This window comes from Streptomyces sp. NPDC029122 (assembly GCF_055569445.1).
The window spans coordinates 56520-112921 of record NZ_JBVHWK010000023.1 but is presented as its reverse complement, the minus strand read 5'-3'; the positions used below and the strand labels follow the sequence as shown (position 1 = coordinate 112921).

General features: G+C 74.5%; 47 protein-coding genes (1 of these 47 only partly in view). 25 read left to right on the top strand and 22 right to left on the bottom strand.

Annotated elements, in window-relative coordinates; translation table 11 throughout:
* The 4 genes from ACZ4WZ_RS24740 to ACZ4WZ_RS24725 form a co-directional block, all read left to right on the top strand.
* On the top strand, positions 1–784 hold the 3' portion of the coding sequence (locus tag ACZ4WZ_RS24740) for an exo-beta-N-acetylmuramidase NamZ family protein (protein WP_467893498.1). The gene continues 464 nt to the left of window position 1, outside the view; 784 of the gene's 1248 nt are visible here — the last part of the coding sequence; the start codon falls outside the window, past its left edge; its stop codon occupies positions 782–784.
* Positions 785–892: 108 nt separating this feature from the next.
* Positions 893–2197, top strand: a complete 1305-nt coding sequence (locus ACZ4WZ_RS24735) for a serine-threonine protein kinase (RefSeq protein ID WP_467893497.1) — start codon at positions 893–895, stop codon at positions 2195–2197.
* Between the two features lie 150 nt (positions 2198–2347).
* Positions 2348–2944 (top strand): hypothetical protein, encoded by a 597-nt coding sequence (locus ACZ4WZ_RS24730; protein ID WP_467893495.1) that lies wholly within the window; start codon positions 2348–2350, stop codon positions 2942–2944.
* Positions 2941–3705, top strand: a complete 765-nt coding sequence (locus tag ACZ4WZ_RS24725) for a 3-keto-5-aminohexanoate cleavage protein (RefSeq protein ID WP_467893494.1) — start codon at positions 2941–2943, stop codon at positions 3703–3705. The genes ACZ4WZ_RS24730 and ACZ4WZ_RS24725 overlap by 4 nt, the downstream gene beginning before the upstream one ends.
* On the opposite strand, the gene soxR is transcribed toward ACZ4WZ_RS24725, so the two are convergent.
* Positions 3680–4129, bottom strand: a complete 450-nt coding sequence (gene soxR, locus ACZ4WZ_RS24720; protein WP_467893493.1) for a redox-sensitive transcriptional activator SoxR — start codon at positions 4127–4129, stop codon at positions 3680–3682. The two genes, ACZ4WZ_RS24725 and soxR, sit on opposite strands and share 26 nt — an antisense overlap.
* Before the next feature lie 168 nt (positions 4130–4297).
* Between soxR and ACZ4WZ_RS24715 the strand changes: the two genes are divergently transcribed.
* Positions 4298–4759: a MaoC family dehydratase gene (locus tag ACZ4WZ_RS24715; RefSeq protein ID WP_467893491.1), complete on the top strand. Its 462-nt coding sequence runs from the start codon at positions 4298–4300 to the stop codon at positions 4757–4759.
* On the opposite strand, the gene ACZ4WZ_RS24710 is transcribed toward ACZ4WZ_RS24715, so the two are convergent.
* From ACZ4WZ_RS24710 to ACZ4WZ_RS24700, 3 genes are all read right to left on the bottom strand, one after another.
* Positions 4750–5394: a TetR/AcrR family transcriptional regulator gene (locus tag ACZ4WZ_RS24710; RefSeq protein WP_467893489.1), complete on the bottom strand. Its 645-nt coding sequence runs from the start codon at positions 5392–5394 to the stop codon at positions 4750–4752. The genes ACZ4WZ_RS24715 and ACZ4WZ_RS24710 overlap by 10 nt on opposite strands.
* Positions 5395–5501: 107 nt before the next feature.
* A complete protein-coding gene (locus ACZ4WZ_RS24705; RefSeq protein WP_125602665.1) occupies positions 5502–5789 on the bottom strand; it encodes a YiaA/YiaB family inner membrane protein in 288 nt (95 codons plus the stop codon).
* 109 nt (positions 5790–5898) lie between these two features.
* Complete coding sequence (locus ACZ4WZ_RS24700) at positions 5899–7053, bottom strand: acyl-CoA dehydrogenase family protein (protein WP_467893487.1); 1155 nt, start codon at positions 7051–7053, stop codon at positions 5899–5901.
* Positions 7054–7139: 86 nt separating this feature from the next.
* Between ACZ4WZ_RS24700 and ACZ4WZ_RS24695 the strand changes: the two genes are divergently transcribed.
* Entirely contained in the window at positions 7140–7790 is a 651-nt protein-coding gene (locus ACZ4WZ_RS24695) for a TetR/AcrR family transcriptional regulator (RefSeq protein WP_467893485.1), read from the top strand.
* Positions 7791–7860: 70 nt separating this feature from the next.
* Here the strand turns inward: ACZ4WZ_RS24695 and ACZ4WZ_RS24690 are convergent, their stop codons facing one another.
* The 8 genes from ACZ4WZ_RS24690 to ACZ4WZ_RS24655 all read right to left on the bottom strand — a co-directional run bounded on the left by ACZ4WZ_RS24690 (position 7861) and on the right by ACZ4WZ_RS24655 (position 19932).
* Complete coding sequence (locus ACZ4WZ_RS24690; protein ID WP_467893483.1) at positions 7861–8940, bottom strand: Zn-dependent alcohol dehydrogenase; 1080 nt, start codon at positions 8938–8940, stop codon at positions 7861–7863.
* A gap of 51 nt (positions 8941–8991) precedes the next feature.
* Positions 8992–10404: an aldehyde dehydrogenase family protein gene (locus ACZ4WZ_RS24685; protein ID WP_467893481.1), complete on the bottom strand. Its 1413-nt coding sequence runs from the start codon at positions 10402–10404 to the stop codon at positions 8992–8994.
* A 98-nt stretch (positions 10405–10502) separates the two neighbouring features.
* Positions 10503–12029, bottom strand: coding sequence for a CitMHS family transporter (locus ACZ4WZ_RS24680; protein ID WP_467893479.1), 1527 nt, complete (start codon positions 12027–12029; stop codon positions 10503–10505).
* Between the two features lie 73 nt (positions 12030–12102).
* Positions 12103–14394, bottom strand: a complete 2292-nt coding sequence (locus ACZ4WZ_RS24675; protein WP_467893477.1) for a molybdopterin oxidoreductase family protein — start codon at positions 14392–14394, stop codon at positions 12103–12105.
* A 247-nt stretch (positions 14395–14641) separates the two neighbouring features.
* The gene (locus ACZ4WZ_RS24670) at positions 14642–15262 is read right to left on the bottom strand and encodes a TetR/AcrR family transcriptional regulator (protein ID WP_467893475.1); all 621 of its coding nucleotides are present in this window, start codon (positions 15260–15262) and stop codon (positions 14642–14644) included.
* A gap of 44 nt (positions 15263–15306) precedes the next feature.
* Positions 15307–16809 (bottom strand): hypothetical protein, encoded by a 1503-nt coding sequence (locus tag ACZ4WZ_RS24665; RefSeq protein ID WP_467893473.1) that lies wholly within the window; start codon positions 16807–16809, stop codon positions 15307–15309.
* Between the two features lie 5 nt (positions 16810–16814).
* A complete protein-coding gene (locus ACZ4WZ_RS24660) occupies positions 16815–17633 on the bottom strand; it encodes a cupredoxin domain-containing protein (RefSeq protein ID WP_467893531.1) in 819 nt (272 codons plus the stop codon).
* Between the two features lie 145 nt (positions 17634–17778).
* Positions 17779–19932: a right-handed parallel beta-helix repeat-containing protein gene (locus tag ACZ4WZ_RS24655; protein WP_467893471.1), complete on the bottom strand. Its 2154-nt coding sequence runs from the start codon at positions 19930–19932 to the stop codon at positions 17779–17781.
* Between the two features lie 181 nt (positions 19933–20113).
* On the opposite strand from ACZ4WZ_RS24655, the gene hmgA reads away from it, so the two are divergent.
* Both hmgA and ACZ4WZ_RS24645 read left to right on the top strand, forming a co-directional pair.
* On the top strand, positions 20114–21427 hold the full coding sequence (gene hmgA / locus ACZ4WZ_RS24650; protein WP_467893469.1) for a homogentisate 1,2-dioxygenase: 1314 nt from the start codon (positions 20114–20116) through the stop codon (positions 21425–21427).
* Positions 21428–21496: 69 nt separating this feature from the next.
* Entirely contained in the window at positions 21497–22246 is a 750-nt protein-coding gene (locus ACZ4WZ_RS24645; RefSeq protein ID WP_467893468.1) for a GntR family transcriptional regulator, read from the top strand.
* Between the two features lie 75 nt (positions 22247–22321).
* On the opposite strand, the gene ACZ4WZ_RS24640 is transcribed toward ACZ4WZ_RS24645, so the two are convergent.
* Complete coding sequence (locus ACZ4WZ_RS24640; RefSeq protein WP_467893467.1) at positions 22322–22486, bottom strand: hypothetical protein; 165 nt, start codon at positions 22484–22486, stop codon at positions 22322–22324.
* Between the two features lie 193 nt (positions 22487–22679).
* Between ACZ4WZ_RS24640 and ACZ4WZ_RS24635 the strand changes: the two genes are divergently transcribed.
* The gene (locus ACZ4WZ_RS24635; RefSeq protein ID WP_467893530.1) at positions 22680–23801 is read left to right on the top strand and encodes a type ISP restriction/modification enzyme; all 1122 of its coding nucleotides are present in this window, start codon (positions 22680–22682) and stop codon (positions 23799–23801) included.
* Positions 23802–24002: 201 nt separating this feature from the next.
* Here the strand turns inward: ACZ4WZ_RS24635 and ACZ4WZ_RS24630 are convergent, their stop codons facing one another.
* Positions 24003–24731 carry a TetR/AcrR family transcriptional regulator gene (locus tag ACZ4WZ_RS24630; RefSeq protein ID WP_467893465.1) on the bottom strand — a complete coding sequence of 243 codons (729 nt, stop codon included), beginning with the start codon at positions 24729–24731 and terminating at the stop codon, positions 24003–24005.
* A gap of 77 nt (positions 24732–24808) precedes the next feature.
* Here ACZ4WZ_RS24630 and ACZ4WZ_RS24625 point away from each other — a divergent pair, with 77 nt between their 5' ends.
* The 3 genes from ACZ4WZ_RS24625 (at position 24809) to ACZ4WZ_RS24615 (ending at position 27912) form a co-directional block, all read left to right on the top strand.
* Positions 24809–25780, top strand: a complete 972-nt coding sequence (locus tag ACZ4WZ_RS24625) for an ATP-binding cassette domain-containing protein (RefSeq protein ID WP_467893463.1) — start codon at positions 24809–24811, stop codon at positions 25778–25780.
* Positions 25777–26568, top strand: coding sequence for an ABC transporter permease (locus ACZ4WZ_RS24620; protein ID WP_467893461.1), 792 nt, complete (start codon positions 25777–25779; stop codon positions 26566–26568). Before ACZ4WZ_RS24625 ends, ACZ4WZ_RS24620 begins: the two co-directional genes overlap by 4 nt.
* 147 nt (positions 26569–26715) lie before the next feature.
* On the top strand, positions 26716–27912 hold the full coding sequence (locus tag ACZ4WZ_RS24615) for a CaiB/BaiF CoA transferase family protein (RefSeq protein WP_467893460.1): 1197 nt from the start codon (positions 26716–26718) through the stop codon (positions 27910–27912).
* A 90-nt stretch (positions 27913–28002) separates the two neighbouring features.
* On the opposite strand, the gene ACZ4WZ_RS24610 is transcribed toward ACZ4WZ_RS24615, so the two are convergent.
* Positions 28003–28272, bottom strand: a complete 270-nt coding sequence (locus ACZ4WZ_RS24610) for a hypothetical protein (RefSeq protein ID WP_351885882.1) — start codon at positions 28270–28272, stop codon at positions 28003–28005.
* 273 nt (positions 28273–28545) lie between these two features.
* Here ACZ4WZ_RS24610 and ACZ4WZ_RS24605 point away from each other — a divergent pair, with 273 nt between their 5' ends.
* Positions 28546–30225 (top strand): serine/threonine-protein kinase, encoded by a 1680-nt coding sequence (locus ACZ4WZ_RS24605; protein ID WP_467893529.1) that lies wholly within the window; start codon positions 28546–28548, stop codon positions 30223–30225.
* A 53-nt stretch (positions 30226–30278) separates the two neighbouring features.
* Here the strand turns inward: ACZ4WZ_RS24605 and ACZ4WZ_RS24600 are convergent, their stop codons facing one another.
* The gene (locus ACZ4WZ_RS24600) at positions 30279–31088 is read right to left on the bottom strand and encodes an SGNH/GDSL hydrolase family protein (protein WP_467893458.1); all 810 of its coding nucleotides are present in this window, start codon (positions 31086–31088) and stop codon (positions 30279–30281) included.
* A 206-nt stretch (positions 31089–31294) separates the two neighbouring features.
* Between ACZ4WZ_RS24600 and ACZ4WZ_RS24595 the strand changes: the two genes are divergently transcribed.
* Positions 31295–32398, top strand: a complete 1104-nt coding sequence (locus tag ACZ4WZ_RS24595; RefSeq protein WP_467893457.1) for a DUF5925 domain-containing protein — start codon at positions 31295–31297, stop codon at positions 32396–32398.
* Between the two features lie 22 nt (positions 32399–32420).
* Here the strand turns inward: ACZ4WZ_RS24595 and ACZ4WZ_RS24590 are convergent, their stop codons facing one another.
* Positions 32421–32807, bottom strand: coding sequence for a GntR family transcriptional regulator (locus ACZ4WZ_RS24590; protein ID WP_467893455.1), 387 nt, complete (start codon positions 32805–32807; stop codon positions 32421–32423).
* 80 nt (positions 32808–32887) lie between these two features.
* Between ACZ4WZ_RS24590 and ACZ4WZ_RS24585 the strand changes: the two genes are divergently transcribed.
* From ACZ4WZ_RS24585 to ACZ4WZ_RS24575, 3 genes are all read left to right on the top strand, one after another.
* On the top strand, positions 32888–33832 hold the full coding sequence (locus ACZ4WZ_RS24585) for a GNAT family N-acetyltransferase (RefSeq protein WP_467893454.1): 945 nt from the start codon (positions 32888–32890) through the stop codon (positions 33830–33832).
* Positions 33829–34311, top strand: a complete 483-nt coding sequence (locus ACZ4WZ_RS24580; protein WP_467893452.1) for a ribonuclease FAU-1 family protein — start codon at positions 33829–33831, stop codon at positions 34309–34311. Before ACZ4WZ_RS24585 ends, ACZ4WZ_RS24580 begins: the two co-directional genes overlap by 4 nt.
* A gap of 229 nt (positions 34312–34540) precedes the next feature.
* The gene (locus ACZ4WZ_RS24575) at positions 34541–35617 is read left to right on the top strand and encodes a lytic polysaccharide monooxygenase (RefSeq protein ID WP_467893450.1); all 1077 of its coding nucleotides are present in this window, start codon (positions 34541–34543) and stop codon (positions 35615–35617) included.
* Positions 35618–35676: 59 nt separating this feature from the next.
* Here the strand turns inward: ACZ4WZ_RS24575 and ACZ4WZ_RS24570 are convergent, their stop codons facing one another.
* From ACZ4WZ_RS24570 to ACZ4WZ_RS24560, 3 genes are all read right to left on the bottom strand, one after another.
* Positions 35677–36537 (bottom strand): esterase/lipase family protein, encoded by an 861-nt coding sequence (locus ACZ4WZ_RS24570; protein WP_467893448.1) that lies wholly within the window; start codon positions 36535–36537, stop codon positions 35677–35679.
* Between the two features lie 1031 nt (positions 36538–37568).
* Positions 37569–38864 carry a DinB/UmuC family translesion DNA polymerase gene (locus tag ACZ4WZ_RS24565; protein ID WP_467893446.1) on the bottom strand — a complete coding sequence of 432 codons (1296 nt, stop codon included), beginning with the start codon at positions 38862–38864 and terminating at the stop codon, positions 37569–37571.
* Complete coding sequence (locus tag ACZ4WZ_RS24560; protein WP_467893445.1) at positions 38861–42535, bottom strand: DNA polymerase III subunit alpha; 3675 nt, start codon at positions 42533–42535, stop codon at positions 38861–38863. Before ACZ4WZ_RS24560 ends, ACZ4WZ_RS24565 begins: the two co-directional genes overlap by 4 nt.
* Positions 42536–42679: 144 nt before the next feature.
* Here ACZ4WZ_RS24560 and ACZ4WZ_RS24555 point away from each other — a divergent pair, with 144 nt between their 5' ends.
* The 8 genes from ACZ4WZ_RS24555 (at position 42680) to ACZ4WZ_RS24520 (ending at position 54846) form a co-directional block, all read left to right on the top strand.
* A complete protein-coding gene (locus tag ACZ4WZ_RS24555; RefSeq protein WP_467893444.1) occupies positions 42680–43813 on the top strand; it encodes a DUF3533 domain-containing protein in 1134 nt (377 codons plus the stop codon).
* Between the two features lie 192 nt (positions 43814–44005).
* Complete coding sequence (locus ACZ4WZ_RS24550) at positions 44006–44857, top strand: alpha/beta fold hydrolase (RefSeq protein WP_467893527.1); 852 nt, start codon at positions 44006–44008, stop codon at positions 44855–44857.
* A gap of 214 nt (positions 44858–45071) precedes the next feature.
* Positions 45072–45236 (top strand): FxSxx-COOH cyclophane-containing RiPP peptide, encoded by a 165-nt coding sequence (gene fxsA / locus ACZ4WZ_RS24545; protein WP_388943403.1) that lies wholly within the window; start codon positions 45072–45074, stop codon positions 45234–45236.
* 27 nt (positions 45237–45263) lie between these two features.
* On the top strand, positions 45264–47519 hold the full coding sequence (gene fxsBH / locus ACZ4WZ_RS24540; protein WP_467893442.1) for a radical SAM/SPASM protein FxsBH, inactivated beta-hydroxylase extension form: 2256 nt from the start codon (positions 45264–45266) through the stop codon (positions 47517–47519).
* On the top strand, positions 47516–48412 hold the full coding sequence (locus ACZ4WZ_RS24535; protein ID WP_467893440.1) for an AAC(3) family N-acetyltransferase: 897 nt from the start codon (positions 47516–47518) through the stop codon (positions 48410–48412). The genes fxsBH and ACZ4WZ_RS24535 overlap by 4 nt, the downstream gene beginning before the upstream one ends.
* Before the next feature lie 43 nt (positions 48413–48455).
* A complete protein-coding gene (locus ACZ4WZ_RS24530; RefSeq protein ID WP_467893525.1) occupies positions 48456–49892 on the top strand; it encodes a TIR-like protein FxsC in 1437 nt (478 codons plus the stop codon).
* Positions 49889–53866, top strand: a complete 3978-nt coding sequence (fxsT, locus tag ACZ4WZ_RS24525) for an FxSxx-COOH system tetratricopeptide repeat protein (RefSeq protein ID WP_467893439.1) — start codon at positions 49889–49891, stop codon at positions 53864–53866. Before ACZ4WZ_RS24530 ends, fxsT begins: the two co-directional genes overlap by 4 nt.
* Positions 53867–53949: 83 nt before the next feature.
* Positions 53950–54846, top strand: a complete 897-nt coding sequence (locus ACZ4WZ_RS24520) for a DUF4231 domain-containing protein (RefSeq protein WP_467893438.1) — start codon at positions 53950–53952, stop codon at positions 54844–54846.
* Positions 54847–54867: 21 nt separating this feature from the next.
* Here ACZ4WZ_RS24520 and ACZ4WZ_RS24515 read toward each other — a convergent pair whose 3' ends face one another.
* Both ACZ4WZ_RS24515 and ACZ4WZ_RS24510 read right to left on the bottom strand, forming a co-directional pair.
* Entirely contained in the window at positions 54868–55347 is a 480-nt protein-coding gene (locus ACZ4WZ_RS24515) for a hypothetical protein (protein WP_467893436.1), read from the bottom strand.
* Positions 55348–55429: 82 nt separating this feature from the next.
* The gene (locus ACZ4WZ_RS24510; protein ID WP_467893434.1) at positions 55430–56314 is read right to left on the bottom strand and encodes a S1 family peptidase; all 885 of its coding nucleotides are present in this window, start codon (positions 56312–56314) and stop codon (positions 55430–55432) included.
* Positions 56315–56402 lie beyond the last annotated feature (88 nt).

The following is a 56402-nucleotide window of genomic DNA, read 5'->3' as shown; positions in this document are numbered from 1 at the left end:
CCTGTACGACTGCATGCGCGCGGCCTCGCTGGCGGGCAAGGCGGTGGTGGTGCTGGACCGGCCCAATCCCGTGGGCGGGCGGCGGGCGGCCGGACCGGTGCTGGAGCGGGCGTACGCGAGCTTCGTGGGCCGGGAGCCGATCGCGCTGGCACACGGGATGACGGCGGCGGAGCTGGCCCTGCTGTTCAACGGCGAGTTCCCGGGCGCCGGACGGGTACGGCTGCGGACGGTGCCGATGTCGGGGTGGCGGCGGGAGTCGTTCTTCGGGGCGACGGGGCTGCCGTGGGTGCCGCCGAGCCCGAACATGCCGACCCCGGACACGGCGCTCGCGTACGCGGGAACCTGCCTCTTCGAGGGCACCAACCTGTCCGAGGGCCGGGGTACGACCACGCCCTTCGAGGTGGTCGGCGCGGAGGGCGTGGACCGGCGGTGGGCGGAGGCCGCGAACGGGCTGGGGCTGCCCGGGGTGTGGTTCCGGGAGACCTGGTTCACGCCCGCGTTCTCGAAGCACGCCGGAAGGCTCTGCGGCGGGGTCCGGCTGGTGGTGCACGACCGGGAGGCCTTCGACCCGGTGCGGGCGGGGATCGGGCTGCTGGTGACGGCGCGGCGGGTGTGGAGCGGGTTCGGCTGGCGGGCGGACCACTGGATCGACCGCCTGACCGGCTCGGACCGGGTGCGGACGATGGTGGACGCGGGCGCCGGGGTGGAGGAGATCGCTGGCGCCTGGGAGGCCGGGCTGGCGCGGTTCTCGGCCGTGCGGGAGCGGTACCTGCTGTACCCCTGACGCGGGCGGGGGCTTCCGCACGGACCGGTGACGTCACGGGTCTGGCCGACGCGGCCCCGCGGCGGGATGCTGCGAGCACCGGAGGCTGCGCGCGTGAAGGGGGAGGCCATGGTGGACAGCGGTGGTGCGGCCGGAGCGGGGATCGGGGTGGGCCCGTACCGGGAGCTGACCTTCGACGCCCAGGGCGACGTGGATCCGGCCGCCAGGGCGGCGGTGGCCCGGATCGAGGCGACGGACCTGCTGGTCTTCGCCCACGGCTGGAACAGCGACCGGCCCACCTCGACCAGGCTCTTCGACCGCTTCTTCGCCCCCTTCCCGGGGCTGGTGGGAACAGGGGTGCGGCTGGGGTACGTGGGGGTGGTGTGGCCCTCGATCCGCTTCCCTGACGAGCCGATACCGGACTTCGAACCGCACGGCGCGCTGCCGGGGGCGGAGCCCGGGACGGCTCTGGACGCTGCCGCGCGCGCGGCCCTCGCGGTGTTCTGGCCGGGACGGGAGGCGGAGCTGGACCGGGTCGCCGCGCTGCTCGCGGAGCAGCCGCGGTCGCCGGCCGCGTTCGCCGAATTCGGGTCGCTGGTACGGCAGCTGGTGCACGCCGACCCGGCGGGCCCGGCCGTCGCGCCGGGGGTTCCCGCCGTCGCGCCGGGGGTTCCGGCCGTTTTCGTACTGGACACCCTGGAGGTGTGCGGGAGGCTGGCCGAGGCCCTGGCCGAAGCGGAATCCGTACCCGGATCCGCCGTCGGCGGCGGGCCTCGCTCCCTGTGGCGCGGTGCCAAGGAGCTGCTGCGCCAGGCCACGTACTACGAGATGAAGAAGCGGGCCGGGGTGGTCGGCGAACACGGGCTCGGCCCGGTCCTCACCGACCTCGCGGGACGCCGGCCGGCCCTGCGCGTCCATCTGATAGGCCACAGCTTCGGCGCCCGGGTGGTGTCCTTCTCCTTGCGGGCCGTACCGGACGGCGCCCGGCACGTGAAGTCGCTGACGCTGCTCCAGGGGGCCTTCTCCCACTACGCGTTCAGCGAGCGGCTGCCTCACGACCGGGGGCGCGGCGGCGCACTGGGCGGACTCCAGCGCAGGGTGGACGGGCCGGTGGTGGCCTGCCACTCCGTCCACGACTCGGCGCTGCGGGTGTTCTATCCGCTGGCCTCCCGGATGGCGGGCGATTCGGCCGGTCTGCTCGGTCTCGACGAGCGGTGGGGCGCGGTCGGGCACGACGGGGTGCGGGCGGTGTCCGGCGCGCGGCGGCTGAGCCTGGAGGCCGCCCTGCGGGACGGGCTGCCGGAGGCCGGTTGCGTCAGTGTGGACGCGGGCTCCGTGGTCCGGCGGGGCGGGGCTCCGTCGGGGGCGCACAGCGACATCTGCCATGCGGAACTGGCTCGGATCGTGGTCACCGCGGGACGCATGGGACGCTGATTTCCGGCCATGTGCCACCCGTACGCCTCGACCGCCCCCGCATGCGCCCACACCCCGCCGGGCATGTTGGGCACGTCGCGGGGGGTCGCTTCGTTCGACGGAGTGACGCGGTCACGGGTATGGGCATGGCACGGCGGAGGTGAAGGTACGTTGGCAGGTTTTCGGAGTCTGGCCTATCAGGTGCGCGACGCACGCAACGACCGGGCCCTGCGGCGCCACTCGCTGCGGCGCTGCCTGGAGCGCTTCGCGCCCTATGGGCACCGGGCGACGTGGTGGCACCTGTGCGACCGGCACGGGATAGCCCCGGAGGACCGCGGCGCGGATCCCCTGCGGCTCGTCGCGGCACTGGAGGAGCTGGAGGACGCGCGGGCGGTCTGGCTGGAGTACGAGCGGCAGTTCGCGGAACGGCGCAGACGCGAGAAGCACGACGGTGTGCGGCGGCCGGAGTGGGCCTGGGGCGGCAGCGGGGACGCCGTGGTGCGGTGCGCCGATCCGGGGGTGCGGCCGGAGGGGACGCTGGGCGAGGTGCTGCGGCGGCTGGTCTCGGCGCTGGAGTCGGAGCCGGGGACGGCGTGCCCGGTCTGCGGCCAGGAGGAGTTGTTCTGGCCCGCCGGGCTGGCGGTGCCGGGGTCGTGGGCCGGGGCGTGGGCGTGGGACGGGCCGGTCTGCGGGGGCTGCGGCATCGTGGTGCCCCGGCCGGCGCTGGCGGGCTCGGCCGTGGTGCACCAGGCGGCGGGCGCGGCGTGAGCGGGCCGCGCGGCGCCGGTGCGGCGGTGCTCCAGGCCGCGTTGAACGGCTCGCGGGACGCGGCCGACGGCGCGGCGGTGCCGCTGTCCCCGGCGGATCTGGCCCGGTCCGCGCTGGAGGCGGTGGCCGCCGGGGCCGGCGAGGTGCTGGTGCACCCGAGGACCCCGTGCGGGCGGGAGAGCCTCTCGCCCCGCGTGGTCGGGCCCCTGCTGGAGGAGGTGCGCGGCGCGGGGGTCCGCGTACCTCTGACGGTTCCGGCGGGTGTAGCGGCCGAGCCGGACGCGGCGGGGCGGCTGGAGCGGGTGCGGTCCTGGACGGTGCTGCCGGACCGGGCGGCGGTGCCGTTCGCGGAGCCCGGGGCGCGGGAGCTGGCGCGGGCCCTGCTGGAGCGGGGGGTGGCGGTGGACGCGGTGGTGCCGCTCGGGGGCGGGGCCGGGCCGGAGCCGCTGGCCCGGTTCCTGGAGTGGGCCGCGCCGGAGCCGGGGCGGGTCCGGCTGGTGGCGGAGCTGGCGGAGGCCGACCCGGCGCTGGTGGTCGGGCTGCGCTGGCTGCCGCCGGTGCCGGTGGTGCTGTACGGGCGGGAGGCCGCCGCCTGGCCGGTGCTGCGGCTGGCCGCGCGGTGCGGTGCGGGCGCGCGGATCGGCGTGGCTCAGGTGCTGCACCTGCCGGACGGGCGGCCGGCGCGCTCGAACGCCGAACTGGTGGCGGCCGCCCTGGAGTTCCGGGACCGGGCCGCTACTGGGACAGCCGGGAGCCGGTGATGCGCCCGCCGAAGACGTCGTCCGGGTTGGACAGGGCGCAGTTCTTCAGCGAGAGGCAGCCGCAGCCGATGCAGTCGGACAAGTGGTCGCGCAGACGGCTGAGTTGCTCGATCCGCTGGTCCAGTTCCGTGCGCCAGTTCTCGGACAGCCGCGCCCAGTCCGCCGGAGTGGGGGTGCGCTCCTCCGGCAGTTCGGCCAGGGCCTCGCGGATGCTGGCGAGCGGTATGCCGACGCGCTGGGCGGCGCGTACGAAGGCGACCCGGCGCAGCGCCTCACGGCTGTAGCGGCGCTGGTTGCCGGCGGTGCGGCGGCTGCTGATCAGGCCCTTGGTCTCGTAGAAGTGCAGGGCGGAGACGGCCGCCCCGCTGCGCGCGGACAGCTGGCCGACGGTCAGTTCGTGGACTTTCTCGGGAATCTGCGGCACACGCCCGAGCCTAGCCGGAGGTCCGTTGACAGACGCACCAGGCCCCAGCATGCTGAGCAAGCGCTTATTCGCCTGAGCGCCGGAACCGGAACCGCCGGCGGAACCGGTAGTGGAACCGGCAGCGGACCGCGGAAGCCGGCAGTGGACAGCGGAAGACAGGGGCAGGGCATGGCCGAACCGAGGATCTTCACATCCGCCGAGGAGCTGCGCGCCGGCATCGGCGAGCCGCTCGGCCCGAGCGGGTGGCTGGAGGTGGACCAGAAGCGGATCGACCTCTTCGCGGACGCGACCGGGGACCACCAGTGGATCCACGTGGACCCCGAGCGCGCCGCCACCGGCCCCTTCGGTTCCACCATCGCGCACGGCTACCTGACGCTGTCGCTGCTGCCGAGCCTGGTGCCGCAGGTCATGCGGGTCGAGGGCATGCGGATGGGCATCAACTACGGCACGGACAAGGTGCGTTTCCCGGCCCCGGTCCCGGTCGGCTCGCGACTGCGCGCCACCGCCGTCATCACGGCGGTCACCGAGGCGGGCGAGGGCGTACAGGTCGCGGCGACCGTGACCGTCGAGCGCGAGGGCGGCGAGAAGCCGGTGTGCGTCGCGGAGTCGGTGTCCCGCTACTACTTCTGAGCCGCCCCGGCGGCCGGGCGCGCGCCCACCATCCGGAGCACGAGGTCGGCGTACAGCGCGCCGACCTCGTCGGGCGTGCGCGGGCCGGCGGTGCTGAACCAGCGGGCCACGTCGATGCACAGCGACAGCACGGCGAGCGTGGTGCCCGGGACGTCGGGGACGTCGAACTCCCCCGCCCGCACGCCCTCGGCCAGGATCCGGCGCACGGCCGCGTCGCTCAGCCGGCGCAGGGCGACGATCTCGGAACGGTGCTCCGGGGCGAGCGCGTCGAGCTCGTACTGGACCACGCGGGCGGTGGTGTGGTGCGCGGCGTGCCAGCGCACGAAGGACCGTACGGCCGCGTCCAACCGGTCGGCGGCCGTCCCCGGACCGGAGGCGGCGGTCTCCAGGATCTCCAGGGCCTTGTCGTGGCCTATCCGGCTGATCCGGTGGAGCAGCTCTTCCTTGGTCTTGTAGTGGATGTAGAGGGCGGCGGGGCTCATGCCGGCGCGGCCGGCGATGTCGCGGGTGGTCGTCGCGTGGTACCCGCGCTCCGCGAAGGCTTCGACGGCGGCCACGAGCAGCCGCCGCGCGGCGTCGGGGGTGACCTCCGACCACGGCTGGTAGCCGCCGGTCGTCTCCGCCGCGCTGTCCATCGCTCGCCCACCCTCTTCGTCCACCGGGAAGACGCCAGCTTACCGGAGGGTGAGCAAGCGCTTAGGGCAGTGACCGCTTCCGGGCTGCGTGGCGGGCCCGTTCCCGGCTACTTCGGCGAGAAGGGGTCGTACTCCGCCATGATCTTCTCCATCCGGGCCTGGTCGACCCGGCTGACGATCTGCGTCGCCTCCTGGCGGTCGCGGACGACCTTGGCGAGGGTGAAGGCCGAGGTGGTCAGGTAGAGGACGGCGATGCCGAGGAAGGCCCGGACCCAGCCGTCGACGTCCATGGTGTAGATCCCGACGGCCACGGCCGCGAGGGCGATACCGAAGGAGGCGACGGCCTGGCCGTAGTACGCCCCCGTGTGCTGCTGCTTGACCGGTGTCTCGTTCATGGGCCCAGGATCGGACGCCGTGACCCGGGCCACATCCGCACGGGTACTCAGACGGGTACTCAGACCGCCCGCCCCCGCCCTCGGGGCGGTTTCCCTCCACGACCGGGGTTCAGAAGGCGGAAACCCCGGTGCGGGCGCGGCCGATGAGCAGCTTCTGGATCTGGCTGGTGCCCTCGTAGAGGGTCATGACGCGGGCGTCGCGCAGCAGCTTCCCCGCCGGGTACTCGTCGACGTAGCCGTAGCCGCCGTGCACCTGGAGGGCGTTGCCCGCTGCCCGCACGGCGGCTTCGGAGGCGAAGAGCTTCGCGGTGGAGGACTCGGTGGCGAAGGGCTGCCCGCGGTCGATCAGGTCGGCGACCCGCCAGGTCAGCAGCCGGGCCGCGTCCACGTCGACCGAGATGTCGGCGATCAGCTCCTGGACCAGCTGGTGCTGGGCGATCGGCTTGCCGAACTGCTCGCGCCGGCCCGCGTACGAGACCGCCGCGTCCAGCGCGGCCTGGGCGATGCCGACGCAGCCGGCGGCCACCGACATCCGCCCCTTGGCCAGCGCCGACATGGCCACGGAGAAGCCCTTGCCCTCGGGGCCGAGCATCGCGGAGGCGGGCACGCGGACGCCGTCGAGGGTGAGTTCGGCGGTGGCCTGGCCGCGCAGGCCGAGCTTGCCGTGGACCTCGCGGCGGGTCAGGCCGGGGCTGTCGGCGGGGACGAGGAAGGCGGAGATCCCCCGGTGGCCGGGCGTGCCGGCGTCGGTCCGGGCGAAGAGGAGGACGACATCGGCCCAGGTGCCGTTGGTGATGAACATCTTGCTGCCGGTGATGACGTACGCGTCCCCCTCGCGCACGGCGCGGGTGGTGAGGGCGGCCGCGTCGGAGCCGGTACCGGGCTCGGTCAGGCCGAAGCAGCCGAGCGCGTCGCCGGAGCACAGTCGGGGCAGCCAGGCCCGCTTCTGCTCCTCGGTGCCCCAGGCGGCGAGGGTCTTGGCGACGAGGCCGAGGGAGACGGAGACGATGCCGCGCACGGCGGAGTCCCCGCGGCCGAGCTCCTCGGTGACCAGCACGTAGGAGAGGTGGTCTCCGCCGGAGCCGCCGTACTCCTCGGGGACGGTGAGGCCGAGGAAGCCGAGGTCGCCGAGTTTCCTCACGATGGAGCGGTCCACGCTCTCCGCGCGGTCCCACTCGGCGGCGTACGGGACGATCTCGCGGTCGGTGAAGGCGCGGGCGAGGCGGCGCACGGCCTCCTGCTCCTCGCTGAGCTCCAGGTTCACGGGGTCCCTCCGGGGCCTGCCGGCCGCTCGCGGCTCTTAAACTAGCAGCGGTAGTTTATGTCGGGGCAGGGCCTACTATGTGGCGCATGGCCAGACCGCGCAAGCCCCTCCTCAGCAGAGACCGCATCGTCGAGGCGGCGGGCGCGCTCGTGGACGCGGAGGGGCTGGAGGCGGTCTCGACGCGCCGGCTGGCTGCCGCCCTCGGGGTGAGCGGGCCCTCCCTGTACAACCACTTCCGCACCAAGGACGCGATCCTGGACGCGGTCGCGGACGCGGTGAGCGCGAAGGTCGACCTGTCGATGTTCGACGGCGGCAAGGACTGGCGGGGCGCGCTGTACGACTGGGCGCACTCGTACCGGGAGGCCCTGGCGGACCATCCGAACATCGTGCCGGTGCTGGCGCGCGGGCCGGGCCGGCGCCCGGCGGGGCTCCGGCTGGCGGACGCGGTGTTCGGCGCCATGACGGCGGCGGGATGGCCCCCGGCCCACGCGACCCGCATCGGCGCGCTGATGCGGTACTTCATCCTGGGCTCGGCGGTGGCCTCCTTCGCCCGGGGTTTCGTGGACGACGAGGCGGCGTACGACCCGGCGGACTACCCGCACCTGGGCCAGGCCCACCTGCTGGCGGAACGGCAGCGGGAGGTGGACGAGGGCGCCTTCGAAACGGGCCTGACGGCCCTGCTGGACGGCCTGACCGTCCAGTACGAGGGGCTGCAGGCGGGGTCGCCGCAGGTGTAAGGGGTGGTGGCCGGGGGGCGGTTCCGGGCACCGGGGGCCGCGCGTCGGCGCGGTCCCCTGGGGCGGCCGGTCAGAACACCACGAGCGAGCGGCCGCCCTTGCCCTCGGTCATCGCGTCGAAGGCGGCCGGGATGCCGTCGAGGGTGATGCGGTCGGTGACCATGGAGCCCAGGTCGAGGCGGCCGGCCCGGACGTGTTCGGCGATGACCGGGAGGTCGCGGGCCGGATCGCTGTTGCCGTACACGCAGCCGCTGAGGGTGCGCGCGAAGTGGAATATCTCCAGGGCGTGGAAGCTCACCTGCTGGTCCTTGCCGCCGATGCCGACGACGGTGGTGCGGCCGCCCCGGCGGGTGGACTCCCAGGCGGCGCGGATGGTCCCCGCGCGGCCCACGCACTCGACGGCGACGTCCGCGCCCTGCCCGCCGGTGAGGCCGCGGATCTGCTTGGCGGTGGTGTCGGAGGCGAGCACGAAGTCGGTGGCCCCGGCCGCGCGGGCCAGTTCCTCCTTCGCCGGGGAGACGTCGACGGCCACGATCGGCCCGGCCTGGGCGATCCGGGCGGCCTGGAGGGCCGCGAGGCCGACCCCGCCGACGCCGAACACCGCCACCGACTCGCCCGGGCGGACCTGGGCGCTGTGGTGCACGGCGCCGTAGCCGGTCAGGACGGCACAGCCGAGCAGGGCGGCCTCGGCGAGCGGGATCCCGGCGGGTGCGGGCAGCACGCAGTTCGCCGCGACGACGGTCTCCTCGGCGAAGGCGGCGACGTTGAGCCCGGGGTGCAGCTCGGTGCCCTCGGCGTCATGGGCGTACACCGCGCCGACCCCGGCCAGGGCCTTGACGCAGAGCCAGACCTCGCCGATCCGGCAGTGGTGGCACTCCCCGCAGGAGGGTGCCCAGTTGAGCACCACTCCGTCGCCCGGGGAGACATGGGTGACCCCGTCGCCGACGGCGAGGACCGTCCCGGCGCCCTCATGGCCGAGGACGGCGGGAACGGGCACCCGCATGGTGCCGTCGGTGAGGGAGAGGTCGGAGTGGCAGACCCCGGCCGCGGCGAGCCGCACCCGGACCTGCCCGGGTCCGGGATCGGGCAGCACGATCTCCCGTATCTCCAGCGGGGCTCCGACGGCGGGCAGGATGGCGGCGCGGACCATGGTCGTCGTCTCCGTGTGGTGAGGCTGCTGGGACTGCTGGGGGTCGGGGTGTCAGAACTGGAGGGACTTGGTCTGGAGGTACTCCCCCAGGCCGTGCGCGCCCAGCTCGCGGCCGACGCCCGACTGCTTGTAGCCGCCGAAGGGCGCGAGCACGTTGAAGCGGCCGCCGTTGATGTCCACCTGGCCGGTGTCCATCCGGCGGGCGAACGCCACGGCCGTCTCCTCGTCCGCCGCCCACACCGCGCCGCCCAGGCCGTAGACCGTGCCGTTGGCGATGCGCAGGGCGTCGTCGTGGTCCTCGTAGGGGAGGATCGCCAGCACCGGGCCGAAGATCTCCTCCTGGGCGATGGTCATGTCGGGGGTGACGTCCGCGAAGACGGTCGGCGCGATGAAGTACCCGCGCTCGTGGGGCGCGTCGAGTCCGCCCGCGACGAGGCGCGCGCCTTCCGCGACGCCCTTGGCGATGTAGGAGCGGACGCGGTCGCGCTGAGTGGCGTTGACGACCGGCCCGAGGCGGGTGCCCCGGTCCCGGGGGTCGCCCGAGGGGTAGGCGGCGACGGCGGCGGCCGCGAGGGCGACGGCCTCCTCGTACTGGTCCCGGTGGACGAGCATGCGGGTGAGGGCGTTGCAGCTCTGGCCGGAGTTGTTCATGACGTTTCCGACGCCGGCCTTGACCGCCTTGGCCAGATCGGCCCCGGGCAGGATGACGTTCGCCGACTTGCCGCCCAGCTCGAGGGCGACGCGCTTGACGGCCGCGCCGGCGATGGCGCCGATCTTCCTGCCGACGGCGGTCGAGCCGGTGAAGGAGACGAGGTCGACTCCCTCGTGCTCGGCCAGCGCCTGGCCGGCGACCGGGCCGGTACCGGTGACCAGGTTGAAGACTCCGGCCGGGATGCCCGCCTCGTGCACGGCTTCGGCGAAGAGCTGTGCGGTCAGCGGGGTGTCCTCGGCCGGCTTGAGGACGATGGTGCAGCCGGCGGCGAGAGCGGGTGCCACCTTGGCAACGACCTGGTGCAGGGGATAGTTCCAGGGCGTGATGGCCCCGACCACGCCGACCGGCTCGAGGAACACGGTGGAGTTCCCGACGCGCTCCTCGAAGGCGTGGGAGGCGCCGAGTTCGGCGTAGGAGGAGGCCACCGCGATCGGCGCGCCGACGTGGACGGCCTCCGCGAAGCCGAGCGGGGAGCCGAGCTCGGCGGTGATGGTCTCGGCGAACTCGCCCTTGCGGGCGACGAGCGCGTCACGCAGGGCGCCTATCAGGGCGGCCCGCTCGGCCGGAGCCGTGGCCGCCCAGCCGGGGAAGGCCGCGCGGGCCGCGCGTACGGCCGCGTCCACGTCCTCGGCGGTGCCGGCCGGGACGGCGGCGATGACCTGCTCGTCGGCCGGGTTGACCACCTCGATCCGGCCGGCTCCGGCGGCGGGCCGCCATTCCCCGCCGATGTACATCCCGTCATGGGCCTTCATGGCATTCCTCCCGAGCACGTCCGAACGCATGGACCGACTTCGCCAGCACACCCTACAAACTAGCGCCGGTAGTTTTCGGTCGACCGGGGACCCGGAGGTCAGATGATGCCGAAAAGCATCCCCGCGCCCAGGACCACGAGGGAGGTGAGGGCCGCCCATTTCACCGTGAACCGGGTGTGGTCGCCGAACTCGACCCTGGCCATGCCGACGAGGACGTAGACGGCCGGAACCAGCGGACTGGACATGTGCAGCGCCTGGCCGACCAGGGAGGCGCGGGCGATCTCGAGCGGCGAGACCCCGTGGGCGGCGCCCGCCTCGGCCAGCACCGGCAGGACGCCGAAGTAGAAGCCGTCGTTCGACATGAAGTAGGTGAGGGGCAGGCTCAGCAGACCGGTGACCAGGGCCATGTGCGGGCCCATGCCCTCGGGGATGGCGCCGACGAGCCAGTCGGCCATGTGCTTGACCATGCCGGTTCCGGTGAGGACGCCGGTGAAGACGGCGGCGGCGAAGACCATGCCGGCGACGTTGAGGACGTTGTCCGCGTGGGCGGCGATCCGGGCCTTCTGGTCCGGCATGTGGGGGAAGTTCACCGTGAGGGCGAGGGCCGCGCCGAGCAGGAAGAGGACCGGGATGGGCAGCAGCTCCATGATCATCGCGGTGAGCAGGGCCACGGTGAGGCCGGCGTTGAACCAGTAGAGGCGGGGGCGCAGGGTCGGACGCTCGGGGTCCAGGCCCTGGAAGCCGTCGCCGTCGGGCAGGGCGGCGCCCGCTCCGGATCCCGCTCCGGATCCCGCTCCGGATCCCGCTCCGGATCCCGCGGCGGATCCCGCGGCGGGGCCCGCGGCGGCGGGCACCGGACCGGGTTCGGCGCCCGCCGCGGCGGAGGTACGGGGGCGCGCGCCGGAGGCCGGGGCGGAGCCGGCGCCGCGGGTGCCCGCGGCGGGCTCCCCGGCGCCGGGACCGGCCGTCACCAGGTCCTCCTCCAGGGCCTCCGCGCCCGGCATCACCAGGGTGCCGATCCGGCGGCGCTCCCTGACACCGAGGACGTAGGACAGGACGAAGACGAACAGCAGGCCGACGGCGAGCGCCGGGATCATCGGGACGAAGACGTCCGCCGCGTCGAGCTTGAGCGCGGTGGCCGCGCGGGCGGTGGGGCCGCCCCAGGGCAGGGTGTTCATCACGCCGTTCGCGGTCGCGGCGACGCCGGTCATGACGACCAGGCTCAGGCCGAGCCGCTTGTAGAGCGGGTACATGGCCGACACCGTGATCATGAAGGTGGTCGATCCGTCGCCGTCGAGGGAGACGATCGCGGCGAGTACGGCCGTTCCGACCACCACCCGCACGGGGTCGGCCTTGCAGAAGCGCAGGATGCCCCGGACGATCGGGTCGAAGAGGCCGACGTCGATCATCACGCCGAAGTAGACGATGGCGAACATCAGCATGGCGGCGGTGGGGGCGAGCTTGCCGACGCCGTCGATGACGTAGTCCCCCAGGTGCGCGCCCTTTCCGGCGAACACGCAGAAGAGCGCGGGGATGAGGACGAGCGCCGCGATGGGCGACATTTTCTTCAGCATGATCAGGACCAGGAAGGTCGCGATCATGGCGAAGCCGAGGAAGGTCAGCATGCAGGGAAGGTAGGTGCCGCCTCCTCGCGCCAACAAGACGTCCACGCGTGAGCAATACGAGCAAAACCCCAGCTCAGGGCAGGGGTGTCAGGGTGACCGGGAAGCCGTTGAGCACCGCGGTGCCCGACAGCGGGTCGAGGCGGGTGCCGTCGAGCAGCTGGTTCACGTTGACCCCCGGGTCGGTCCCGGCCACCGTGAGCCGGGTGCCCGGCCGGTCGTGGCCCCAGCCGTGCGGGAGGCTGACCACACCCGGGCGGACGGCGTCGGTGACCTCCACCGGCACTTCCAGGCCGCCTCCGTCCGCGGTGATCCGGGCCCGGCCGCCGTCGGCCAGGCCGAGCCGGTCCGCGTCCAGCGGATGGACGTGCAGGGTGCAGCGGTTGGAACCTCCGACCAGGGCCGGGACGTTGTGCAACCAGCTGTTGTTGGACCGCAGGTGGCGGCGGCCCACGAGCACCAGGGCGGCGGGGCGGGCGGCGAGCGCCTCGCGCAGCCTCGGGAGCTCGGCCGCGATCGGCTCCGGGAGCAGCTCGATCCTGCCGCTGCGGGTCCGGAGCAGGCCCGGGAGCCGGGGGCGCAGCGGGCCCAGGTCGATGCCGTGCGGGTGGGTCAGGAGCCGCTCCAGGGTGAGCCCGGCCGTCTCTTCGGGCGCGCCCGCACGGGCCCGCGTACCGTCGTCGGCGCCGCTGCCGCCCGGGCGGCCGGCGGCGCCGAACAGGTCGCCGTACGGGCCCAGCCGGAGCATCAGGTCGAGTCGGCGCTCCGGCCCGGTTTCGCCGGTGAGGAGACCGGCCAGGCGCTCCGGGTCCTCGCCGTACAGGGGGGAGCGTCGGTCGGCCGTCTCCTTGGCGAGGGCGCCCTGGATCGCCAGGTCGTCGACGGTGGACGGCTGGGCGGAGCCGTGCGTGCCCGAGACGGCCAGGACGAGGCGGGCGTGGATCTCGCACTCGTCGAGCCGGTCCGCTTCGAGGGGGACGGCGGGCCGGGTGTAGCGGACCTGGTTGCGGACGGCGAACCCGTTGAAGGCGAAGTCGTGGTGCGCGCTCTGCGAGGGCGGCGGCGGGGGCAGGACGACATCGGCGTGGCGCGAGGTCTCGTTGAGGTACGGGTCGACGCTGACCATGAAGTCGAGCCCGGCGAGGGCGGCGTCGAGCCGCCGGCCGTCGGGAGCGGACAGCACCGGATTGGCCGCGATCACGATCAGGGCGCGGATGCGTCCCTCCCCCGGGGTGTCGATCTCCTCGGCCAGGGCGGCGGTGGGCAGTTCGCTCTTGGCCTCGGGGTGCCCGCTGACCCGGCTGCGCCAGCGGCCGAGGGCGAACCCCCTGCCGGGCCCGGCGGGACGGGGCCGGGGACCGGCCGCCGGGAGCGGGAAGAGGGCTCCGCCCGGGCGGTCGAGGTTGCCGGTGAGGATGTTCAGTACGTCCACCAGCCAGCTGGCGAGCGTCCCGTATTCGGTGGTGCAGCTGCCGATCCGCCCGTAGACGGCGGCGGTCGGCGCGGCCGCCAGCTCCCGGGCGAGGGCGCGGATCGTGTCGGCCGGCAGGTCGCAGGCGGGGGCGACCGCCTCAGGAGTGAAACTCTCGAGGGCGTCGGTGAGTTCCCGTATCCCCTCGGTGTGTTCCGTCAGCGCTCCGGGGTCGGTGAGCTTCTCGGTGAGCAGGGTGTGGGCGAGCGCGGCGAGGAGCAGCGCGTCGCTGCCCGGGCGGGGTGCGAGGTGGCGGTCGGCGAGCCGGGCGGTGCGCGTCCGGCGCGGGTCGACGACGACGAGCGTGCCGCCGCGGGCCCGCAGCGCCTTGAGCCTGCCGGGGAAGTCGGGGGCGGTGCACAGGGAGCCGTTGGACTCGACCGGGTTGGCGCCGATCAGCAGGAGGAAGTCGGTGCGGTCGAGGTCGGGCACGGGGATGGCGAAGGGGTCCCCGAACAACAGCCCGCTGGAGACGTGCTTGGGCATCTGGTCGAGGGTGCTGGCGGTGAAGAGGTTGCGGGTGCCGACGGCGTTGACGAGGAGCGGCGGGTAGAGGGCGCCGGCCATGGTGTGGACGTTGGGGTTGCCGAGCACGATGCCGACGGCCTGGGCGCCGTGCTCGCGGACGAGGGCGGGGACGGCGGCGGCGACGGCCTCGTAGGCCTCCTCCCAGGTGGCCTCCCGGAGCTGGCCGTCGCGGCGGACGAGGGGGGTGCGCAGCCGGTCGGGGTCGGCGTCGAGGGCTCCGAAGGCGGCGCCCTTGGGGCAGATGAAGCCGCGGCTGAAGACGTCGTCGCGGTCACCGCGGGCCCCGGTGACGGTGGTGCCCTCGATGGTGAGGGTGAGGCCGCAGGTGGCTTCGCAGAGGGGGCAGATGCGCGGGGCGGTGCGGGGCATGGGCCCTCCTCGGGGCGGCAGGCTGCGGCGCGGGCGCGGGCCGGTGGCCGCCGTGCGGCACGGACGCGTGGAGCCGAGCGTGGAACGGGCGAGGGGAGTGACGCGGGGAGCGGTTCGCGCTGGGACGGCGGTGGGGCGGGCGGCGCACCGAGCATACCGACCGGTTGGCACGGTGGGGAGGGGGTCGAGGCCGCGCGTTCGCGCCCGCCGCGGAGCCCTGTTCCCCGGGGAGCCCGTACGCGGGGTGTCAGTCCAGGACCCGGGCCAGGTAGGCGTGCATCATGGCGCGGGTCTCGGCGACGATGCCGGCGTCCCCGGCCGGATCGACCCGGAAGGCCAGCTGGACCAGCGCGTCCGTCGCCTCGACGGCCACCAGGACCGCCCGGGACAGTTCCGGGCCGGGGGTGAGCCCGAGGTGGGCGCACAGGAGCCCGGTCAGGCGTGCGGCCACCAGGTCGTTGGGGTCGGAGGCGGGGCCTTCGGCGGGCGGGGCGGGCACCCCGAAGTCGACGAGGGCGAAGCCGGGGACGCTCCGCTTCATGGCGAGGTACTCGTCCAGCACGGCGTCCACGACGGGTCGCCAGTGGGTGGCCGGGAGCAGGGCGAGCCGCCGCTCGATGCCTTCGGCGTACTGCTCGAGGTTGCGCTGGGCCAGGGCGACGGCCATGGCCCTCTTGTTCCCGAAGAAGCGGTAGACCGAGCCGATGGGCACGCCGGCGCGCAGGGCGACGGCGCGGGTGCTGAGGTTCTCGTAGCCGGTCTCGTCGAGGAGTTCCGCGCAGGCGTCGAGGATCCGGGCGAGGCGGTCGGCGCTGCGCTGCTGGACCGGGGTCCTGCGCAGGGGGTGGGCGGGAGGCACGGGGTCCATCATGCCGCTCCTGGCTCGTGGGTCCAGCGGTACGGGCCCGCTCCTCAGTTCAGCAGGAGGGACAGCCCGCCGATCGTGTACGTGATCATCAGCGCGAGCAGCGGCAGTTGGCCCGCCACCGCCCTGTCCGGCGGGAAGAGGCGTACGGACCGGTCGTGGGCGGCGATCACACCGAGTACGTGGCCGACGACGACGGCGATCACCTGGAGGGCGGCGAGGCCGCCCGGACCCAAGGGGGGACTGGGATCGGGGGCGTTGTCAGTGCCCAGTGCCATGATTACTGTGCGTGGTCCTTCGGTGACGAGAAGGGAGAAGTAATGAGCGGTGAGATAGCCGAGGGCGATCGGCACGAGTGAGTGCGCGAAGGCGGTCAGCGGTCGCGGGTGAGGACCGCTGACGAGGCGGGTGGCCGCGGCGCACAGGCAGTACAGGGTGGCGACGAGGGCGATGGAGGCGAGCAGTCCGAGCGTGGCCGTGGGGGTGCGGCCGAGAGGGAAAGTCTGAAGGGCGTTGATCCAGGAGGGGTTGTCGGAGTAGCCGTCGTAGGCGGTGGAGCCGAGCAGGACGCAGACGGTGGCGACGAGTCCGGGCCGCTCGGGTGTCGCGTCGAGTCCGTGGAAGGGGTTGCGCAGGACCAGGCGGCCGTCGCTGCGGCGGCCGAGGGGAGAGAGCCGGGCCAGGAGGCCGGAGTAGACCTCGAAGGCGTCGGCCTCGGCGAACCAGCTCTCGCCGAAGCGGGCGGCGAGCAGCAGGTGGACGGCGGTGTAGGCGGTGAGGGCGCACAGGAGGGCGGTGGTGGACGCGGGATCGGGAGCGACGAGTTCGAGCCAGGTGAAGCCGAACAGTCCGGCGGCGGCCGGCCATTGGCCGACCCGGGGCGGCAGGGGGCGGCCGGCCCCGGGCGGCCGGCGCCGGGCCCGGGAGAGCAGGAGGTGCAGGGTGCGCAGCGGGTTGAGGAGGCGCCAGACGGGGCCGAGGAGAAGGGAGGCGGGCACGATCCCGACCCACAGCAGGACGTAGACGGCGCCGGGAGCGGGGTTGCGGCCGGGGTCGTCGGGACCGAGGAGGAGGTGGAGGAGTACGGCGAGGGCCGCGGCGATGCCGAGCCCGCGCAGGGCGGTGCGGGTGGCCGGCGCGTCGGCCACCCGCTGGAGCCCGGCGGGCAGGGCGAGGCCGGAGCGGTCGCCGCGGAAGCGGGAGGCGGACCACAGGAGGCCGAGTGCGAGGAAGGAGACGAAGAGCGCCGCGAAGGCTCCGGCGAAGGCGTAGAAGGGGGAGATCGGCAGATCGTGCTGGGATCCGATCCCGTGCGCGAGCAGGGCCGACGGGTCGGCCGGGTGAAGGACCACGCCCCGGCCCGGCCCGGGGCCCGGCTGTGCGGCGGGCCATCCGGCGGGTGCGGCGAGCCATTCCGGGGCGGTGCCGGGCCATTCCGGGGCTGCGGCGGGCCATCCGGCGGGTGCGGCGGCGCGGGCCGGGAGCCCGGCGGCGCGGAGGGCCGGTCCGGCTCCGGGGGTGGCCGCGCCGAGCGGGAACAGGACGGCCATGGGGCTCATCGGACGAGGAGCTGGGTCAGGACGAGCCGGGACTCGTGGGTCTCGACCTCGAAGAGGCCCGTGCGGTCGGCCGTCAGGACCAGGGTGGCCTCCTGGCCGGGGGGCAGGGCGAGTTCCTTGTCGTAGCCGTGGACGTGCAGGGTGTCGGCGCGGTCGCTGGTGACGCGCAGGGCGAGGCGCTCGCCTCGTTTCAGCTCGGTGCGGCCGGTGGCGGGTACCACCTTCCCGTCCCTGACGGCGAGGGTGACGGTCCGGTCGGCCGGTGGGGCCGACTGGGTCGCCGGTGCGCCGGCCGGCGGGGACGCGGGGTGGCTGTGGGCCCCCTGGCCCGGGGGGCCCGCGGTCAGCGTCACCGCCGCCTCGACCGGCTTGCCGGCCACGGCCCAGGCGGTGTGGTCGTCGGCGTACAGGCGGACGGTCAGGGTGTGCGCGCCCTCGGGCACCTGCGCCGCGGGCAGGTGGAACCAGGGGCCGTACACCCGGGCCAGCTTGCGGCCGTCGAGCTCCAGGTGGGCGTGGCCGGCGCCGGTGAGCGCGGCGCCGCCGACGCTGTCGGGGGTGAAGCGGAAGTGGGCGACGGCCAGTTGGAGGTTCCAGCCGTCCTCCGGGTCGGGGCGGGCCGTGAGCTTCACCTCGGGTGCGCCCTGGGCCGGGACCTCGCGCAGGCGGTGGCCGCCGCCGTCCTGGGCGTCGAGCAGGGTGCCGGCGCTGCCGGTGGCCTGTTCGTGGGTGGTGCCGGGTTTGTGGTGGGTGGTGGCCCTGCCTCCGCAGCCCGTCGCCGTACCGGCCGCGAGCAGCAGGAGCAGGGCCGCCAGCGCCGCCGTGCGGGCGGAGCGCCGGTGCGGGCGGGTGCGGGGGGCGGGCGTCGGGCAGGTGTCGCACCGGATGCGGGTCTGTGCGGTGACGGTCACTGCGGGCCTCCGGTCATGGGGCGGGCCGGCCTGGGCGGGAGCGGGGTGGCTATGCGGTGCCGCCGTCGGGGCGGGGGGAGGGGGCGGGGAGGTCGGCGGTGGTGCTCAGGGCCGGTGCGGGGCCCGCCGGGACCGGCGCACGGTCGCCTGCCGGGCCGTCACCGGGGCCGGCGGGACGGGCGGGTGCGGGCGGGCCCGGGCGGGCCGACGCGACGACCGCCCACAGCACCCACACCACCGCGATCAGGGCACGTACCCAGGCGGGGCTCAGCGGGATCCACGGGATCATGAGTACGGCCTTGTCGAAGGCGTCCAGCAGGGTCAGGGCGCCCAGGAGCAGGGTGAGGCGCGCCAGCCAGGGGCGATCGGCGCGCAGCGCCAGGCCCGCACCGGTCCACCACAGGCCGAGCAGGAGCAGGGCCAGGGCCGGGACGGGGGTGTCCATCAGGGGCATCGTGGAGCCGGCCACGTCCAGGGCCAGGCCGGCCAGCCCCAGCAGCGAGGCCACCGTGCCCGTCCGGGAGCCGCGCAGCCTGCGCCACCACAGGGTGCCGCCGACCAGCAGCAGCACCGCCGCCACCGCCACGGCGATCTGGGTCTCGACCCGTTCCAGGCCGCGGGCGCCGTACCAGTCGCAGCCCGCCGGGAGCTTGCGGGCCTGGACGTTGTAGTCGGCGCAGACCATCAGCTGGGTGAGCTTCACCGGTTCGCCCACCAGCCGGGCCGCGGATCCGCTGACCTGTCCGCGCTCCTTGCCGCACTGCGGGAGCGTGCCGGGCGTGGAGCCGTCCGGGCCGTCCTGCCAGCAGTTCCCCCGGCCCTGGCCGTCCCACCACACGTCGGTGCCGTTGGGACGGGAGGCCCCGGACCTGTCCTTGCCGAGGACGTTGCCCGCGTACCGGTTGTGGTGGGAGGTGTCGGTCTGCTTGGACCACCGCTCCTCGCCGCGGATGAAGGCCGGTACGGCGCTGAGGAAGAAGCCCGCGCGCCGGTGCCCGTACACCCAGTTGCCCTCGTAGAGGTTCCAGTTCCCCCCGGCGGTGATGATGCCGGTGCCGGGCGGCATGGAGATCTGCGGGCAGACCACGCCCTGCTCGTAGCCGCGTTCGGCGGGCGGTTTGGCGCAGGTGCCGTCGGCGACGTAGCGGTAGTAGTCGGCGTTGTTGTCGTGGATCAGGTTGCGTTCGAAGCGGGCGTGGTTCTGCGGGAGTCCGGGGTGTCCGGGGAAGGCGCTGTCCATCGAGGCGCCGCCCATGTTCTGGTCGAACTCGTTGTCGTGGACCCACACCGAGTCCCCGGCGGTGCCGGAGTAGCCGACCATGTTGTGGTGGCTGCGGCAGCCGGTGATCTCGATGGAGTAGCGGGGCACGTCGTAGCCGCGGCCGTCGTTGATGTCGGAGGCGCTGCCGGGATAGATGCCCGAGTCGCCGTTGCCGTAGGACTCGCAGTTCTTGTAGAGGCCGTGGTCGCTGGCGAAGGTCAGGAAGCCGTACTCGTCGTTCCAGCGGGTCAGGACGTCGTCGATGACGAAGCCGTCGCCGGCGAGTACGTACAGGGCGTTGAAGGTGGTGCGCTGCGCGGTGAAGTTGCGGAAGTAGATCCCGTTGGACCGGTCGGCGCGGATGGCGTTCAGCTTCTGGTACTTGGCGTCGATGACGACGTCCGTGCGGGTGGCGCCCGTGCCCTCGATCTGGAGGTTCGTCTTGCCGAGGATGGCGACGAGGTTCTGGTTGTGCCGGCACTTCTCCTGCTGCTCGTACGACAGGATCTGGTAGCCCAGGGAGGAGTTGGGGGCCTCGAGCTGTGCGCACTCCCCCGTCGGCCCGGGCAGTGACGGCTCCTCCTCGTAGAGGCCGGGCAGGATCGCGATGTTCATGCCCGGCCGGTCGACGGCGTCGACGGCCTCCTGGACGTGGCGGTAGCCGCTCTTCTCGCAGCGCTCGTAGAGGTCGAGGTTGCGCTGCCGGAGCTCCTGCGGGAAGCCGGCTATGCGGCGTTCGAAGGCGGGCCGCCCGGTCTTGCAGACCAGCAGGTCGGGCTCGGCCGCGCGGTACGCGGGGACGGATCCGGTGCCGTCGGGAAAGGCGACGGGGCGCTCCTCGTGCGCGCGGGCGGCGGGCGCGGCGGCGAGGAGTGACAGGAGGGCGAGGAGGGCGGCGAGGAGCGCCGCCGGCACGGCAGGGAACCTGCGGGTCCACGACATGCGCGAGAGAGTAGAGCAATGTTCATCTTTTGGGATCCCCCCGCGCACGATCCCGTGGCGCCGGTCCCGCGCACCCCCGCCGGACGGGATTCCGGCCGGTGGCGGCAAGACGGCGTTGACGTGGGGCGCCGCGAATCCTACTGTCGGCCATAGGATTCCTTCGACGGAGCGGGAGCAGCCCATGAGTGAGCAGGCCAGGAAGACGGCGGAGGCGCTGGAGTACCTCACCGGCTTCGGCAACGAGCACAGCTCGGAGGCCGTGCCCGGCGCACTCCCGCTCGGCCGGAACTCCCCCCAGCGCGCCGCCCTCGGCCTCTACGCCGAGCAGCTCAGCGGCAGCGCCTTCACGGAGCCGCGCCGCCGCAACCGCCGGTCGTGGCTCTACCGGATCCGCCCCTCCGCCGCGCACCCGGCGTTCACCCGCGTGGACAACGGCGCCCTGCGCACCGCGCCCTTCACCGACGCCGTCCCGGACCCCAACCGGCTGCGCTGGAACCCGCTCCCCGACCCGGCCCCCGGCACCGACTTCCTGGCCGGCCTGTGGACCCTGGGCGGCAACGGCGACGCCACCCAGCGCACCGGCATGGCCGTCCACCTGTACTCCGCCAACGCCTCCATGACCGACCGGGTCTTCAGCGACTCGGACGGCGAGCTGCTGATCGTCCCCGAGCGCGGCGGCCTGCTGCTGCGCACCGAGTTCGGCCTGCTGAGCGCCGGCCCCGGCGAGGTGGCGCTGATCCCGCGCGGCGTCCGCTTCCGCGTCGAGCTGCTGGACGGCGACGCCCGCGGCTACGTGTGCGAGAACTACGGGCAGCCCTTCGAGCTGCCGGACCTGGGGCCGATCGGCGCCAACGGCCTGGCCGCCGCCCGGGACTTCCGCGCCCCGGTCGCCGCGTACGAGGACAGCGAGCGCCCCACCGAGGTCGTCAACAAGTTCTGCGGCAACCTCTGGGCGGCGACGTACGACCACTCCCCGCTCGACGTGGTGGCCTGGCACGGCACGCACGTCCCGTACGTCTACGACCTGCGCCGCTTCAACGTGATCGGGTCCATCAGCTACGACCACCCCGACCCGTCGATCTTCACCGTGCTGACCTCGCCCTCGGACACGCCGGGCCTGGCGGGCGTGGACTTCGTGGTGTTCGCCCCGCGCTGGCTGGTCGGCGAGGACACCTTCCGCCCGCCGTACTTCCACCGCAACGTGATGAGCGAGTACATGGGGCTGATCGAGGGCGCCTACGACGCCAAGGCCGAAGGGTTCGTGCCGGGCGGCGGCTCGCTGCACAACATGATGTCCGCGCACGGCCCGGACCGGGAGACCTTCGACAAGGCCAGCGCCGCCGAGCTGAAGCCGCAGAAGATCGACGACGGCCTGGCCTTCATGTTCGAGACCCGCTGGCCGATCACCGCCACCCCGCAGGCGGCGGGGGCGGAGCACCTCCAGCGCGGATACGACGGCGTATGGGAGGGTCTCCAGCGGCACTTCCGTGCCTAACATGCACCTGCCCCGCCCTCCGCACCGCCCCGGCGGCCGAGGGCAGCCAGCCCCTACGGAGAACCACCCGTGACCGCCTTCGCCCCCGACTCCCTGGTGCTGAACCGGAAGCTGCCGCTCTGGTACCAGGTGTCCCAGTCCCTGCGCGCGTCGATACTGGGGCGCACGCCGGACGCCTCGCTGCGGCTGCCGACCGAGGAGCGGCTCGCCGAGCACTACGGGGTGAGCGTGCTGACCATGCGCCAGGCGCTCAAGGAGCTGGAGGGCGAGGGCCTCATCAGCCGGCACCGGCGGCGCGGCACCTTCATCGAGCCCGGTGCGATGCGCGGCGCCCCGGTGCGGCTGCTCGGCTCGGTGGACGCGATCGTGGCCCAGCAGTCGGGGGGCCGGACGACGGTGCTCGGCCATGAGCGCACGCCGGTGTCGGGGGAGCTGCTGGAGCACTTCCCGGACACGCCGGAGGTGGTCACGTACCGCAGGCTCCGGCGCGACGGCGAGAGCGGGGAGCCCACGAACTGGGTGGAGAACGCGGTGCGCCCCGAGCTGGCCGGGGCCGTGGACCTGGCCGACCTGGAGCGCTGGCCGATGACCAAGGTGCTGCGCGACGTGGTCGGCGTACGGATCAGCCGGATCACGGACACCGTCGAGGCGCGGCTCGCCGACCCGGTCACGGCCGAGCTGCTGGAGGTCCCGCTGCTGAGCCCGATCCTGCACTGCACGGGCGTGAGCTACGACGAGGACGGGCGCGTCGTCGACGTGGCCCGGATCCGGTACCGGGGCGACCGGTTCTCCTTCACGGTGACGGTCGAGGCGCCCTGACGGACGACGTGCCGACCCCGCCGGCCCCGGGATTCCGGGCCCGGCGCCCCCGGAGCCGGCGGCGCGGCACGGCCGTCACTTGTCGTCCTGCTCGTCCGCGGTGCGCTCGCCCTCCGCCTGGGAGGGCGTGGTGCGCGTCGTCTGCGGGTGCCGCTGGGTCTTCTCCCGCTCGTCCATGTCCTCGTCGAGCCGCTCGCCCTCGGCCTGCGAGGGCGTCGAGTACTCGTCGTACGTGCTCATGGCCGACTCCTCCGTGCCGCCGCGCCCACGGCCCGTGCCGTGCCCGAGCCGCGAAGTGCGAGCCGCATATCACATACGTGGGCGGATGCGTACACAAGGAGCGTAACGCTTCGGCCGGGACAGGGCCCGGCCCCGGCGGCCCGTCGCTACCATCTGCCGGGTGAGCGCTGACGTACCGCTGCTGGACGATCTGATGCCCTGGGCCGTGGGGAGCCTGCGCCTGGGCCGGGACTGGGTGGCGGCACCCGATCCCGGCACGCTCCGCGCCCGCTGGACGGCGCTGACCGGCGCCGAGGGGGTGGAGCGGGAGCGGCTCTTCCGCCCGAGCCGGACCCGTACGCCGTCCGCCGGGGCGGCCGCCCTGCCCGGGCAGCGCTCGGCCACCGCCCGCTTCGCCGAGGCGCCCGGCCCCTTCCCCGATCCGGTACGGGTGCTCCGCGCGCCCTTCGACGAGCAGTGGCTGCTGCCCGACCAGCGGCTCATCGACTCCGCGCGCCCCGAGCTGTGGCGGGTCCGGGACGCCCGGCAGGTGTTCCTGCTGGAGGCCCCCGGCCTGCTGGCCACCGCGCACCTCCCGGCGGGCCGGCTCGGCCGGATCCGCCCGCTGCACCGGCGCCCCGGCGGGGCCGAGCCGAACCTCGCGCCGGGTCTGCTGCCCCTGCTGGGCGGGCGCCTCGGCGGCCGGGTCACGGCGGAGGACGTGCTGTGCTGGATCCTGGCCGCGGGCCGGCCGGGCCCCCGGGGGTACGAGGTCCCGCTCGCGGCCGACCCGGAGCACTGGCGGGCCGGCCTGGAGCTGGGCCGGCGGCTGCTGTCCGTCCAGCTGCGCGGGGCGCGCGGCGGAGAGGCGCCCCGGCTGCCCGGCGGGCGGCGGCCCTACGTCCGGGCGGCGGTCACGGGCTGGCCGGCGGGGCTCGGCCACGACCCGGAGACCGAGGCGCTGACGCTCGGGGACGGGGCCGTCTCCCCCGTCCCGGCGGGGGCCTGGGAGTACGAGGTCCAGGGCGTCCGGGTGCTCGAGGCGTGGTTCGCCGCCCGCTGCGCGCACCGGGATCCGCAGGCGCGGGGGCTGGAGGGGCTGGGGCCGGCCGAGTGGCCGCGGGCCTGGACCTCGGAGCTGCTCGCCCTGGTGACGACCCTGGCGCTGCTGGCCGGTCTGGCGCCGGAGCGGGAGGCGTTCACGCCCGGGCCGCTGCTGCCGGCCGCGGAGCTGGAGGCCGCCGGGGTGCTGCCGCCGCCGCACTGGGCCCGGCGGCCGGCTTCGGTGCTGGACCACCAGGAGGAGGGGCCGGGCGGGCAGTTCGCGCTGCTGTGACCGGGCGGGGCCGGGCGTCCGGTCAGCCGGGGCCGACCTACGTCCGCTCAGCCCCGGCCAGACGGGCGTCTCCGGCCGGGCCGGGCCGGCGTCCGGGCATCCGGGCCGGACCGGCATCCGGTCAGCCGGTGCTGGTTCGACGCCCGGGCAGCCCGGGCAGCCCGGCCCCGGCGACCCGGGCACCCCGGTCCGCCCCGGCCATCAGGGCGTGTCCCACGCCGTCAGCAGCCGGGACACCATGCGGTCGAACACCTCCGCCATGTCCGTCCCGGCGGCGGTCACCGGCGGGCCCTCGGCGACGGCCGCCGCGAGCCGGGGGTACTCCCCCGTCGCCAGCCGCGAGCCGAGCCAGGCCGCGCGTACGCCCGCCTCGGCGGCCTCGCTCCAGGGCAGCGAGCGGGCCCGTTCGGCCAGGGCCAGCTCCCCCGCCACGAAGGTGGCCACGGTGCCGTTGATGGCCGCGATCAGCTCGAGCTTCTCGCTTCCGGGCGCCTCCAGCGGCCCCAGGCAGGCCAGGCTGTGCTCCAGGTACCGCAGGGCGTTGGGGCTGAATCCGTAGACCGGGCTCAGCAGCCGGGGCAGCCAGGGGTGGCGGTGCATCACGCCCCGGGTCTGGCGGGCCAGGGCGAGCAGGTCGGTCCGCCAGTCACCGCTCGGCGGGGTGAGGTCGTACTCCCCGCCGACCGCGTCGACCATCAGCTCGTACAGGTCCTCCTTGCGGGGGACGTAGTTGTACAGGGACATCGTCCCGGCGCCGATCCCGGCCGCCACGCGCCGCATGGAAACGGCCTCGATCCCCTCCGCGTCGGCGATCCGCACGGCTTCGGCCGCGATCGAGTCGCGGCTGTGCGCGGGCCGGGGTCCGCGGCCGGCCCGTTGCGGGCGGGCCCAGATCACTTCGGGTTCAGCGGGGCTCCGGCCGGCTGTCATCGGTCACATCACCTCGTCGTCGTCTCGGCCCCCATCTTAGTTACGTACGGCGTACGTAGTGCGGTAGGGTGCGCCGTATGACAACTACGTACGCTGTACTGAGTGAGGGTCTGGAGAAGCACTACGGCGAAGTGCGCGCCCTGCGCGGTCTGGATCTGGCCGTGCCGGAGGGCACCGTCTGCGGAGTGCTGGGCCCCAACGGCGCGGGCAAGACCACCGCCGTGCGGATCCTCACCACCCTCACCGCGCCCACCGCCGGCCGCGCCCTGGTGGCGGGCCACGACGTCGCCGCCGACCCGGCCGCCGTACGCCGCGCCATCGGGGCCACCGGCCAGTACGCCTCGGTCGACGGGGACCTGACCGGCCGTGAGAACCTTCGGCTCTTCGCCCGCCTCGCCGGACTGCGGGGGCGGGCCGCGCGGGCCCGCGCCGACGAGCTGCTGGAGCGCTTCGCCCTGGGCGAGGCCGCCGACCGGGTGGCCTCGACCTGGTCGGGCGGCATGAGGCGGCGCCTGGACCTGGCCGCCGGACTGGTCACCCGCCCCCGGGTGCTGTTCCTCGACGAGCCCACCACCGGCCTGGACCCGGCCGCCCGCGAACAGATCTGGACGGCGGTACGCGACCTCGCCGACGGCGGCACCACCGTGCTGCTGACCACCCAGTACCTGGAGGAGGCCGACCGGCTCGCCGACGGCATCGTGGTCGTGGACCGGGGCCGCGCCGTCGCCACCGGCACCCCGGCCGCCCTCAAGGCCCGGATCGGCGCCTACGCCGAGGTCACCGTCGCCGCCCCTCCCGCCCTCGCGGGCGCGGCCGTGGTCCTCGACCAGCTCACCGGCGGCCGGCCCGCACTGGACGGGGAACGCCTCACCGTCGGCGTGACCGTGCTGGACGGCGGGCTCACCCTGCCCCGGATCATCCGGGAGCTCGACGCCGCCGGGATCCCGGTGACCGACGCGAGCCTGCGCCCGCCCACCCTCGACGAGGTGTTCCTGCGCCTCACCCGGACACCCCCCGCCCCCGCGGACGACAAGGAGCGCGCGGCATGACCACCCTGCTCTCGGACGGCGGCGCCGTCCTCACCCGCCAGCTCCAGAAGGCCCGGCACGCCCCGGCCCTGCTGATCCTGACCCAGACCATGCCGATCATGATGCTGCTCTTCTTCGGCTACGTGTTCGGCAGCGCGCTCGCCCTGCCCGGCGCGGACTACCGGGAGTTCCTGGTACCCGGGATGCTCGCCGCGACCGCCGCGAACGGCCTGATGACCGGCATGTTCACCGCCGCGCAGGACGCCCACCGGGGGGTCATGGACCGCTTCCGGACACTGCCGATGAGCCGGACCGCGGTCCCGCTGGGGCAGACCGCCGCCGACCTGCTGACCACGGCGGTGTCGATGGTGCCGCTGATGCTGGTGGGGCTGGCCATGGGCTGGCGGGTGGAGACGGGGCTGCCGGGCGCGCTGGGGGCGCTCGGGGTGCTGCTGCTGTTCCGCTTCGCCACCGCCTGGGTGGGCACGTACCTCGGGCTGGCGAGCCGCAGCGAGGAGGCCGCGGGCCAGCTGGGCAGCGCCACGTTCGTCCTGCCGATGCTGTCCAGCGCCTACCTGCCGACCGGCGGACTGCCCGGCTGGCTGCGGGCGGTCGCGGAATGGAACCCGATCAGTGCCGTCGCCACCGCCGTGCGGGAGCTGTGCGGGAACACGGGCGGCGCGGCCGCCGCACCCGACGCGGCCTGGCCGACCGCGCATCCGGTGGCGGCCGCGGTGCTGTGGTCGCTGCTGCTGCTGGTCCTATTCGTACCGCCGGCCACGCGCCGGTTCGCGCGCGGCCGCGACTGAGGGCCGGTCGGGCCGGGTTCCGGGGGAGGGCGCTACGGGGCGGTGCGGCGACAGCCGCCCCGGGCATTGCACACAACCCGGGCATCGCGCCGGACTCGCGGTCGGGGCACGGTGACAGACCCGGCTTCCACCCGGTAGGCAGACCCCATGGCTACCGAACCCCTCCCCCTCGCGGGCATCACCGTCGTCGCCGTCGAACAGGCCGTCTCGGCCCCCTTCGCCACCCGCCAGCTCGCCGACCTCGGAGCCCGGGTGATCAAGGTCGAGCGGCCCGACGGCGGTGACTTCGCCCGCGCCTACGACACCGCCGCGCAGGGCCTGGCCTCCCACTTCGTATGGGCCAACCGCGGCAAGGAGTCCCTCACGCTGGACCTCAAGGACCCGCGGGGGCTGGAGGTGCTGCACGGCCTGCTCGGCGGCGCGGACGTGTTCGTCCAGAACCTCGCCCACGGGGCCGCCGCCCGGCTCGGGATCGACGCGGCCGCGCTGTGCGCCCGCTACCCGCGCCTGGTCGCCGTGGACATCTCCGGCTACGGCGCGGAGGGCCCGTACGCCCACAAGCGCGCCTACGACATGCTGGTGCAGTGCGAGGCCGGGCTGGTCTCGGTGACCGGCACCCCGGGGCAGCCGGTGAAGGCGGGGATCCCGGCGGCCGACATCGCGGCCGCCATGTACGCCTTCTCGGGGGTGCTCGCCGCCCTGCTGCGCCGTGGGACCACCGGGCGCGGCGGACCCGTGGAGGTGTCGATGCTGGACGCGCTCGCGGAGTGGATGGGACATCCGCTGCACCACACGATGCACGGCGGGGAGCAGCCCGTACGGACCGGCCTCGCGCACGCGGTGATCGCACCGTACGACGCCTACGCGACGGCCGACGGGGACCGGGTGCTGCTGTCCGTGCAGAACGACCGGGAGTGGCGGCGCCTCGCCGTCCAGGTACTGGACCGGCCGGACCTGGCCGAGGATCCGGCGTACGCGACGAACGCGGCCCGCACCCGGGGGCGGGAGAAGACGGACGCGGTGGTGGCCGGGGCGCTCGGCGCGCTCGGGGCGGACGAGGCAGTCGCACGGCTGGAGGCCGCCGGGATCGCCTGCGCGCGGCTCAACTCGGTGGAGCGGCTCGCCGCGCACCCTCAGCTCGCGGCACGCGACCGCTGGCGGGAGGTGGGTTCGCCGACGGGCCCGCTGCGGGCACTGCTGCCGCCGATCGGGCTGCCGGGTGGTGCGGAACCGCGGATGGGGGCGGTTCCCGCGCTCGGCGAACACACCGACGCCCTGCTGCGCGCCCTGGGGATGACGGACGCGCAGATCACGGCACTGCGCCGGGACGGTGTGATCGCCTGAGGCCGGGGTGGCGCCGGGGGTACCCGGAAAACACCGGACGCGGGGACGGGGCCGGAGTGCAGCCGGACGGGGGGCCGGCTGCGCGGACGGTCAGGAGCGGCGGCTGCCGAAGAGCGTGCGCCGCAGCCTGCGCAGCGGCGCGAAGAGCGCGACGCGCGCACTCCGGCTCCGCTGGACGTGGGTGTGGTCCCGCGAGGTCAGCTCGCGCATCAGCAGGGTCGCCTCGGCGACCTCGTGGTGCGGGGCGGCGGGTCCGCCCAGCACGGCGAGGTGGCGGTCGAGGCGCGAGCTGACCGCGCTGCTGCCGCAGGTGATGGCAGGCACGCGGGGCGGCCTGCTGCGCATTGCTATCTGTTCCATGTCTCTCCCCACCCGTACGAGGGCACCCGGCCCGGGCAGGGTAACCCTATCGCCCCCGTAACGCCCGCGGGTATCCCGGTGGTGTGAATTACCCCTGTAATTACGGGTAGTTGACGATTACTCAGCGGAGTCGCCGGTCACTCTCCGTGCCAATGGGGCGACTTGCGGGGCGATGCGCGGCGATCGGTGACGGTGCCGTCACGGCGGGGGCCGCTCGGCGGGTCCTGCGCTAACTTGGAGTGATCACCCGGTGGCGCAGGGGGGGTTCGCGTGATGGAGAACGAAAGCGGGGACGCCGGGCGTGTCATCGCCGGGCGGTACCGGCTGCTCGACATGTTGGGGCGCGGCGGCATGGGCGTGGTGTGGCGGGCCCGCGACGAGGTGCTGGGCCGCGAGGTCGCCGTCAAGGAGGTGCGCGCTCCCGCCGGGCTGGACGGGGCCGAGGTCGAGCGCATGTACCGGCGGCTGGAGCGGGAGGCCTGGGCCGCCGCCCGCGTCTCGCACCGCGGGGTGGTCATGGTCTACGACGTCGCGAGCGAGGAGGGCCGCCCGTGGATCGTGATGGAGCTGGTGCGCGGGCTCTCGCTGGCGGAGGTGCTGGAGGGCGAGGGCCCGATGAGCCCGCAGCGGGCCGCGCACATCGGCGAGCAGGTGCTGGCCGCGCTGCGCTCCGCCCACGACGCCGGGGTGCTGCACCGGGACGTGAAGCCCGCCAACGTCCTGATCGCCAATGACGGACGGGTGGTGCTGAGCGACTTCGGTATCGCCCGGCTGGAGGGCTCCGCCGCGCTCACGATGACCGGCGAGGTGGTCGGGTCACCCGAATTCCTGGCGCCCGAGCGCGCCTTGGGGAACGAGCCGGGCCCGGAGTCCGACCTGTGGTCGCTCGGCGTGATGCTCTACGCGGCCGTGGAGGGGGTGTCGCCCTTCCGGAAGGACACCCCGCTGTCCACGCTGCGGGCGGTGGTGGACTCGGAGTTGCCCCCGCCACGCCGGGCCGGGCCGCTGGAGCCGGTACTGGAGGGGCTGCTGCGCAAGGACCCGGCCGCGCGGCTGCCCGCCGCGGAGGCCGCCCGGATGCTGCGGATCGTCGGCGCGGGCGGAGCCGTACGGGACTCCGGCGGGCCGGCGTCGGGGCCGGGCGCGCCGACGGCCACCGCGCGGGCGGCCACCGCGCGGGCGGGCCACGGCCCGGGGTACGGGCAGACCCCGCCGATGCCGACGCCGACGCCGGTGCCGGTGCGCGGTCCGCGGGAACGGGGGCCGGAACGGGGGCAGGGGCGCGCCGGGGTGGTGCTGACCCTCGGGATCGTGGTGCTGCTGGCGGTGCTGGTCCTGCTGGGGTGGCTGCTGCTGCGGAACACCGGGGGCGGAAAGGACTCCGGCGCCACCCCTTTGCCCTCGGCCCCGCCCTCGGCGTCCCCGTCGGCGTCCCCCTCCATGTCGGTCTCCGCGTCGGCGTCCGCCACTCCCGCGCAGGGCGTCACCCTGTACGTCCACACCGTGCGCCCCTCGTACAGCGGGAGCTGCCCGCCGTCCGAGGTGGTCGCGCCCGCCTTCACCGGGACCATCGAGGTGGCCCGGGTCCCGGCGGTGGTGGAGTACCGCTGGGTCAGGCGCGAGGAGGGCGGGGCGCCGGCCGACGGCTGGCAGAGCATCACGTACGAGGAGGGCGGGGCGCGCACCCGCCAGCTGAACCACACCGAGCCGGGCGACCCGGCCGGCACGAGCGTCCACGACGCGGTCCGGCTGGAGGTGCGGGCCCCGGCGCTGGTGGCGTCGGCCTGGCTGGAGTACGCCTTGACGTGCGAGGAGGAGACCCCGACGGGCGGGGCCTCCTCCCCCGGTTCGCCGGGGCCTTCCGGTTCACCGGCCGTGACACCCGGCCCGACACCGACTCCGACGCCTCCTCCGGCGCCGGCTCCCGCGCCGGGCACGGACGCCGGCCCGTAGCCCGCGGCCCCTGGGAGCCACGGGCCGCGGACCGGCCGTCAGGGCGTGGCTGATCAGACGTTGCCCGAGAAGACGGGCAGGTAGCCGCCGGACTGCCCGGCGGCGGTCGGGTGGTAGGACTCGCCGATGTTGGCCCAGTTGACGCTGTGCAGCCAGGGACTGCCGGAGCAGATCTCGTGCCCGGTGAAGGCTCCGGCGACCGGGGCGAAGGCGTAGCCGTGGTCGGCGGCGCGTTTGGCGATGGCGGCGTTGAGGTGGTCCGCCGCGCCGTTGATGGCGGTGCGTTCGCCCTCGGTGAGACCGGCGACGCAGGTGCCGTTCAGCTTGTAGAAGCGGGGGTAGCCGAGGACGACGACCCTGGCGGCGGGGGCTCGGCCGCGGATGGCGTCGTAGACCTGGTCGAGCTGGCCGGGGAGGGTGGTGTCGACGTACCGCTTGGCCTCGTTGACCCGGCTGACGCAGGTGGACTCGGATTGCAGGACACAGGTCGTCATCACGTCGGAGAACCCGGCGTCGTTGCCGCCGACGGTGATGCTGACGAGGTCGGTGCCGGAGTTGAGCGGGGCGAGCTGGTTGGCGAGGACGTCACCGGTGCGGGCGCCGGAGCACGCGGTGAAGGCGAAGGTCTGCGGGGAATGGGCGGCGGCCCACAGCGCGGGGTAGGCGCGGGTGGTGCGTTTGCAGTTGCCGCTGGAGCTGTCGTAGTTGCCGGCGCCGACGCCGGAGGAGTACGAGTCGCCGAGGGCGACGTAGCCGAAGTCGGCCTCGGCGGCGGCCGCCTGGCCGGCGCCGAACAGGGCGGCTCCCGCGGCGAGTAACAGGGAGGAGGTCAGGGCAGCGAAACGCGGCATTCTCTTGCTCATGTGGGTGCGGCTCCTTGTGGGGGGTTACTCCTGAGTCCGTGGTACAAGCAGCCGGAGCTTTCTGGAAGTGTCCATGCCAAGAATGTTCGGGGTGGGATTCGGGAGGGCGCGTGGCCGGAATCTTCACGCGCGAACGGGTTTGAAGAGGGAACCCGAGCACCCGATCCGGCGAAACACGGGTGCACCGGGGCAGTTCGTGCCGGATCATGGGCGCCATGCCAGCAGACCCGCATGACGCGCTGCCGATCCGGCTCCATGTCGACGACAGCGACTCACCGTCGGACGTCGTCGACGCACTGTTCCTCGGCCGGTTCGCGACCGGCGAGCAGCCGTACGCGCAGAGCGTGACGATCGAGCGGGTGAAGGCGGAAGCCACCCTGCTGCCCCCGCGCGCCACCGTGCTCCGCGCGGCGCGCGACACCGACCGCAGCGCCACCCTCGCCGAGGGCGAGGGCTGGACCGTACTGGTCTCCCGCTGGAGCCGGGGTGCCGACGTGACCGTGACGGCGGTCAGCGAGGAGCTCGCGGAGAAGGTGCTCGGCGAGGCCACGGAGGGGGCGCGGGACGAGCCCGAACCCCAGCCGGAGAACGTCACGATGGGCTTCTGGTACGTCTCCCCGCGCCGCGGCCCGTACCGCACGACCCGGCAGATCTCCGCGGGCACCTGGGCGGAGGTGCGGCCGAACTACACGGCGCCGGTGGCCACGGCGATGGACCGGCTGATGAAGGTCACCCCGGACGACATCGCGGGCCGGCTGCTCCTGCTCCACGGCCCGCCGGGCACCGGCAAGACCTCGGCGCTGCGCACGCTGGCGCGGTCGTGGCGGGACTGGTGCCAGGTCGACTGCGTGCTGGACCCGGAGCGGCTGTTCAACGACGTGGGCTACCTCATGGACATCGCCATCGGCGAGGACGAGGGCACGGCCAAGGGCCGGTGGCGGCTGCTGCTGCTGGAGGACTGCGACGAGCTGATCCGCGGCGAGGCCCGGCACACGGCGGGGCAGGCGCTGTCCCGGCTGCTGAACCTGACGGACGGTCTGCTGGGGCAGGGCCGCAACGTCCTGGTCGGCGTCACGACGAACGAGGACCTCGAACGCCTGCACCCGGCGGTGGTCCGCCCGGGGCGGTGCCTGGCCCGCATCGAGGTCGGCCGGCTGACCCACGGCGAGGCGGTCGACTGGCTCGGTACGGACGAGGGCGTCTCCCGCGAGGGCGCCACCCTGGCCGAACTCTTCGCCCTGCGGCGGGGAACGGGCCCCGCCGCCGTACTGCCGGCGCAGCCCTCGTCGGAGGCCGGCCTCTACCTCTGATCCCGCGCGGAGCGGCGGCGGATCAGGAAGCGCCGTAGCGGGCGCGGAGGGCTTCGGTGGCGGCGGCGAGGGCCTCGGCCTCCGTGAGACCCAGGCGGTGGGCGCGGTCCGCGAAGGCCTGCGCGGCGGCGGCCGCCTCCCGGGAGGAGCCCTCCGCCGCCGCGACGAACGTCCCGTTGCGGCCCCGCGTCTCGATCACCCCGTCGGACTCCAGCGCCCGGTAGGCCTTCGCGACGGTGTTCGCGGCCAGCCCCAGCTCCTCCGCCAGCCCCCGCACGGTCGGCAGTTTGTAGCCCGCCGGCAGTTCCCCCGACCGGGCCCGGTCGGCGATCTGCGCGCGCAGCTGTTCGTACGGGGCGGCCGCGCCGGCCGAGCCGTCGATCCTGATCCTGAGCTTGGTCGAGGTCACATCGCCGATTGTCCCCCACGCCCGGCGTCCGCCGGAAAATTGGCGGGCGTCGTGGGCGCTCCGCCCGTAACGTCCGCCCCATGACCATCCACGTCCGTGACATCCGCCCAGACGACGTGCGGGACGCCGAGGCCGTCGTCCGGCTCCGCCGCGCGGCCCTGCCCTACCTGATCACCACCGCGGCCGGCGTGGCCCATGAACTGGCGTCCGCCCACCCGGGGAAGCACTGCCGCCTGCTGCTCGCCGAGACCCCGGACGGCCGTCCCGTCGGCACCGCCGAGACCGGCCTCGCGTACGACGGCCCGGGCCCGGGGCCGTCGTACGCGAACGTCTACGTCGACCCCGCGCACCGGGGCCTCGGCGCCGGGTCCGCGCTGCTGCGCACGGCCGAGGAGCACCTCGCGGCGCGGGGCGCGGCGGACGCGTACGCCTGGGTGCTGGACGAGCCCGCCCACCGGCGTTTCGCCGAGCGCCGCGGCTACCGCCCCAGCCGCTCCGCGCACTTCCTGCGCCTCGACCTCGCGGCCGGTTCCCTTCCCCCGCTGCCCCGGGAGCTGCCCGCCGGGGTGGAGCTGCGCCCCGGTTCGGCCTTCGCCGCCGACCCCCGCCCGCTGTACGAGGCCGACGCCGAGGCCAGCGCCGACGAGCCGGGCGACGTACCGGCCGATCTGGACGACTACGGGGACTGGCTGGACGGCGTCTGGCGCCAGCCGACCCTCGACCACGAGCTGACGACGGTCGTCCTCGTCGACGGAGCCGTGGCGGCCTTCACCGCCGCGCGGACGGACGGCGCGACCCGCTACTCCTCGGCGATGACCGGCACCCTGCGGGCCTTCCGCGGCCGCGGGCTGGCCAGGCTGGCCAAGACCGACTCGCTGCACCGGGCCAGGGCGGCCGGGTACACCGAGGCCTTCACCGGCAACGACGCCGGGAACGCCCCGATGCTCGCGATCAACTCGTGGTTCGGGTACGAGATCTGCGCGACCGAGACGCGCCACACGAAGAGACTGGGAGCACCGCAGTGACCACGTCCTGGACCGTGACCCTCACCAAGGCCGGCCGCGTCAAGATCAGTTATCCGGCGGCGCAGGTGGCCGACGACGGGGACCGGATCTCGGTGCGCGCCCCCTGGGCGGCCGAGGGGGTGAAGGACTTCGGGTTCGTCCGCTTCGAGCCCGGTGACGTGTTCGTGGAGCACTTCTGGCGGACGCGGTGGTACGCCGTCAAGGAGGTGTGGACCGGGGAGGGCGTCCTCAAGGGCTGGTACTGCGACGTGACGCGCCCGGCCCTGATCCGCGAGGGGGAGATCGTGGTCGAGGACCTGGACCTGGACCTGTGGGTGCCGGCGGACCGGTCGGACGTGCTGCGCCTGGACGAGGACGAGTTCGCGGAGAGCGGGCTCACCGCGAGCGACCCGGAGGCGGCGGCCCGGGCCGTGCGGGCGCTGGACGCCCTGGAGGAGCAGGCGAGGACCCCGGAGGGCCTGCCCGGGCTCCTCGCCTGACCGCGACGCGGTCCCCGACCGCCGTTTCCTGAGGGGCTTCTTACCCCTGCCTTAAGCGGATCCTAAGGATCCCTCCCAGCGGCCCGAACCCGGCGGAACGCGTGGTCCGGGGGGCTAGCGTGGCCGGGCCAGGACAGGAAGGGCCGCTGTGCGCCGCCGGGGGGCGGCGCACAGAAGCCCGATTCCGGTTCCTCCTGCGCTCCCCGCCGCGCCCGAAGGAGATCCGCCCATGCCCGCACGCCCTGCCCGCACCGCCGCCCGTACGACCGTCCGTACCGCCGCCCGTACCACCGTCCGTATCGCCGCCGCCGGTCTGGCCCCGCTCGCGGTGGCCGCGTACGCCGCCGTGCCCGCGGCGGCCCACGGTTCGATGACGGACCCGGTCAGCCGGGTGGCGGCGTGCTACGCGGAGGGTCCGGAGGCCCCGAAGTCGGCGGCGTGCAGGGCGGCCGTGGCGGCGGCGGGGCCGCAGGCGTTCTACGACTGGAACGGGGTGAACATCGCCCATGCGGGCGGCCGGAGCAGGTCGCTGATCCCGGACGGGCAGCTGTGCTCGGCGGGCAACGCCAAGTACAAGGGGCTGGACCTGGCGCGGGCGGACTGGCCGGCCACCCCGATGGCGTCCGGGGCGCACACCTTCCGCTACAAGGGGACCGCCCCCCACAAGGGCTCCTTCGAGCTGTACGTGACGAAGGACGGCTACGACCCGTCCAAGCCGCTGAAGTGGTCCGACCTGGAGCCCGCGCCGTTCGCGAAGGCCACCGATCCGGGCATGCGGGACGGCGACTACGTCTTCAGCGGCACGGTCCCGAAGAAGACCGGCCGCCACCTGATCTACAGCGTCTGGCAGCGTTCGGACAGCCCGGAGGCCTTCTACACCTGCTCGGACGTGGTCTTCGGCAAGGACGGCGGCAGTACGGGAGACCCTGCCCCCAGTACCCGGCCCAGCACCCGGCCCAGCGGTTCAGCCGGTACCGGCGCCGCCACCGAGCCGGCCGGGCCGCCCGAGGCGCCGACGGACCGGCAGATCTCCGAGGGTGCGGGGAAGTCCACGATCGAGCACCACGGCCACGGCGACAACGACCCGACGACCAACGGCCGGAGCGCCCCGTCACCGATCGCCGCCGCCCCGGCCGCCGCGGCGCCCTCACCGGCCGGCGGCCCCGTCGGGGACCTCGCCGAGACCGGTGGCAGCGCCGCGACCCCGGCGATCGCGATCGCCGGGGCCGGGGTGCTGGCCGTGGGTGCGGCCGTGCTGTTCGGTCTGGCCCGCCGCCGGGCGGCCGGCGGCGCTTCCCGGCGGTAGCCGCGAGAGCGCCGGCACGGCCGCCGGCGGGTGCCGGGCGGACCGCCCGCGCCTCGGACTCAGTCGAAGACCGAGGCGCAGGTGGTCCGTTCGGCGTGGGCGGGATCGAGGGCGTTGAGCGCCTCGTGCCAGGCGATCCGGTCGGTGAGGCCGATGGTCACGTGCTCCGAGAGGTCCAGTGCGCACAGGTCCTGGAGTACGACGTTGCGGACGTCCGGCCCGTCGAGGAAGGCGCTCCGGTACGGGGTGACCACCTGGTCGTACCGGGTGGCGATGACGGTGTACTTCACACCGGGGACGGTGTCGCCGCCCTCGTTCAGCTTCTGCTGGAAGGCGGAGCCGGCGATCTGGTCGGCGAGCCCGGGGGTGGCGGTGCTGATCAGGTGCTCGGCCCCGGGGAAGTACGGCAGGAGCTGGGTGAGCCCGGACAGGGTGGTGCCGTGGTTGTCGGGGGCGAGACCGACGAGGGCGTTGACCTTGGCGGCGCCGCCGAGGAACTTGAGGTAGTAGCGGGGCATCATGCCGCCCTGGGAGTGGCCGACGAGGTCGGCCTCGGCCGCGCCGGTGGAGGCGAGGACCTTGTCCACGAAGGCGGCGAGCTGGCCGGCGGACTTGTCGATGGGGCCGAGCCCGTTGAAGAAGGGCACGCCGGGCAGCTGGCCGTAGTCGAGGGAGTAGACGCAGTAGCCGCGGTGGACCAGGTAGGGGGCGAATCCGAGCCAGTTGTCGACGGAGTTCCCGAAGGTGCCGTGGACGAGGACGACGGGGCGGGGATGGGCCGCGGACGGCTTGCAGGACCAGTTGTTCCAGCCGCTGCTGGGGGCGGGAGCGGCCTGGGCCGCGCCGGTGGGGGCGACGAGGGCGGCGGCGGTGAGGGTGAGGACGGCCAGCGGGCGGAGCAGGCGTCTCCAGGGCAGCATCGTGTGACCTCCATGCGGGGGGGACCGCCCAGCGGTGGCTGGGGGCGGGTCAGGGGGAAAGACGTGGGGATTCGTCCCGTGATCCGGATCACAAGGGGGGCTGCTGTGGCCAAATTACGGTCCAGTAGCAGGACTTGGAAGTTACGCGTCGGTAAAAACTGGCGTGTCGAGTCCTCCTCCAGTACCGCTCAGGAACAATGGACGCCCCTGCCAACGGACTTGAGGTGATCACGGCCATGCCGAAGACCCCCGGCGCCGGTACCGCCCTGGCCACCCCGCCCGGCCTGGCGGCCGACCCGCTGGTCGCCGCGGTCACGGAGGCCGCCGTACGCGTACTGGCGCCGGAGGCCGAGCGGACCGCCGTGAGCGGGGTGCCGCGCACGCATCTGGACGCGCTCGCCTCCGCCGGCGCGTACGGGCTGGTCGGATACGAACCGGAGCCCGCGGCCGGGCCCACGGCCCGTCAGGTGGTCCGGGAGGTGCACGAGGTGCTGGCGGCGGTGGACCCGTCGACCTGGTTCGTGTGGACCCAGCACGTCCCGCTGGCCAAGGCCCTGCACCAGGCGGCCGGCCCGGCGGGGGCCGCCCTGCGCGAGAGCCGGCTGCCGGACCTCGCGCGCGGAAGGGTGCGTGCCACCGCGGGCTTCGCCTTCCTGCGCCATCCGGACCCGCCCGTCACGGCCCGGCGGGTCCCGGGCGGGTGGCGGCTCGACGGACGGATGCCGTGGGTGACGGGGTGGGAACTGGCCGACACCGTGTTCACCGGCGCCGCCGGCCCGTCCGGCGAGGCGGTGCTCGCCCTGGTCGACCGCACCGACGGCGGCCTGAGCGCCGTCGCAGGAGCCCCGCTGTGGGCGATGGACGGCACCCACACCGCCACCGTCGAGCTGCGCGACGTCCACGTACCCGACGACCGGGTGGTCGGCCTGCTGCCGAGGGCCGACTGGATCCGGGCCTACGACCTGGAGAACGCCGACGCGCAGCCGGCCGTCTTCGGCCACCTGCGCGCCACCGCCGACTTCCTCCTCCGGTCACCCTCGTACGAGGCGCTGGGCCTGCGCCTCGCCGAGCGCGCCGCCCGGCTGCGCGCCGAGGCCTACGCCCTGCGCGACGAGGTCCCGCGCGGCGAGCGCACCGGGGACCGCCTCACCCTCCGGGCCGCCGTCCTGGACCTGGCCGTACGGGCGGCGGCGACCTGTGTGGCGGTGGCGGGCGGCCGGGCGGTCCAGTACGGGCACACCGCCGGCCGGCTCTCCCGCGAGGCCCAGTTCCACCTGATCCAGGCCCAGACCACCCCGCTGCGCGCGGAGACGGCCCGGCTGATGCTGGACGGCGTCTGACGGGGCGCGGGACGCGACCGAGGCGGGGCGGACCGTGCCCGGGCCGAAGCGGGCGTTGACGCGGTCGATGGCGGCCTCCACCGTCAGGCGGGATTCGCGGACCGGGTCCAGCGTGAGCTGGCGGGTCACGCCCTCGGCGCCCGTGAGGTCCTCCGCGCGCAGCACCATGCCGGTCAGCCGGGCCCGTTGCAGGCCGGCCGCGTCCATCAGGCGGTACGCGAGGGTGCGCAGGTCCTCGTCGTGGGCGGAGGGCTCCGCCAGCCGCCGGGACTTCTCCCACCGGGTGCCGCCCGCGAACTGCAGGGTCAGGGACAGGGACCGGGCCGCCTGGCGGCGTCCGCGCAGGGTGGCGCCGAGCCGGACCACGAGGCCGAGCAGCGCGGCCCGGGCGTGCGGGCCGTCCAGCTCCTGGCGGGTGAAGCCGGTCCGGACGGCGGCCGAGGAGGGCAGGTCGCGCGGGGTGACCGGGCGCGGGTCGATGCCGCGGGCGCGCTCGGCGGCGAGCCGGCCGGCCCGTTTGCCGAGGATGCGCTCGACGACCCCGGGCGGGACGTGGGTGAGCGCCCCGACGGTGTGCAGCCCGTACCGGCGCAGGGCCTCGGCCTGCCGGGGGCCGAGCCCGTGCAGCGCCTCCACCGGGAGGGGGTCCAGGAAGCCGGCCACCGCCTCCTCGGGCACGGCCAGGATCCCGCCCGGTCCCGGGACTCGGGCGGAGGCCATGGCCGCCACCGCCCAGGTGGCGGCGACCCCGATCCGGACGTCCGTGCCCAGCCGGGCCACCGCGCGCAGCCGGATCACCTCGGCGATGCGGGCGGAGTCGGCGCCGAAGTACCGCTGCGCGCCCCGGACCTGGACCAGCGCGGCCCGCGGCGGCAGGGCCTGGACCAGCGGGGAGAACTCGCGCAGCAACTCCAGCACCTCGCGGTAGCCCTCCCCGGACAGGGCGGGGGCGCAGCGGACGTGAAGGACGCCGGCGGTGGCGGTCATCCCGCGCTCCCCGGGCTGGAGTGCCACAGCTTGCGGCCCGTCGCGGCGCGGTCCCCGGGCGGCTGGAGGTCGGCCCAGGGGTTCATCTCGTAGCCGGTCGGGAGGTGGATGCGGCGGGCGGTTCCCGCCGTGCCCGCGGCGCCCGCGGTCAGGGGTTCGGCGAGCCGGGCGGTGACCGCCTCCAGGCCGCTGCGGCCGCGCAGTTCCACCAGCTCGGCGAGGTCCCACGCGGCGGCGCCGACCACGCTCAGGCTCTGCGGGCCGCGCCGCTGCACGACTCCCCGTACGAGCAGCAGGAAGGAGTGGAAGACGGTGTGCGCGCAGGCCTCCTGGCTGTCGTCGAAGAAGGCCAGGTCGACCAGGCCGGTGCCGTCGTCGAGGGTGGTGAAGATGACGCGGCGGCCGGAGCGGATCGGCGGCGTCTGGGTGGCCGCCTTGGCGCCCGCGACCAGTACGGTCCGCCCGTGCCCGGTGTCCCTCAGACGGGCGGCCGGGGTCACGCCCAGCTCGGCGAGGAAGGCGTGGTGGTCGCCCATCAGGTGGCGGGAGGCGTCCATGCCGAGGACGCCGAGTTCGGCGCTGAGCCGCTCGGCGTCGGTCAGGTCGGGCAGGCCGACGGAGGCGGTGGACCGGCCGCCGCCGAGCGGCAGTTGGGCCGCGCCGCGGATTCCGCCCCGGGCTCCTGCCGCGCGCTGGGCACCGTGCAGTTCCGTCAGGTGCAGCAGGAGGTCACGGCGGTTGCTGCCGAACGCGTCCAACGCCCCGACCTGCGCCAGCCGTTCGGCGACCGGGCGGCCGGGGTGGGCGCGGTCCCAGAAGTCGCGCAGGGAGGCGTACGGCTGTCCGGCCTCGATCCGGCGGGCCTCGGCCTCGCTGATGCCGTGGACGTCGGCCAGGGCGAGCCGCAGCCCCCACCGTTCCCGCTCCGGCCGGTCAGGGTCATCGGACACCAGTTCGATGCGGTGGGCGACCGCCGAGCGGTTCACGTCCAGCGGCAGCACCGGCACGCCCCGCCGCCGGGCGTCCGCCAGCAGCAGCCGCTTCGGGTACATCCCGGGGTCGTGGGTGAGCAGCCCGGCGTAGAAGGCCGCCGGGTGGTGGGCCTTCAGCCACGCCGACTGGTAGGTGGGCACGGCGAAGGCCACGGCGTGCGCCTTGCAGAAGCCGTAACTGCCGAAGGCCTCGACGATCTCCCAGGTCCGGGCGATCACCTCGGGCGCGTAACCCCGCCCGGCGGCCGCCGCCGCGAACCAGGCCTTGATCCGGCCCTGGGAGTCCGGATCGGAGAGCCCGCGCCGCACCCGGTCGGCCTCGTCCCGGCCGCAGCCGGTCATGACGTGCACGATCTCGATGACCTGTTCGTGGAAGACCACCACCCCGTACGTCTCGCGCAGCGCGTCGGCCAGGTCCGGGTGCGGGAAGCGGACCGGGGCCCGCCCGTGCCGGGCCTCGATGAAGGGCCGCACCATGTCGGCGGCGACCGGGCCGGGCCGGAAGAGGGAGATGTCGACGACCAGGTCGTGGAAGGCGGCCGGCTGGAGCCGGCCCACCAGGTCGCGCTGTCCGGGGGACTCGATCTGGAAGCAGCCCAGCGTCTCGGCGGAGCGGATCAGTTCGTACGTCGGCCCGTCGCCCGGGGGCACCTGCGCGGGGTCGTCGAGGTCGAGCTCACGGCCCGTCGCCCGCCGCAGCTCCGTGACCGCGTGCGCCATCGCGGACTGCATGCGCACGCCCAGCACGTCGAGCTTGAGCAGCCCGAGGTCCTCCACGTCGTCCTTGTCGAACGGGGACATGGGGAAGCCCTCGCCGCTGGTGGGCACCACCGGGGTGCGGGCGAGCAGCGAGGCGTCGGAGAGCAGCACCCCGCACGGGTGCATGGCGATCCCGCGCGGCAGCGCGTCCAGCGCCTCGACGAGGTCCCACAGCCGCCCGTGCTCCTCCTCCCGCACCTCGCGCAGTTCGGGCAGTTCGGCCAGGGCGGCCCGGGCGTCGCGGGCCCGGATGTGCGGGAAGGCCTTGGCGAGCCGGTCGACGGCGGCCGGGTCCATGGACAGGGCGGCGCCGACGTCGCGGATGGCGTGGCGGACCCGGTAGGTCTCGGGCATGGCGACGGTGGCAACGCGCTCGGCGCCGAAGCGGCCGATGATCCGGCGGTAGACCTCCAGCCGGCGGGCGGACTCCACGTCGATGTCGATGTCGGGCAGCACGCGCCGGCGTTTGGACAGGAAGCGCTCCATCAGCAGCCCGTGCTCGACGGGGTCGGCGTGCGCGATGCCGAGGAGGTGGTTGACGAGGGAGCCCGCGCCGGAGCCGCGGGCGGCCACCCGGATGCCCATGTCGCGCACGTCGTCCACGACCTGGGCGACCGTCAGGAAGTACGAGGCGTAGCCGTGGTGGGCGATGACGTCGAGTTCCTCCTCCATCCGGTCCCAGTACTCCCGCCGGCCGGCGTAGCCGCGCAGCACCATGCCGGCCGAGGCGCGGGAGGCGAGCACCCGCTGGGCGGTGCGGCGGGCGGCGCCGACGAGGCGGGCCTCGGGGAAGTGCACGGAGCCGATGCCGAGGTCGTCCTCGGGGTCCACGGAGCAGGCCTCGGCGGTCTCCCGGGTCCGGGCCAGCAGCCGGCGGGCGTCGGCGGGGCGCAGCCCGGCCGCCTCGGCGATCCGTTCGGCGGTCACGGCCATGGCGGCGGGGTCCTTGAGCCACCGCTCGCCGCTGTCGAGGGCGGTGCGGGGGCCGAGGGGGACGAGCCGGCGGGCCGCGTCGAGGACGTCCGCGACGGGGCCCTGGCCCGGGTCGGCGTACCGGACGGCGTTGGTCAGTACGGCCGCGACGCCCTGCTCGGCGGCGAAGCCGACGGTACGGGCGGCCAGGCGCAGCGAGCCGGGGCCGGTGCCGGTGCGGCCGTGGTGGACGGCCTCCAGGCGCAGGGCGTCGCCGTAGACCTCCCGCCACGGCGCGAGCAGCCGCGCGGCCCGGTCGGGGCGTCCGGCGGCGAGCGCCCGGCCCACCTCGGAGCCGGGCCCGAGCAGTACGAACACCCCGTCGCCGCGCAGGGCCTCCCAGGGCAGCAGGGGCTGTGCCCGCCCGGCCGGGGCGGGCACGGCCGGGCCGGAGGCACCCGCGGCGGCGTCCGCCCCGGCGAGCCCGCCCGCCCCGGAGACGGCGGCGTCCGCACCGGAACCGGAGCCCGGCGCGGGACCGGAGGCGGCCGTGGAACCGGAGCCCGGGCCCGGGCCGACGGCCGCGGCCCCCTCCTCGCGCCCGCCCGGGGCGGCGGCATGGGCGGCGGTGACCATCCGGCACAGCTCCGCCCATCCGGCGGCCCCGTCCCGGGCCAGGAAGACCGCGCGCGGGGCGGACTCGTCCACGAAGGCCCCGCCCCTGACGGGCGTACGCCTGCGGTACGAGACCTCCCCGGCGGCACCGGCCGACGGCCCGCCGGGCGACCCCGCGGGGGACACGGCCAGGTCCACCCCGAAGAGCGGGCGGATCCCGGCCCCGGCGGCCGCCTTCGCGAACCGCACCGCGCCCGCGAGGGTGTCGCGGTCGGTGAGGGCGAGGGCGTCCATGCCCCGCTCGACGGCGCGTTCCGCCAACTGCTCCGGGTGCGAAGCTCCGTACCGCATGGAGAACCCCGAAACGGTGTGCAGATGCGTGAACCCGGGCACCCGCGGCCTCCTGCTTCGCTCGACCTTCGACCTCCCCCTTCTCCACCATAGAGCAATTCGAATATTCGTGCGAAACAGTTGTTCGATCATCCATTCGCTCCTTCCCTGCTGCGCGGGACCCCGCGCGCGCCCAGCGTGGGAGCCATGACCCAGCCCGCCAAGAGCAGCCCCGAAGGACCGTCCGCCGGCTTCCTCGCCGAGATCAAGGACGCCGTGAGCGTCCGGGCAGCCCTGCTGGTCGTGGGGGTGCTGGCCCTCCAGCTGGCCTTCATCACCTCGTACATCGGGGCCTTCCACCACCCGGAGCCCAGCCGGATCCCGATCGCGGTGGCCGCCCCCGCCGGACCGGTCGCCGAGCAGACCGCGAAGCGGCTCGACGCCCTGCCCGGCGGGCCGCTCGACCCCCGCGCCGTCAAGGACGAGGCGACGGCGCTCGCCCAGATCCGGAACCGGGAGGTGGACGGCGCGCTGGTCGTCGACCCGTCCGGCACCGCCGACCGGCTGCTGGTCGCGAGCGGCTCCGGGGCCTCGCTCTCCCAGGCCCTGGAGGAGATCGTCGGCCGGGCCGAGAAGGCCCAGGACCGCACCCTGCGGGTCGTCGACGTGGCCCCCGCCGACCGGGGCGACAGCCGCGGCCTGAGCTCCTTCTACCTCGTCGTCGGCTGGTGCGTGGGCGGCTACCTGTGCGCCGCGATCCTCGCGATCAGCGCCGGCGCCCGGCCCGCCAACCTCCACCGCGCGGTCATCCGGCTCGGAGCGCTGCTCCTGTACTCGGTCACCGCCGGGCTGCTCGGCGCGGTGATCGCGGGCCCGGTGCTGGGCGCCCTGCCCGGCTCGGTCCCGGCCCTGTGGGGGCTGGGCACCCTGGTCGTCCTCGCGGTCGGCGCGCTCACACTGGCCCTCCAGGGGGTGGCGGGCGTGATCGGCATCGGCCTGGCCATCCTGGTGGTCGTGGTCCTCGGCAACCCGAGCGCGGGCGGCGCCTACCCGTACCCGCTGCTGCCGCCGTTCTGGCGTGCCATCGGCCCGGCCCTGCCGCCGGGTGCCGGTACGTACGCCGCGCGCTCCATCGCGTACTTCAAGGGCAACGGCGCGGCCGCCCCCATGCTGGTGCTGGCCGTGTGGGCGGTGGCCGGCTCCGTGATCACCATGGCCTGCGCGGTCATGCGCCGCGGCCGCCCGGGAGCCGCGGTGGGCAGCGGCCTCCCCGACGACGCCCCGTCCGTCCCCCGCTTCGCGGGCGGGGCGGCGGAGCCCGCCGAGCGCCCCCGGCCGTGACCGCCTCCCCCTCGCCGCTGACGCCGGCGCGCCGCCGCGAGGCCCCCTTGACGGCTCGCACGGGAATTCCCCTCCGAGTGCGCCCTACCGCACTCCCCCACCGGGGAGCACAATCGGCCTGACCACCCGCGTCGGACGTGAGGGAGGGAGCGCGTGCGCAAAGTGGTGCGCACCGCGGACGGCCGCGCCCTGATGGCGGAACGCTGGGGCGACCCGGACGGCAAGCCCGTCCTCCTGCTCCACGGGATGCCCGGCAGCAGGCTCGGCCCGGCGCCCCGCGGCATGGTGCTCTACCAGCGGCGGATGCAGCTCATCGCCTACGACCGGCCCGGCTACGGCGGCTCCGAACGGCACCCGGGCCGCACCGTCGCCGACGTGGCCCAGGACGTGGCCGCCATCGCCGACGCCTTCGGGCTGGACACCTTCGCCGTGGCCGGCCGCTCGGGCGGCGCCCCCGGCGCCCTGGCCTGCGCCGCCCTGCTGCCGGAGCGGGTCACGCGGACCGCCGCCCTGGTCCCGATCGCCCCCAGGGACGCGGAGGACCTGGACTGGTTCGCCGGAATGGCCGCCTCGAACGTACGCGAGTACACCACCGCCACCGACGACCCCGAGGAGCTGGCGGCCCGGCTGATCCCGCGCGCCGCCGGTATCGCCAGGGACCCCGGCCGGCTCCTGGACGAACTGCGACGGGAGCTGACCGCCAGCGACCGCATGATCGTCTCGGACGCCGGTCTGCGGTCGATGCTGCTGCGCAACTACCGCGAAGGCGTGCGCGCTTCGGCGTACGGCTGGATCGACGACATCCTCGCCTTCAGCAGCCCCTGGGGCTTCGACCCCGCCGGCATCCGCTGCCCCGTACTGCTCTGGCACGGGGAGCTCGACGTCTTCTCCCCCGTGGGCCACTCCCGCTGGCTGGCCCGCCGCATCCCCGGCGCCACCACCGCCATCGACCCCTCCGCCGCCCACTTCGCGGCCCTGCGCGCGCTGCCCGGCGTACTCAACTGGCTGCTGCGCGAGCCCCTCGGAGAACAGCAGCCCGCCTAAGGGCTGTCCCCGGGGGGGGAAAACCGGCGTGCGGCTTGCGGCAAACGGCCGAATGCGGCCCTCGATAAATGCACCACCCTTTCTATAGAACGCTTGGCCAGGCGTCATGCCTCGGTTGCCAATGGGGTGTGGGCGAGTAAAGTCCACGCTTGACGGCCGGCAGCGCGCCGGTGTCTTTCCGCCCCTTTCAGATGGCCTCCCCGAGGACGGTGTCGTGAACACTTCCGCAACCCCCCCGACCAGCGCGGTCAAGGACCGTCGCGTCCCGCTCGCGAAGATCGACGTCCGCGCCGCTTCCGCGGCCGCGGCGCTCGAGCGGGTGCTTCCCTCGGAATCCGGTCGTCGCGTTCAGGCACCGATCTTCAACTCCGCGCTCTGACCACGAGTTGAGCTCTAGACTGGTGGAATGACCCGCACGATCGCTTTCCGCGAGATCGTCCTGAAGGTTCACAGCAGATGCGATCTCGCTTGTGATCATTGCTATGTCTACGAACACGCAGATCAGAGCTGGCGAGCCCAGCCGAAAGTGATCTCCCCCGGGGTCGTTTCCCGGACCGCGTCGCGGCTCGCCGAACATGCCCGTGACCATGCACTCCCCTCCGTCACGGTGATCCTCCACGGAGGGGAACCCCTCCTGGCCGGCCCGGACCGGCTTCGCCTCGTGTGCGAGGAGTTCACCCACGCGCTCGCCGGCACCGCCGACCTCGATCTGCGGATCCACACCAACGGACTCCAGCTCAGCCGCCGTTACCTGGACCTCTTCGCCGAGTACGGCGTCCGGGTCGGCGTCTCCCTCGACGGGGACCGCGCGGCCAACGACCGCCACCGCCGCTTCGCCGACGGCCGCTCCAGCCACCCGCTGGTGCTGGCCGCCCTGGAACTGCTGCGTTCGGCGCCCTACCGGCACCTCTACCAGGGCCTGTTGTGCACCGTGGACGTGGCCAACGACCCCGTCGCCGTGCTGGACGCGCTGGTCGCGCTGGAACCGCCCCGGGTGGACTTCCTGCTCCCCCACGCCACCTGGGAGACCCCGCCGGAGCGCCCCGGCGGCGCCCCGGACGCGTACGCGCGCTGGCTGCTGCGGGCCTTCGACCGCTGGGAGCGGCTGGAACGCCCGGTGCCCGTACGGCTCTTCGAGTCCCTGCTGTCCACGCTGCGCGGCGGGCCCAGCCTGACGGAGTCCCTGGGGCTGGCCCCGGCCGACCTCGTCGTGGTGGAGACCGACGGGACGCTGGAGCAGGCCGACTCCCTCAAGAGCGCCTTCGACGGGGCCGCGGCCACCGGGTTCAACGTCTTCGACCACGCCTTCGACGAGGTCGCCGCGCACCCCGGGGTCCGGGCCCGGCAGCTGGGGCTGGCGGGTGTCAGCGGCACGTGCCGCCGCTGCCCTGTCGTACGTTCGTGCGGAGGCGGCCTCTACACGCACCGCTACCGCGAGGACAACGGCTTCGACAACCCCTCCGTCTACTGCTCCGACCTGCGCGAGCTGGTGGATGGGGTCGAGGGGCGCACCGCCGCCCGCGAGACCGCCCCCGAGCTGGCCGACCCGGCCGAACTGGCCCGGTCCCAGGAGGAGCTGACCCGGGTCCTGCTGGCCCGGCTGCACGGCGACCTCGCGGGGGATCCCGGGTGGGCGCGGGCCTGGGATCTGCTGGCCGGGGTGGAGGGCGCCGGGGAGGCGGGCGCGGGGGCACTGGACGCCGTACTGGGCCACCCCTTCACCCGGACCTGGGTGCTGGAGGCCCTGGACGCGGTGCGGGAGGGGCGCCCGGACGGCCCGGGCGCGGCCCGCCGGCTCGCCGCGCTGACGGCCGCCGCCGTGCTGCGGGGCGGGCTGGAGCTGCCGGCCGAGGTGTCCTACCGCGACGGGGAGGTGTACCTGCCGACGCTGGGGCTGCTGCGGCTCGGGGAGCCCGGCACCCGGGGGCGGGCCGTGCTGCACACCACCGGCGAGGGGTACGCCGTCGTCCGGGCGGGGCGTACGGAGCACCGCTTCGGCCCGGCGGCGGGGGACGCGCGGTGGCTGCCCGTACGGTCCTGGTCGCCCCGCACCGGAGGGCCGGCGGTGGCGCTGGAGGACCTGGACCCGTACCGCAACTGCTTCGCCCGCCCGCCCCGGCTGCGGCTCGGCGCCGGGGAGGCCGACGAGTGGCGGGGCCGCCTCGACGCGGCCCTGGCACTGCTGCACCGCGCCGTTCCCGGGTTCGCCCGGGCGGCCGCCGCCGGGCTGGGCACCCTGACGCCGCTCGCCGGCGGCCCGCGGGCCGGGGGCTGGGGCGAGGCCGGGCGGCACGGGCCGGGCGCGCTCGGGGTGCCGTACGCCGCCGGGGTCAGGGAGACCGCGCTGGCCCTGCTGACCGGGCGGCGACGGGCCCGGCTGCGCGAGCTGACCGAGGTGGCGGACCTGTACGCGCTGGACGGCGCCTGGCAGCACCCCTCGCCCTGGCGGACGCGCCCGGTACCGGTGTCGCGGCTGCTGGCCGACGTGCACGAACGGGTCGCGGTGGAGGCGTACCGCCGGGCCACGGGCACGCAGGAGCCGGGCGGCACGGACCGGATCCACCGGGCGCTGGACCGGCTGGCGGAGGCGGCGGAGCTGACGGTGACGGGCAAGCGGCTGGTGGCGGAGCTCCGCTGGGAACTGAAGGCGGTCGACGCGTGACCACCCCGGCCGGCCCAGCCACCCCGGCCGCCCCAACCGGCCCGCCCGGCACGCCGGCCCCGCCCGGCCCGACACCCCCGCCCGAAACCCCGCCCGTCCCACCCGCCCCCTACCAGCTGGCCGCCCAGCTCCGGCTGCTCGGCGTGCGCCCCGGGCAGCGCCTGCTGGTGCACGCCGCCCTCGGCGGCACCGGGCTGCGCGCCGAGGCCCTGCGCGACTCCCTGCTCGCGGCCCTCGGCCCCCGGGGCACGCTGCTCGTCCCCGCCTTCACCGCGGAGAACTCCCTCACCTCCACCTCCCACCTGGCCCGTATCGCCGGCCTCGACGAGGCGGAGGTGGCGTCCTTCCGGGCGCGGATGCCGCCCTTCGACCCGGAGCTCACCCCGAGCCAGAGCGTGGGCGCCTTCGCCGAGGTGGTCCGCACCACCCCCGGGGCCGCCCGCAGCGGCCACCCGCAGACCTCCTTCGCCGCGCTCGGCGCGGACGCGCACCGGCTGTGCGCCGGTCACCGTATCGAAAGCCACCTGGGCGAGGAGTCCCCCCTGGGAAAACTGTGCTGGGAGGGGGGACGGGTACTCATGATCAACGTGGGATTTTCGGCCTGTACGGCTTTCCATCTCGCGGAGTACCGAATTCCGAAGCCCCCCTTGCGCATGTACGACTGCGTGGTGAAGGTGAACCATCCGGAGGGGCGGCGAGGACTCCCCCGGGAAGGGGAGTGGACGACGTACGAGGACGTCGCGCTGGACGACGGCGATTTCGAGGAGATCGGCCGGGCGTTTCCGGATTCGCTGGTGTGCAGGGGGCGGGTGGGAGGGACATCCGCCGTGTCCTTCTCGATTCCGCATGCCGTGGACCACGCCCAGGCCTGGATGACCGAAAACAGACGCTGATTGACTGAACGATGAGGGGATGTGGCGAAGCAGCTCCGGAATGATGTTTCTTCGCTCGCAGCTTCGGGACGGGGGTCGTGTGCCCGCATCAGTGCAGCCGTATTTTTTCCTCAGTTATGCGCATACACCGAGGTTCGGGCCGGGAGGACCCGATCCCGACATGTGGGTGGAGCGTCTCTTCCGCGACCTGTGCGGTCACATCATGGCGCTCACGGACCTGCCCGCCGGATCGGAGGCGGGCTTCATGGACCGGGAGATACGCAGCGGCGAGGGCTGGTCGGAGCGGCTCGGGGCGGCGCTCGCCACCTGCCGGGTCTTCGTCCCCCTGTTCTCGCCGCGCTACTTCGCCAGCGAGATGTGCGGGAAGGAGTGGTTCGCCTTCGCCCAGCGCACCATCCAGCACGGGGCGGTCAGCAACCAGCCGGCCGCCGAGGCCATCGTCCCGGCCCTGTGGGTACCGGTTCCGCCCTCCCAACTGCCCGGCCCGGCCGAGCGGTTGCAGTTCAACCACAACACCTTCGGCGAGCGCTACGTCACCGACGGACTGTACGGGCTGATCAAACTGCGCGGGTACGCCGACCAGTACGAGCAGGCCGTGTACGAACTGGCCCGGCGGATCGTCCGGGTCGCGGAGACCGTGCGCCTGCATCCGGTGCGCCCCCTGGACTACCGGGTGGTGCCCAGCGCCTTCGGACACGGCGGCGGCCAGGGCGGCGGCCCCGGCTCCGGCCCCGCCCGCACCCTCCACGTGACCGTGGCCGCCGCCTCCCGGCACGACCTGCCGGACGGCCGCAGCCCCGAGTACTACGGGGAGAGCCCGACGGACTGGAACCCGTACCACCCGGTCTCGCAGCGGCCCGTCGCCTACGTCGCGGAGGAGCTGGTCAGGAACCTCAACTACCAGACCACGATGTCCTCCTTCGACGACGAGGCGGGGCACTTCGACAGCAAGCTGCCGCCGACCCGCCCCGAGATCCTGATCGTCGACCGGTGGGCGGTGGAGGACGAGCAGCGCCGCCTGCGGCTGGCCGCGTTCGACCAGGATCACCGCCCGTGGATCAACGTGGTCGTGCCGTGGAACCGGTACGACCACCAGAGCCGGGTCAGGGAGGCCGAGCTGGCGCGCCGGCTGGAGGAGACCCTGCCGGTCAAGATGAGCCAGGGCCGGGCCGCCTGCCGGGCCGCGGCCAACGGCGTGGCCAGTCTGGAGACGCTCGGGCAGATCCTTCCCCAGGTGGTCGAGGCGGCCGCCCAGCAGTACCTCAGACACGCCCAGGTGTACCTGCCGGCGGGGAACACCTCCACCGAACGGCCGCGGCTGCTGGGACCGATGGGTATGGGCGGGCCACCGGCGTCACCACCGCCGGCCCCCTTCCCCTCCGCGCTGCGGCACGACGGCACGGACGACCGGACCGGCCGCACCGGCGAGCAAGGCGAGCACGGCGAAGACACCGACACAGACCCGGGGGGACGCGGATGACAGCCAGTCGTGACAGCCGAGACGGACGCATCGTCACCTTCTACTCTTACAAGGGCGGTACGGGCCGCACGATGGCCCTGGCCAACACCGCCTGGATCCTCGCGGCCAACGGCAAGAGGGTCCTCGCCGTGGACTGGGACCTGGAGGCGCCGGGCCTGCACCGCTTCTTCCACCCCTTCCTCGACCCCTCCACCCTGGGGGCGACCACCGGGGTCATCGACCTGATCAGCGAGTACGCCTGGGCCGCCACCAGCCCGGTGCAGCGCCCCGCCGACTGGCACAAGGACTACGCCCGGATCCAGCCGCACGCCGTCTCCCTCACCCCGGAGAACCACGGCTGGGAGTTCCCGGACGGCGGCACCCTCGACTTCGTCTCGGCAGGCCGGCAGAACCGCGAGTACTCCGCGACCGTGTCCACCTTCGACTGGGACAACTTCTACGACCGGCTCGGCGGCGGCCTCTTCTTCGACGCCCTGCGGGCCGACATGAAGGCGAACTACGACTACGTCCTGATCGACAGCCGCACCGGCCTGTCCGACATCGCCGACATCTGCACCGTCCACCTCCCCGACGTCCTGGTCGACTGCTTCACCCTGTCCGACCAGTCCATCGACGGCGCGGCCTCGGTGGCCCGGCAGATCGACGAGCGGTTCAACGACCGCGGGATCACGATCTACCCGGTGCCCATGCGCATCGACGAGGGCGAGAAGGAGAAGGCCGACGCGGGCCGCGCCCTGGCCCGGCTCAAGTTCGACCGCTTCCCCAACGGGCTCGTCGGCGACGAGCTGACCTCGTACTGGGGCGCGGTGGAGATCCCGTACCGCCCCTACTACGCCTACGAGGAGACCCTGGCCACCTTCGGCGACGAGGCCGGGCTCACCAACTCCCTCCTCTCCGCCTTCGAACGGCTCACCACGGTGATCACCGGCGGGGAGGTCACCTCCATGCCGGCCATCGGTGACGAGGTGCGGCTGCGGATCCGCGACGCCTTCACGCGGCGCCGCCCGGCGCTGCCCGCCGACCTCTTCCTCTCCTACGTCGCCGAGAACCGGATGTGGGCCGACTGGATCGAGTCGGTGCTCACCCGCGCCGGGTTCCGGGTCGTCCCCAAGGACGTCTCCGCCGAGCGGGCTCCCGACGCCTCCCCCGGCGACACCCTGGGCGGGTCGGGGCTCAGCGTGGACACCGCCGCCCGGACCGTGGTGCTGCTCTCCAGCGCCTACCTGAAGTCCGCGCGGGCCGTGGACGTGTGGAACCGGGCCGCCGCCGAGGACCCGACCGGGGGCCGTCGCCACCTGGTGCCGCTGCGGGTGGGCGACGTACGCCTGGCCACGCCCTACATCGACCGCAACCCGGTGGACCTGTTCCGGCTCGACGAGGTCCACGCGACCGCCGCCCTGCTGCGCGCGGTGGAACGGCCTGCGGCGCTGCCGGACACCGTCGCCGGCGCCTCCCAGCCCGGCCCCCGCTTCCCGGGCACGGTCCCGAAGATCTGGAACGCGCCGCCCCGCAACCCCGGCTTCACCGGCCGGTCCATCGTTCTGGAGCGGATGCGCGACCAGCTCGGCGGCGGCATGGCCGTGGTGCTGCCGCAGCCGCAGACCCTGTACGGACTCGGCGGTGTGGGCAAGACCCAGGTGGCGCTGGAGTACGTGCACCGGTTCATGGCCGACTACGACCTGGTCTGGTGGATCTCCGCGGAGCAGACGGACGGCGTGGTCGCGGCCCTCGCGGAGCTGGCCGTACGGCTGGGCGCGCAGACCGGCGAGGACATGTCGGCCGCGTCCCAGGAGGCGATCGACCTGCTGCGGCGCGGGGTGCCCTCGTCGCGCTGGCTGCTGGTCTTCGACAACGCCGACGACCCGGAGACGCTCAAGCGGTTCTTCCCGCCCGGCGGCCCGGGGCACGTGCTGGTGACCTCGCGGAACCAGTCGTGGTCCCAGTACGGGGACGCGCTGCCGGTGGACGTGTTCCTGCGCGAGGAGTCCATCGAGCACCTCCAGCGGCGGGCGCCCGGGCTGGGCAAGGAGGACGCCGAGCAGGTGGCCGTGGCGGTGGGCGACCTGCCGCTGGCCGTCGAGCAGGCGGGCGCCTGGATCGCGGAGACCGCGACGCCGGTGTCCGCGTACCTCGAGCAGCTCGCCGAGCAGACGGCGCGGGTGCTGGGCCTGAACCAGCCGGCCGGGTACCCGCAGCCGGTGGCGGCGACGTGGAACGTGTCGATCGAACGGCTCCAGTCCCGCTCCCCCGCCGCCGTGCGGCTGCTCCAGCTGTGCGCCTTCTTCGCGCCGGAGCCGATATCGGCGAACCTCCTCTACAGCAAGGAGATGATCGACGCGCTCAAGCCGTACGACGCCTCCCTCCAGGAGAAGCTGGTGCTGGGCCGGGTGATCCGGGAGATCGGCCGGTTCGCGATGGCCAAGGTCGACCAGGTCGGCAACAGCATCCAGGTGCACCGGCTGGTCCAGGCCGTGATCCGGGCGCAGCTGTCGGAGGAGGAGCAGCGCGAGGCGCGGCACGCGGTGCACCGGATCCTGGCGGGCGCGCGCCCGGACGACGACGAGCCGATAGACAACCCGGAGACCTGGCCGAGGTTCAACACGATCTGGCCGCACCTGAACCCGTCCGAGGCCCGGTTCTGCACGGAGCCGGAGACCCGCCGGCTGCTGATCGACCGGGTGCGCTACCTGTGGAAGCGCGGTGACTTCAAGGCGGCGTACGCGCTGGGCGAGGAACTGCGCGAGGTCTGGCGGGAGATGCTGGGAAGCGACGACCTCCAGTACCTGTACCTGCGGTTCCACCTCTCGAACATCCTGCGTTCGCAGGGCCGGTTCGTGGAGGCGAAGGAGCTGGACGAGGTGACGCTGGACCGGCAGCGGGCCGCGCTGGGCCCCTCGCACCCGCACACGTACATGACCACCAGCGGTCTGGCGATGGACCTGGGCGCGCTCGGCCGGTACGGGGAGGCGATGGAGCTGGCGACGGCCGCCCACGAGGGCTTCGGGCAGATCTTCCACGAGGCGCACCCGCGCACCCTGGCCGCGGCGAACAACCTGGCGCTGAACCTGCGGATGGTGGGGCAGTACTCCCGGGCCCGCGAGATCGACCAGGAGGTCTTCGACCGGCGCACCGAGGTGCTGGGCCCGGACCACCCGTACACCCTGTCCTCGGCGCAGAACCTGGCCCGGGACCTGCGCGAGGTGGGCCGGTACGACGATTCGGTGCAGCTGCTGAGCCGGACGTACGAGATCTACAAGCGGCAGCTGGGCCGGGCCTTCCCGGGCACGCTGTCGGCGGCGAAGAACCTGGCGGTGTCGCTGCGGCGGGCCGGGGAGCTGGAGAACGCGCTGCGGCTGACGACGGCGACCCGCAACCGGTACCGGGCCAAGTACACCTCGGTCAATCCCGACCTGCTGGCCTGTGAGCTGAACCTGGCGTCGGACCTGTTCGCGACGGGTGACGCGGGCGCGGCCCGGGACCTGGCGCAGGAGGTCGTGGACGAGTACATGAAGGTGCCGGGCGAGAAGCACCCGTACACCCTGGCGGCGGTCAACAACCTGGCGGTCTTCCACTGGGGGACGGGCGCGGCGGAGACGGCGGAGCCGATGCTGCGGCAGGCGATCCGCAGCATGCGCGAGGTGCTGGGCGACGACCACCCGCACACGATCTTCGCGCACCTGAACCTGGCGAACGTCCGGGCCGATCTGGGGGACCCCGAGGGGGCGCTGGAGCTGGAGCGGGCCGCGGTGGTGCGGTTGCGCGGGGCGCTGGGGGCGCACCATCCGGAGACCCTGGCGAGCGCGTCGAACATGGCGGTCAGCCTGGACATGATGGGCCGCAAGAAGGAGGCGGCGCGGGTGCGGGCGGAGACGGTGTCCGAGCTGACGCGGCTGCTCGGGGAGGACCACGGTCTGACCCGGTACGCCCGTGACGAGCGGCGGGTCCACCGGGACCTGGAGCCGCTCGCGGTGTGATCCGACGGCGGACGGCGGGCCCCGTGGCCGCGGGGTCCCCGCCGTCCGCCACCCGAGAGTTGGGGGGCGCTGTGCCCGACAGCATGACCTTTCGCAACGAGGACCTGCCGGTCCTCTTCCACCACACCGACCAGGCGGCGGTCTCCCGGCAGCGGGAGTCCGCGCTGGCCACGCGCGCGCAGTTGCTGTTGCTGGTCGGGGCGGCGGGGGCCGCAGCCCTGCCGGCCGGGCCGGCGGTGGGCGGGCTGCACGTGTTCGCGGCGGTGAGCGCGCTCGCGTACGCCGGGGTGCTGGCCGTGGGCGTACGGGCGGCCGGTCGCCGGGCCCGTCCGCAGTGGCAGCTCAACCGCAGCGCGGCCGAGTTCATCAAGTCCCTGGCGTGGCGCTACGCCGTGCACGGGGCGCCCTTCGGGTCGGAGGTCGCCGGGCCGGAGGGGGTGTACCGGGCGCGGCTGGAGAAGGGGCTGGACGAGCTGCGCAAGATGGGCTGGCAGGATCCGCGGACGGCGGGCCTGGTGCCGGAGGGAGGGGAGATCACGGGGGCGATGCAGCGGCTGCGCGGGCTGGACTACCAGGTGCGCAGGGAGACGTACGTCCGGGACCGGCTGATCGAGCAGCGCGACTGGTACCGGCGCCGGACGGAGGGGGCGCGGCGGACGACCGTGCTGTGGTCGTGGACGATCGTGCTGCTGACGTGCCTGGCGCTGCTGCTGGCGCTGCTGGGTGTCTTCGGCTCGGGTCCGGGAGCGGGTGCGGCGGGGCTGCTGAGCGCGGCCGCGGCGGCGGGGATCGCCTGGAACGAGGTGCGCCGCCACCATCCGCTGATCGAGGCGCACACCCTGATCGAGCAGGACCTGTCGGCGATGATGGTGGTGATGCAGACGACCATCACGGAGTCCCAGTGGCCGTCCGCCGTCTACGAGACGGAGCGGTACGTGTCCCCGCAGCACACCGACTGGCTGGCGCGGCACAGCAGTTGAGCCGGGCGGAGGGGGCGTGGTTCAGTCGCGGGTCGCGCCCTCGCGCCAGATGACGGTGACGGGTTTGCCGAGGGCCCGGGCGTAGGCGACGATCTCGCCGGTGCCGCCGTGGCCGCGCGCGGGGAGGCCGTCCCAGACGGCGACGAGCCGGTCGCAGCAGTCGGCGATGTAGGTGCCGGCGGCGTAGTAGGCCTCGTCGGTGGAGCGGGCGAAGGCCATGCGGACCTCCTGGGCGGCGCGGCGCCTGAGCCGCCGGTAGCGGGCGAGGGCGTCCGGGTCCTCGAAGGTGTCCTCGTAGTCCCCGCTGGGGATCACGACGGTGAGGTCGGCGCCGTGTTCCAGGGCGATGTCGGCGAAGAGCTGGTCGGCTCCGTCGGCGAGGCTGGAGAAGGCCTCCAGGGGCCCCCGGTGGCCCGCGAGGACGGCCCGCACGCCTTCCTCCACGTGGCCGAGCACCTCGTCGGGAATCGACCGGTGGCCGGTCACGCCGATGCGCTTCATAGGAGCTCCTCCCCGGGACGCCCTGGACATCCTCCCAGAAGGAGGGAGGACGTCCAGGGTGCCTGTGCCGGGGGCCGGCGGGTCAGTAGACGCTGACGCCGTAGGCGTTCAGGGCTTCGACGACGGGCTGGAAGTAGGTGGTGCCGCCCGAGGAGCAGTTGCCGCTGCCGCCGGAGGTGAGGCCGACGGCGCGGCTGCCGGAGTAGAGGGGGCCGCCGCTGTCGCCGGGTTCGGCGCAGACGTTGGTCTTGATCATGCCGTAGACGATGTCGCCGCCGCCGTAGTTCACGGTGGCGTTGAGGCCGGTCACGGAGCCGCTGTGGGCGCCGGTCGTGGAGCCGCGCCGGGTGACGGACATACCGGTGCTGGCGTTGACGGCGCTGGTGATGTCCTGGCCGCCGACGGTGCCGGGCGGGACCGGGCTGTTGCTGGCGTACTTGATCAGCCCGTAGTCGTTGGTCGGGAAGCTGCTGCCCGCGGTGGAGCCGACGACGGTGGTGCGGGCGGAGTTGGCCCACCAGGTGCCCGCGCCCTCGGTGCAGTGGCCGGCGGTCAGGGCGTAGTAGTTGGTTCCGCTGCGGACGTTGAAGCCGAGCGAGCAGCGCCAGCTGTTGGCGTAGATGGCGTCGCCGCCGGAGAGCAGCTTGGTCAGCTTGCCGGGGGTGCGTTCGATGCGCAGGGCGGCGGCGTCCGGGCCGGCCTCGCGGCGGATTCTGGCGATGTCGGCGCTGGTGACGGTGGAGTCGGCGGTGACCACGAGGGTGCCGGTGGCGGGGTCGGTGTGCCAGGCGGTGCCGGCGACGTCGGCGCGCAGGACGGAGGCCCCTGCGGCGGCGAGCCGGTCGGCGCTGAAGCCGGTGCCGTTGTCGTCCGCGCTGGCGGCGGTGGGGGCGGCGAGGGCCGCCGTGGCGGCCAGGCCGGCGGCCAGGGCGAGCAGCCGCAGTCGGGTGGTGCTGTTGGTCCTCATTTCACGTCCTCCCGGGTGGGGATCGGGGGCCCGGCTCGGGTGGTGGGGGTGCCGGAGCCCGTGAGCGGCGGTGGGGGGACACTGCGGG

What these genes read in the sequence shown, in the direction of transcription:
- ACZ4WZ_RS24735 (WP_467893497.1), top strand. Translation starts at nt 893, where the DNA reads ATGGTGGACAGCGGTGGTGCGGCCGGAGCGGGGATCGGGGTGGGCCCG.
- ACZ4WZ_RS24715 (WP_467893491.1), top strand. Translation starts at nt 4,298, where the DNA reads ATGGCCGAACCGAGGATCTTCACATCCGCCGAGGAGCTGCGCGCCGGC.
- ACZ4WZ_RS24710 (WP_467893489.1), bottom strand. Translation starts at nt 5,394, where the DNA reads ATGGACAGCGCGGCGGAGACGACCGGCGGCTACCAGCCGTGGTCGGAG.
- ACZ4WZ_RS24705 (WP_125602665.1), bottom strand. Translation starts at nt 5,789, where the DNA reads ATGAACGAGACACCGGTCAAGCAGCAGCACACGGGGGCGTACTACGGC.
- ACZ4WZ_RS24695 (WP_467893485.1), top strand. Translation starts at nt 7,140, where the DNA reads ATGGCCAGACCGCGCAAGCCCCTCCTCAGCAGAGACCGCATCGTCGAG.
- ACZ4WZ_RS24690 (WP_467893483.1), bottom strand. Translation starts at nt 8,940, where the DNA reads ATGGTCCGCGCCGCCATCCTGCCCGCCGTCGGAGCCCCGCTGGAGATA.
- ACZ4WZ_RS24685 (WP_467893481.1), bottom strand. Translation starts at nt 10,404, where the DNA reads ATGAAGGCCCATGACGGGATGTACATCGGCGGGGAATGGCGGCCCGCC.
- ACZ4WZ_RS24680 (WP_467893479.1), bottom strand. Translation starts at nt 12,029, where the DNA reads ATGCTGACCTTCCTCGGCTTCGCCATGATCGCGACCTTCCTGGTCCTG.
- ACZ4WZ_RS24675 (WP_467893477.1), bottom strand. Translation starts at nt 14,394, where the DNA reads ATGCCCCGCACCGCCCCGCGCATCTGCCCCCTCTGCGAAGCCACCTGC.
- ACZ4WZ_RS24670 (WP_467893475.1), bottom strand. Translation starts at nt 15,262, where the DNA reads ATGGACCCCGTGCCTCCCGCCCACCCCCTGCGCAGGACCCCGGTCCAG.
- ACZ4WZ_RS24665 (WP_467893473.1), bottom strand. Translation starts at nt 16,809, where the DNA reads ATGGCCGTCCTGTTCCCGCTCGGCGCGGCCACCCCCGGAGCCGGACCG.
- ACZ4WZ_RS24655 (WP_467893471.1), bottom strand. Translation starts at nt 19,932, where the DNA reads ATGTCGTGGACCCGCAGGTTCCCTGCCGTGCCGGCGGCGCTCCTCGCC.
- hmgA (WP_467893469.1), top strand. Translation starts at nt 20,114, where the DNA reads ATGAGTGAGCAGGCCAGGAAGACGGCGGAGGCGCTGGAGTACCTCACC.
- ACZ4WZ_RS24640 (WP_467893467.1), bottom strand. Translation starts at nt 22,486, where the DNA reads ATGAGCACGTACGACGAGTACTCGACGCCCTCGCAGGCCGAGGGCGAG.
- ACZ4WZ_RS24635 (WP_467893530.1), top strand. Translation starts at nt 22,680, where the DNA reads ATGCCCTGGGCCGTGGGGAGCCTGCGCCTGGGCCGGGACTGGGTGGCG.
- ACZ4WZ_RS24630 (WP_467893465.1), bottom strand. Translation starts at nt 24,731, where the DNA reads ATGACAGCCGGCCGGAGCCCCGCTGAACCCGAAGTGATCTGGGCCCGC.
- ACZ4WZ_RS24625 (WP_467893463.1), top strand. Translation starts at nt 24,809, where the DNA reads ATGACAACTACGTACGCTGTACTGAGTGAGGGTCTGGAGAAGCACTAC.
- ACZ4WZ_RS24620 (WP_467893461.1), top strand. Translation starts at nt 25,777, where the DNA reads ATGACCACCCTGCTCTCGGACGGCGGCGCCGTCCTCACCCGCCAGCTC.
- ACZ4WZ_RS24615 (WP_467893460.1), top strand. Translation starts at nt 26,716, where the DNA reads ATGGCTACCGAACCCCTCCCCCTCGCGGGCATCACCGTCGTCGCCGTC.
- ACZ4WZ_RS24610 (WP_351885882.1), bottom strand. Translation starts at nt 28,272, where the DNA reads ATGGAACAGATAGCAATGCGCAGCAGGCCGCCCCGCGTGCCTGCCATC.
- ACZ4WZ_RS24605 (WP_467893529.1), top strand. Translation starts at nt 28,546, where the DNA reads ATGGAGAACGAAAGCGGGGACGCCGGGCGTGTCATCGCCGGGCGGTAC.
- ACZ4WZ_RS24600 (WP_467893458.1), bottom strand. Translation starts at nt 31,088, where the DNA reads ATGAGCAAGAGAATGCCGCGTTTCGCTGCCCTGACCTCCTCCCTGTTA.
- ACZ4WZ_RS24595 (WP_467893457.1), top strand. Translation starts at nt 31,295, where the DNA reads ATGGGCGCCATGCCAGCAGACCCGCATGACGCGCTGCCGATCCGGCTC.
- ACZ4WZ_RS24585 (WP_467893454.1), top strand. Translation starts at nt 32,888, where the DNA reads ATGACCATCCACGTCCGTGACATCCGCCCAGACGACGTGCGGGACGCC.
- ACZ4WZ_RS24575 (WP_467893450.1), top strand. Translation starts at nt 34,541, where the DNA reads ATGCCCGCACGCCCTGCCCGCACCGCCGCCCGTACGACCGTCCGTACC.
- ACZ4WZ_RS24570 (WP_467893448.1), bottom strand. Translation starts at nt 36,537, where the DNA reads ATGCTGCCCTGGAGACGCCTGCTCCGCCCGCTGGCCGTCCTCACCCTC.
- ACZ4WZ_RS24565 (WP_467893446.1), bottom strand. Translation starts at nt 38,864, where the DNA reads ATGACCGCCACCGCCGGCGTCCTTCACGTCCGCTGCGCCCCCGCCCTG.
- ACZ4WZ_RS24555 (WP_467893444.1), top strand. Translation starts at nt 42,680, where the DNA reads ATGACCCAGCCCGCCAAGAGCAGCCCCGAAGGACCGTCCGCCGGCTTC.
- ACZ4WZ_RS24550 (WP_467893527.1), top strand. Translation starts at nt 44,006, where the DNA reads ATGGCGGAACGCTGGGGCGACCCGGACGGCAAGCCCGTCCTCCTGCTC.
- fxsBH (WP_467893442.1), top strand. Translation starts at nt 45,264, where the DNA reads ATGACCCGCACGATCGCTTTCCGCGAGATCGTCCTGAAGGTTCACAGC.
- ACZ4WZ_RS24530 (WP_467893525.1), top strand. Translation starts at nt 48,456, where the DNA reads ATGTTTCTTCGCTCGCAGCTTCGGGACGGGGGTCGTGTGCCCGCATCA.
- fxsT (WP_467893439.1), top strand. Translation starts at nt 49,889, where the DNA reads ATGACAGCCAGTCGTGACAGCCGAGACGGACGCATCGTCACCTTCTAC.
- ACZ4WZ_RS24520 (WP_467893438.1), top strand. Translation starts at nt 53,950, where the DNA reads ATGACCTTTCGCAACGAGGACCTGCCGGTCCTCTTCCACCACACCGAC.
- ACZ4WZ_RS24515 (WP_467893436.1), bottom strand. Translation starts at nt 55,347, where the DNA reads ATGAAGCGCATCGGCGTGACCGGCCACCGGTCGATTCCCGACGAGGTG.
- ACZ4WZ_RS24510 (WP_467893434.1), bottom strand. Translation starts at nt 56,314, where the DNA reads ATGAGGACCAACAGCACCACCCGACTGCGGCTGCTCGCCCTGGCCGCC.